This is a genomic window from Thermogemmata fonticola (genome assembly GCF_013694095.1).
GTDB lineage: Bacteria > Planctomycetota > Planctomycetia > Gemmatales > Gemmataceae > Thermogemmata > Thermogemmata fonticola.
In genome coordinates, this window is record NZ_JACEFB010000002.1 from 403,701 (window position 1) to 461,371 (window position 57,671).

A 57,671-nucleotide genomic window follows, 5' to 3' on the forward strand; every position below is an offset into this window, starting at 1 on the left:
TTGCCGCGGTTCCGCTGGTGTTTCCACCTGCCGCGGGATGCGGAATGCCGGACGGCTGCTTGGATTGCGGCGATCGATGTGGATAATCAGGTGCGCCTACAACCCGTCAGTGCGGAGCAGAAAACTCCCTACTTGCTCCGAGACAATGGTGAAATGTTACGGGATCGGGAGGCGGTGCAAGTCTTGGTATCCTCACTCCGGCTCGCACCGTTGCTTGTACCATTGTTGTGGCTCCCCGGCATGGGCGGCTGGCTGACTCGTCGGCTATTCCCCTCATAAATGTTTTCTACCGCTATTCTCCAGAAACTCATTCCGTCATGCCCCTTTGGGGTAAATTCGCTTCCGCTGGCCTCCATGAGCCTATCCCCCGAGCGACACCGGCTATCCCATCTGTTTTCGGCTGAACCCTCCAACACGGCGGTATTTGCTTGGATTTGGGGTTGGTTCAGGCCCTGAAAGTGGGTTCTGATTACTCAAGAGAAGCATGGACCCTTGAAGGCCTGGGGTTCAAGGACTGATCATGCGGGTGGGCGAAGGAAAGTTTCAAGCTGCTTAGGGAAAGCCGTCGATTCTCCCATGATAGGAAGAAGTAGGTGAGTGGGGACGGCGGAGGAGGCGCCGGAGTGGGACGACCGCTACTGCTGCTGGCCGTGCTCGGGGCTGCCGCCGTGGCGGTCTGGCCGGGGATTTACGCTCAGGATGACGGTCCTCCCCCCTACTATTGGCCGCACCGGACCGTCGGAATCCCGGTCAACGTGGACCAACTCCAACGGCTCCCCCAGCCCCCCGCCTACCTCCAGTTGTACTACGCTGTTCAGCGCGGAACCTTCCAGAAAGGCCCGCGCCTGCCCGTGAATCAGCTCCAGCCCCTCGATGGAGGCAAACGGGGCTTCCTGTTCACCGCGGAGAGGGATGGCGATTTCGAGTTTACAGTCCAGTTTGTTTATGCCGATGGCTCGACCAGTCCGCGGGTGGAAGAGCTAGCGCCCCAGCAACGGATCATCATCGATACTACGCCGCCCGTGGTTCGCATCTTGGCTTTACCGGATGGGGTGGAATGGCAAGCCACGGATGAACATCTCGATCCGCGGGGGATACAACTTCAGTGCCGTTGGCCGGGAACACGGGATTGGACCACCGTGACCGATCGGGCCATGCGAGCCACGGATCGGTATAACTGGCAACTTCCAGCGGGTAAGAGCCTCGAGGTGCGTGTTTTGGCCCGGGATCGGGCTGGCAACACTGGCGTATCCCCTGTGGTGCGCATTCCGCCGGAAGGGGCGGCCACGGCAGGGCTGATGCGACCCCATCCCGCGCCGGACTGGCTAGGCGGCGGGCGAAGCTTGCCCGCGCCCCGGATCGATTACGTCAATTCCCTGAAATTCGACGTTGAGTTCTCAATCCAACGGATGGGCCGCTCCGGCGTGCGCGCCGCATATTTGTTTGTTCTGAAAAATACCGGCGGCTGGGAGTTTGCCAAGAAAGTGGATGTGCAATTGCGGCCCGGTGAGAAAGACCCAATCCTGACGATTCCCTACGAGGCCTCCAGCGAGGGAACCTACGGCTTTTATGTCATCCCCGAAAGCGGGGCTGGCAAGCGCGCTGACGACCCGCGCACTGATGATCCGCCGATGCTGTATGTTGTCGTAGATACCACTCCCCCTTATCTCAAGATCACCGGCGTCCAAGTTCGGCCTGGAAACCGCGGTCCATTAGTCGAGATAACCTGGGAGTGCGCCGACCCGAATCTCATGCCGCAGCCGGTCAGCTTGGAATGGTCGTTGGATCGTACAGCGGCCAAATGGAATGAGGTCAAATACCGCTTGGATAACTTGCCCAACAGCAGCGTGGGGCGGTACGTGTGGGAAATTTCCGATCCGCAGCTATGGAAGTTCTGGCTGCGCGCGCGGGCCGTGGACAAGGCAGCTAACACGACCGAATACATCTGGCCCGAAGAAGTGATTGTGGACTTGGAGAAGCCAGCCGCCACGATCCACAAGGTGCGTAGCAGTGGAAAGGGGGGCAGTGGCGGTTCCTCGACGCCTCCTCCCACCGTGACCCTCCCTCCAGGAGGAGAGCCAGCTCCAGGATCGCCTGCCTCGCCGCCGCCCCCGCCGCCTACACCGTCGGCGAATCAGCCTTCCCCCCCTATCCCCAGTGGTATGGGACTGCCGCCTCCGCCGCCTGCTGCTGCTTCTCCCCCTGATGTGCCCGCCGCAGCGCCCACCCCTCCGCCGTCAGCGCCTTCCGGCACCTGAGACCCAGGCGACCTTACCCTGCGATGTCCTCGGCCCCGGCGGGATTCCCCATTAGATACCATTACCGCTAGTTCGTCACTGGCGACCGGCTATAAGTCGCACGTCGCTGCTTCCAAAGCGAACCTTTTTCCCCCGGACACCTCTCTAAAGGTGTGGATGGACCAAAAGACATACCATCTGACAACGGATAGTATCGCTCATATCCGTTGAAGACTGACTAGCATGACGAGTTATTGAAGGGAGATGAGACTATGGTCCTGAGTCGACGCCATCCGTTTGATGTGCTCTGGGAAGAGTTCAACCAGGTGCAAGATGAGTTTGCCCGGCTCTTCAATCGAGCGGCAAGTTGGGCTGTGACGGCGGCCAGCGGCCTGCCTATTTCCGTGTGGGAAGATGATAATGCTGTGTATGCCGAGGCGGATTTGCCCGGTGTGGACCCAGCCAAATTGGAAGTTACCGTCACCGAAGGCAATCGTCTAGCGATTCAAGGCGAACGGCCTGCACCGCAGATCGAGGGGGCAAGCTGGTTGCGCCAGGAACGTCCCTACGGCAAGTTCTACCGGGAAGTGGTGCTGCCGGCCCTCGTCGATCCAGACAAGGTGGAGGCTAAGTATGAATTGGGAGTGCTGCGGCTGACACTCCCGAAGCATGAAGCGGCCAAGCCTCGCAAGATTGTGGTGCAGGGCTGAACCTTTCCGAGGCCAATGAGGCCGTGGCAGTAGGAAAAGTTCACTTAACGCCGCGGCCATCCATTCTCTTGATCCGTGGAATGCTCGAGCGTTTTCCCTTGGGGAAAAGGAGGAGAAACTATGTCTCAAATCGTGCATGATTCGACACCAACGACCCCAGCGGTGCCTGCAGCAGAGCGTAGTGTTACTCTCGTTCCGCGTGTAGACATTTTGGAGACAGAAAACGAATATCTCGTGCTGGCGGACATGCCGGGTGTATCCCCCCAGGATATGGACATCCGTTTCGACAAGGGGGAGCTGACGGTGGTCGGGCGCCGCCCTGCAGGCCGTAACTACGAGGCCAGCTCCTATCAGCGGAGTTTCCAGGTGGCGGACACTATCGCGGCTGACAAAATCACCGCGGAGCTGAAAGCGGGGGTTTTGACCATCCATCTTCCGAAGGTCGAAGCTGTCAAACCGCGGCGGATCACCGTCACCGGCTGAAGCACCAAATAAACCATCGAGAACGCCCACCATCCGGCAGGGAGCACTCCGAAAAGGTCTCACGGGAAAGGCACAGGAAGGTTGCTCCCACCGTCCACCCCTAAAAGCCCGGGTATTTGCCCGGTTTTTTTTTTGCTTGGTACGGCAGGATCCTAAACCCTCAAAGTGTGAGGCAAGGGGGTGTGCGGGTAAAATGAGTGGCAAGGCGAACCATCGCGGCGGCTTGACCGTAATAGCGGCAGCATCTAGCGTGATTTTGGGGATGTGACAGATCGGGCAACTCGCGGGATGAGGAGAACTCGTGAAACGAACATCGCCGCCTCCTCCGGAGTCACAAGCATCACCTCCGGTTGCTGATACCCCTCCTCAACAAGTGCCTACCGCTGTAGGATCGGATCGCCGTGCCGTTCCGGCAGCTTCGAGTCACCAGGGACCAAGGTGGTTTCACCTCGTCGATCATCTTTTGGTGGTGCTGGTGGTGGTGCTAGTTTTTTTCTTGGCTTCGTTTCCCGCTCGCAATTCCGATGTTTGGCTGCATTTGGCGTCGGGCAAGCGGATTCTAACCGGTGAGTATTTTCCAGGGGGTCATGATCCCTTCAGTTATTCTGCCGCCGATCGTGTTTGGGTGCACCATTGCTGGCTTTTTGACATCATAGCCTATCTGACTTACTCCGTTCACCAATATGGGCTGGTACTTTTCAAGGCGGTGCTGATTACCGCGGCCTTTGGTTTGCTGCTGTTGTTGCGTCGTCCGGGGTTTGCCCTGTGGCCGTGGAGTGTATGCTTGGCCGTGGCGGCTTTGGCGGCAGCTCCTCAATTCGTGTTCCGTTCCAGCGTCGTTTCCCTGCTGTTTCTCAGCTTGACTCTCGTTCTGCTCTTACGGGGGAGTCCACTCCTCGCTCGCCCTTGGCGCTGGGTTGTAGCAGTGGCGGCGATCTTCTGGCTGTGGGCTATGTGTGATCAATGGTTTTTCCTCGGTCCTTTCGCGCTCTTATTGACCCTACTGGGAGAAACGATCCAACGGTATTGGCAGCAGAAGAAATCCTCGGCATCAGGGACCAATGCGTCTTCGGAAACCCCGGCGCTGCCAGCGGAAGAGGCCAACGATGCTCTGGGACCGCTCCCTCCTCGCCCCGCTTTGGTAAGAGCGTTGATTCTGGGAGTGGCGGCTTGTACCCTCACGCCGTTGCATGTGCGGATTTGGGAGCTACCGGTGGAATTGACCGGGGCGGCTGTCCAGGACCCCCGGCTGGAGCAGTTGTTTCTAGGACCACTCGATCGCGTCTATTACAGTAGCCCCTCCTTCGGGAGAAACCTCAATGGCTTAGCTTACGCGATCTTACTGCTCGGCGGGGGTGCTCTGCTGGCTTTTGGGGTGGGCCGGTTGCAACTCGCTCATGTCGCTTTGTGGTTAGGCATGGCCGCCTTGAGTTTGCAGTCTCTCTCCGCGATTCCCTTTTTCGCCCTGGTGGCGGTGCCACTAATGGCGGCTCAACTCAACCAGTTATCGAACCGAGTACAATGGACCGGCTGGAACGAGGTGCGCTCCCGCTTGTTGTTTCTGGGCTCCGTGTTGGGCCGCTGGCTAAGTCTGGCCGCCTTGCTCCTCGCTTTGGCTTGTGCCTGGCCGGGTTGGTTGCATCCCGCACCGGGACATCCCTCGGCGCGCCGCCACGTGGGTTGGACCGTTGACCCCGACCCGGCTTTGGTTCGAGCTGCCCAACGCCTGCAACAGTGGCGGGAAGAGGGCAAGTTGCCTCCGGAAGCCCGCGGTTTCTTGGCTTCCCCGGAACTGGCCAACTACTGCGCCTGGTTTGCACCAGCGGAGAAGGTGTTCATTAACAGCCGCTACACCCACCACAAGCCGGAATTGTCGGTGCTAGGCGCAGTCCGCGGAGCCTTGGGTTTGCACTTGCGGGGTGAATCGCCGGGCAGTGATGAATTGGTCCGCCAACTGGCCCCCTGGAAGGTGGAATACCTGGGAGTGCACTTTACGGTGATCGAATCCCGCCGCCAACCGGAATTGACTGCCCTCGTGCAGCAACTTCTTTGGCAAGATGAGGAGCATTTCTCCCTGTGGTACCTGGATGGCCGCACGACACTGGGCGGCTGGCGTGAACGGGCGGGGCGCGAACAACCTGCTTTTCACCAACTGAAGCTGAATGTCGTGGAGCTAGCCTTTGGCGAGAAGGTGCCCCGGCTTCCCCCCCTTGCCGTGCAGCCAATTCCCCCGCGCTTGGGATGGGAGGCGGACTTTGTGCGGTACCCGCGCTGGCCTTCGCCGGCCATCGATGAGGCACTAGGCTGGGCGCAATATAGCCGCCTTCTGGAAGTGCAACACCAACAACACCTGCTGGCGATCCAGATGACTCTGCAAGCCGCGGACCACGTTCTGGGCGGCAGCGGTCTCCTTTTGCACGTGACGCCAACCTGGCCTGCCAGCGCGGAGCAACTGGCGGTTCCTTTCTTGGCTTTGCGAGCGGCCCGGCGTGCTCAGGCGGATGACCCGAATGACCCGGATTGCTATGCCGTTCTGGCTGAAGCCCTTTCTCTCCCCCGTCTGCCATTATCCATCGATGAACGCAGCGTCGCACGGGTGACAGCTCTCAGGCAGTGCTTGGCCCGGATGCCGCCGCCCTCCGAGTACGCCTTTGGGATCTATCACGCTCATCCGACCAAGATCGCGGCCCAATTGGCGAGTCTGTATCTGGGGGAACGCCAAGCAGCAGGGTACTTCACCGGCCTGCCGGTCAATCTGCCGGCGTTCCATGTGCTTCGGCGGATCGGAGCTACGGGAGCAGCCATCATTCGCGGAGGACAAGTCGCGGAACGTTCTCCCACCGTCACCTTACTGCCGATGGACTTAGCGCGGGACGCCCTCCGCTTGGCCCAAAGCTATTTGGATCAAGATGAGCGGGCTTTCGGAGAGCAAACCCCCAAGATCGCGCAGGAACTGGCCGGATTTCTCAAACAGGTCGAAGACGACACCCAACGTTTGGAAAATCTTTACGAGCGGGAAAAACTCCGCTTGCCTGCCCAAGGTCAAGTCGCGTTAGCACAGTTGGTTTTGGCCCTGCGCCACAATCTTGTGGGCGAGGCGTTACGACTGCTGGAAGATACACAATGGCAAACGTCAGCGGATTTGAAAGAGGCGGCAGCGGAAATCGAGTTTGCCCGCCTCGTGCTCTTGGTGGCGGTCGGACGCCTGGAAGATGCTGCTGCCCTTCTGGAAGCAGCGCCGAACCGTTACGAGGGAGTGGTTTCCTTGCGCGAGCCGGCCCGTTGGTTACGCTATCAAATGGCCGTCCTCACGGGTGACTACGAGGAAGCCGGCGCCATTCTCGAAGATTTCGCCGCCATGAATATCGGTCAGGATCCCCCTTTGCCGAAGCGTGGCGAAATCCTGGGGCAGTTTCCGGGCATTCCCTGGATTACTCGTCCCGATGGCCAGCCCTTTCCATATGGTCTCATTGAAATGCAGGGTTTGACCGCCTGGCTGCGACCTCATCTGCTGGACAGACTGGTGCAGGGCCAATTGCTCAGTGCACTCCAGGCGCCATACGATCATTATCGGCAACAGTTGATTCTGCGGCGTGTTTCGGATGCGGAGTATTTTTGGCGGCGGGGCTACTTGTATTTGGTCGAAGGGGATATACTTAGGGCGCGTCAATGTCTGGAGCAGGCACGGCGTCCGGGTGTGCCGCAGTGGAATGTTCCGGAGTACAGCCAGACGACAGCCGACGAATACCGCCGCCTGCTAAAACGCATCCGGCATCCCTAGACCGCAACGTCGCGGGTGCCCTTCGTTGGTCTCCGGAATCTCCTCTTTCTCACACGGAGGGTTATTCTCATGCGCAGCTACTGGAAGGTCGCCGGCGTCCAAATGAATTGCCGCTTAGGCGACAAAGCCTTCAATGTCGCGGAAGTCTGCCGAAAGTTGCGGGAAGCTGCCCATGGCGGCGCCCATTTAGTCGTCTTTCCCGAATGTTGCCTGACTGGCTACGGCTTCGACTCGCGGGAAGCCATTCGCCAAGTCGCCGAGCCGCTCCCCGGACCGAGCACCGAGATCATCGCGCGGGAGTGCCGCCGCCATCACGTCTGGGCGGTTGTAGGATTGTTTGAAAGCACGGAGCAAGGACAGCTTTTCAACGCCGCCGCTCTGATTGGCCCCGAAGGCTTCGCCGCTTCTTACCGTAAGATCCATCTGCCCTGTGTGGGTGCCGATCGCTTTACCGATCCTGGCGACCGCCCCTTTGCGGTCCACGATCTCGGCGGCTTGCGTTTGGGTATCAACATCTGTTTTGATGGCAGCTTTCCCGAATCGGCCCGCATCCTCACCCTGTTGGGAGCCGACCTGATCGTGCTGCCGACCAATTGGGCCTCTAATGCCCGGCGGATGGCGGAGTTGGTCGCTTCGGCACGCGCCTGGGAAAATCACGTGTACTATTTGGCAGTCAATCGCGTCGGAGATGAAGCGGGGTTCCATTACATCGGCCTCAGTTCCGCGGCGGATTATATGGGCAACCTGTTGTATTTCGCCCCGCCGGATGTGGAAGAGATTTTCACCATCGATGTCTATCCCGCCGAGGCCGCCAACAAACGTGTCGTCCATTGCCACGGCGTCTATGAAATTGATCGCGTCAATTGGCGACGGCCCGAAATGTACGCTCCGCTCGTTGAACCAATGAGCCTACCCTTTCGGGGCCACTATAACCTGGAACGGAAAGCCCCGGCTGGGCGAACAGCCTCCCCCCAACCGGCGGCTGTTTCCTGAAGCGTCGTCTCTGGCTTATCGGCAATCGATGGATTCTGCCCTTCGCTTGATAGCAAGGTTGCTTTTCTGTAAGGAACGTGTCTGCTCCTCCTCCGATGGCCAGGGTTGCCTGGAACGGAGGAGATGGGAAGAACCGCTCGCTTCACGAGCTGCGCTGGTCCTCGTGGACCTGATCAGGGATGGTCATCGATGCGCCGTTCACGGAGATACTTGATGCGGCAGCCTGCGGCGGCACTGGTTTCGGCCACGGGGACGGGTTGACCGGCGAGCACGGCTTCCACGGCATCAATCAGGTACTGTCGCTGCGGTGTTCCAGGGGGTGCACGGTCATCGATGGCCCCAGTATAAACAATCCGCCGTTGGCGATCCAGCACGAAAACCTCCGGCGTGAAGACGGCACCATATTTGCGGGCAATCTGCTGGCTCGGATCATAAAGATAGGGGAAGTTGAAACCGCGTTTTTCCGCCCGCTGCCGCATGGCCGGCAAGGCATCTTCGCTCCCCGTGTTGACATTGATGGCCACGAGAGCGACCCGCGCTTTTTCCCCCTGCGTGTAGCGTTGGGCGAACGCTTTGAGTCGGTCCTCATAGGCCGCCGCGACTGGACAGCTATTGCAGGTGAACACCACCACGACCACCTCTTTGTCCTTCAAGTCGGCCAGAGCATGTTTGCGGCCATCGGTCCCTTCCAGGCCTTCCCAAGCGGGTGCGGCATCGCCGGGGGAAAGCACCTTGTTGTATTTCCCCGGTTTGTGGGCGCCGGACGCCGCTTCTGACGCCATCAGTGATACCGTTCCCCCAACGAGGGCGAGAAGTGACACCCAGGAGCGTGTTGCGAACATCGTTCACCTCAATACATGCCAGGGGAGACACTCTGCGAACAGCATCGGGACAACGGTGGCTACCTCCGACACGAGCTGTGTCACTGGCCTGGCGGACTAGTGATATAGAATACAAAGCAATAGGGAGATCGTGATGTGGTACCGTGTTTTTGGCTTGTCGGATGTGGAAGTGTCGCCCGTGGCGCTTGCGGAACATCTCCATGCCACGGGATTGCCAGTAGAGCCGCATTTTCGTGGAGATGAGTGGGGGTGGACGAGCGGGGAACTGCGTCTGCCAGGAGCAGGCACGCCCATTTATCTGAACCGCTATCTGACGACGGTAGATGACCTCCGCCATGACTTGAATGCCTACGCCGCCGAATTGGAGACCTGTGACTATCATCCCAACCATCGTCGCCTCATGGAACATGCCATTCAGACGCAGCAGTTGATTGTTCTCCGCCGTCCCGCCGATGCGCCCGACGAAGCCGCAGTGCTAGCTACCTTGGAACGGGCTTGCCAGTTTCTAGCGGAACAGACGCAAGGCGTGTATCAGATCGATGGGCGCGGCTGGTTTGCAGCGAGCGGGGAGTTGTTGCTCCCTGAATACTAAGCATGGCTGCTCGTTCTCGCTCGCGGGGAGCCACGTGCAGCTTCCAGTCGGGCTGCGGGTTGTGCCACGTCCAGAGGAAGGTCAATCCGCTGCTTCGTAATCCACAACATCGAGGAGGTGTCCCAGTTTATCCCGTTTCGTGGCCAGATAGTGGCGATTGTGAACCCCCGGCGGGATGAGGATCGGCACCCGCTCAACGATCCGTAAGCCATATCCTTCCAGGCCGATGACTTTCCGGGGATTGTTGGTGAGCAAGCGGATGTCCCGCACGCCCAGGTCATGGAGGATTTGCGCACCGATGCCGAAGTGCCGTAAGTCGGGGGCGAAGCCCAGGCGGCGGTTGGCTTCGACGGTGTCCAGTCCCTCCTCCTGTTGCAGCTTGTAGGCCCGGAGTTTGTTGAGCAGTCCGATGCCGCGCCCTTCCTGCCGCATGTAAACGATGACGCCCCGGCCAGCTTCGGCGATCTGCTTCATCGCCGATGTCAATTGCGCTCCGCAGTCGCATTTAGTCGAGTGTAGGGCATCCCCTGTGAGGCATTCACTGTGCATGCGGACCAGCACCGCTTCCTCCTGGACAGGAACGACGCCGGGAGCGGTTTCCCGTCCAATGCCGCCGAGGGTCAGCGCCAGATGCGGCTCCGGGTCCACCAAAGAGGAATAGACAATCAGGTCGAAGATGGCGAATTCCGTGGGGAGTTGCAAGGCGATTTCCCGCTTAATGAGTTTTTCGCGCCGCCGGCGATATTCGATCAAATCGGCAATGGTGCATAGCTTGAGGCGGTGGCGCTGGCAGAACTGCTGCAAGTCGGGGAGGCGGGCCATCGTACCATCTTCGTTGAGGATTTCGCAGATCACCGCCACCTCGCGTAGACCCGCCAGCCGGCACAGATCGACGCTGCCTTCAGTATGGCCAGCGCGGACGAGAACTCCGCCGGGCCGAGCAATCAGGCCGTCCATGTGGCCCTTATCGCGTACCAAGTCCTGCGGCCCGCTATGGGGATCGGCACACACCTGAATGGTGCGGCAGCGATCGTAAGCCGAAATGCCGGTCGTGATGCCGTGGCGAGCATCGAAATTGTGCGTGAACGGCGTAGCGGAAGGGTCCAGGTTTACGCCCGGCAGCAGCTCCAGACCCAGACGGTCAGCGTTCGCTTTGGACATCGCCACACAGAGCCGGCCGCAAGCATTGCGGATCATGAAGTTGACCGCCTGCGGGGTGACTTTCTCCGCCGCCATGACCAAGTCGCCTTCATTTTCCCGCTGCTCGTCATCGACAAGCACGATCATGCGTCCGGCTCGCAGTTCTTCGAGCGCCTCTTCGATCGTGGCAAAACCTGTACTGTGCGTCATAGATGGCATCCCAAATAACCTTGGGAACGATAGAGCGGGTGGACAGGCCCACGGCGATCCCCCCTTGCTCCCATTGTAGGCGTGCCGCGGGGGGGCCAAGCGGTTCCGAGTATCCTCAGACGAAGCGCGGAAGGCGATAGCGCCCACAAAACTGCCAGTAGCCCGGAAAAAGGGAGGGGCAGGGCAGGGCTACCTCTCTGGCAACGATTGTTTCGTGAACAATCGTGTTGCCGCGTAGAATGCCGACGATTACGGTGCGTCGGGGATCGGCTCACCTGGCATGGCGCGGGTGGGCATGATCCGATACAGATCGCTTTCCAGGCGGGCAATGCGCCAGTGGAAATCTTGGGAGAGGAATTCTGTGGGCGAGGCGAAAGCTTCCTGGCCGGGACGGGCAGCTTCCCGCGCTTGTTGCAGTTGTTGCAGCAGGTTTGTATCCCGGCTGACCACGACCAAGCGCCCGCGGGCGGCAGCCATTGCCGCGGCACCGGCCCCAGGGAAGGGAAGCTCGCAGGGTACATGCACTTCCACGCGGTCGGGATACACCTGAAGGATGTCCTGAGTGTCCGGACTGTTACGCAGGCGCGATTGGGGCGGCAACAGTCCATAGCTTTGCCAAATGGTTCGGAAGAGCGTTTTTTGCTCGGGTGAAGGGATGCCCTCGTTCGGCAGGGTCAGAAACTTGTCCTGGAAGAACTGGGTCGATTCGGCGGTGATGAATGGGAGGGGACCGCTTGCTCCCCCGGCGAGAGCCTGCCGGGCTAATGTGTGGATCGCCTGCTGTTCCCAGAAGGCCGCCTGTTTCAGCGGTGCAATGGTGCGCTGGTAGAGATAATGTTGGACATGGGGTCCTTGGGAGCTGGCGGTGATGAATTGGCGGCCAAACTGTCCCCCGGAGACCTCCAGAGCGGCGAGCATGGCCCCGTAGCGGGTATATTGGACCTTGTCCCGGATGATAAAGCCATTGGCGGGAATGACCACGGCCCATTGCCGTCCAGCCGCGGCCTCCGCAGCGGTGGTCGGTTCGATTCCCTTGACTGGGATACTCAGGGGAAATACGCCTTCGGGACAAGTTAAGGTCGCGCCGAATTCGCACTCCACGCCCCACGGCCGGGAAGACCAGTTCCGCACGCTGGTGACCGTCACTTGACACTGACCCCGGTTGCGGTTGCACACGCGGACCAGATCACTTTGCCGGAACTGGGTGTACGGGTCCCGGAACTCGCTGCGTAGTTGCTGGGTGTTTTCCGGGCGCAGCCCGCTGCGTCGCCCAGGTTCCAACGTGCGGATGAAGGCCCGATTGAGGCTGACCTCGGCATCCCCCTCCGCGCTGGTCAACTGCCCCAGCCAGCGTTGGATTTCCGCCTCTCCATCCCGGCGGATCGAGTAGTCGATGGCAAAGAGATATGCGGCATAAACCAAGCCGCCGACCACGGCTACCCACCAGGACGCATTGACCAGATCTACACCGTAAAGCAGTCCGGTACGGGTGCCCTCGGAGTTCTGGATCAATCGTCGGGCTGCGAAGCTGAGCACGATAGCAATCGCAGGCAGAACCAATAGCTCCGGCAGCACCAGCGGGCGGCGGGTAGTGAACGCCGTGTAGGCGGCAAACAGCAGGGTAAAAACGAAGGCCGCGGCCACTAAGGCTGCCGCCACCGCCATCCACGATACCGGGACATAATCCGAAGTGTCGGTGGTCGCCGGTAAACTCGGCGTCGGAGTGGTGAGAGTGGTCGGCGGAGTCGGTGAGTCCATATTCGTTTTACTCCTGTCGCTGGACAGCAGCTATCTTTTTCTCCATGGGCGGATATTCCCGCACAGGCAGGGTGGGTTGTTTGATTCTACGGTCAGGCTTGCTGTCCGGTTCAAGCAGGGGGGATTGATCCCACTTGTTCCAATCGAGCATACGCGGTCGAGCAGGCCACTAAAAGGCCTGACGATTTCAGCGTTGCTAGAGGAAACGTTCCCCTCAAAGCCTGCCTATTAGCGGCCGAGGCGTGCTTCGCCCCGGACGGGAATGCGGATCCGTTGGGGTCGCGGCCCCTGGATTTCCAGAACCACGATCCCGTTGAGGCGGCCCGCTTCCACTTCGGGTTCCTCAGTGCGGCTGGGCACCCGCAGTTTCAGTTCGTAGCACCCGCGATCCCCTCGCGCCGGCAATCGCTGAAGCTGCACTTGCAAATACCGCGGACTGCGCTCGCTGGGAACCTCGACCAGTACCATATCCGGGCGTTCGGTAAACACGTAAACCGTGTGCGGTCCGACACCCCGCAGCAAAGGGAAAGGTCCCAAATTGATGTCGCTGGCGTTTTCGTCGAGCCAAACTTGCCCGCGCACAACGCCGCTGAGCCGGACACCCCGTTCTAACGCTCCCGGAGCGGCGAACCAGATTTCCCGCACCAACTGGCCAATATCGATCCGCTGGCCTCCGACACTCGGCTGAATCAGCACGGGGTAACGATAGGCGGCGGTGACGCGGATTGGCCGCTTCTGCTCGGCCATGAGCCGCTGGCGAAACGCGGACATTTCTTCGGCGCTCAGCGGTTGCGGCGGCCCGACGCTTACGAAGGGTCCCGGTGTGCCTGGAAGGCCTCGCGGCAGGCGAATGTCCACACTCGGCGGCACAAACACCTGGGCCGAAGTTGCATCGGCGGAGAACCCCCGTGTGCTGGAATAGACAATCAAGTCATACTGCTTCGGAGGCGACTCTTCCCTCAATTCCCCAATCGACAAGGTGGCCGGGCTGACCTCGAAGGGATTAACTCCTTCAAAGTGAATGATGAATGTGTTGTAGCTGAACTGGTTGGACCCTTCCAGCAGGGTAATGAAGTTGGCGCGGAGCGGTTCGCGGGCACCGTAGGTTTCTACCAGAAACTGCAATTCCAGGATGCCCCACTGCGGGGACCAGCCGTCGGGATTGTTCGCGGCGGGCATGCGAAAGGTGGCATGGGGTTCATCCCGGAACCGATAGGCTTGCCAGCTACTTGGCTGCTCTAAGTAGGCTCCCAAGCGGGCGGCTGGCCCCGCTTGTCCCAACGGCAACAAGTTGACGCCGAACTGAGGCAGGATCGCCGCCGCTTGCATTTGCAGCATCTTTTGGGTCAGCTCCCTGGGCAAGACGGCGAAGCGTCCTCCGCTGCACGACATGCAACTGACACGTTCCAATTGCAACAGCGCGGCTTGATTGTGCCGGTTTTCACACCAGAAACTGGCGCTGTGGACCTGCGACCCCACTTCAAAAAAGCCGGGGAAAATCCGGTCCTGGAGGTTGAAACGGGAGCGATCCTCGGCATCGCGCGCGGCAAACGCGGAGGGCGCCAACAAGTACAACCCCCGGTACGCCGCCTCTTCCGTTGGTGGGTCCCACCGCCGCTCTGAGGAGAAGAACCGCAGGGGTGGCTCGCCGCTTCCTGCCGTAACTGGTGAGACGCTCTCTTTTTCTTCCTCAATGCGTGGGGAATACTGGGCAAAAAACGTGATGCCGAAGACCACGCTTGTTAGCACCGCCAGGGGAACTGCCACCCGTAGCATGGCGCGCAGTCGGGTGCCCAGCGATGCTGTGTCCCCGGTGGTTGCTTGCTTGTTCATGACCTGCTCTCGCGGTCCTGGATGTTGTGCACCTTACACGGAACTATCGGCCTGCCAACCCATTTATTCTACGACATCCCGCTCAGCGGCGTTCGCAGGGTTGCTTGAAACGGAGCACGTGGCTATGCCGAAGTTGAGAAAGGCCACACTCGAACCTCTTTCCGTCCGGCAGGCCAAAAAGTTTGAGGCGATCGCAAGGGGAGCTTGGCGGAACGATCATATCGAGAGGTGGAGAAATGTGACCTCCAGAGGCCGGCTGCACCGAAATAGCAGGCTAAGGGTCTCCTTGGGACGTGCGAATGTTTTACTTTCTCAGAGGCCGCCCTTGAGCGTCAATAGGACCTACCGCGACGATGATCAGCCGCTGGGGATCGAGATATTTTCGCGCCACAGCTTGAACGTCTGCTGGGGTCACTTGAGCTACCTCCCGGCGGAAGGTGTCCGGATAATCCTTGCCAAGATTGTAGCGTTCGATGGCTAAGAGTTGGGCTGCCAGGTCTTGCCGCGTAGCGAAACGAAACGGCATGCTTCCGAGCAGGTATTTCTTGGCGTCTTCGACTTCCTGTGCCGTCGGCGGTTCCTCGCGGATGCGCTCAATTTCCCGGATGAAGCTGCGTTGGACATCAAGGAAGCTTTTCGCAAATGTGCCGATGTAACCGCTGAAAGTGCCGGGTTGCTTGCCAGCGTTCCCCGTGATGGTGGCACGGACCGTGTAGGCTAGGCCCATCCGGTCACGCAGGGTGGCCGAGAGCCGATCCGTAAAACCGGGGCCTGTGCCCAGAACGTTATCCATGACCAGAAGCTTATAGTAATCGGGGTTATTGCGAGTGATCCCCAAGTGGCCGATGAAAACATGGACCTGGGCTGCCTTCGGGTCCGAAACGATTTGCACTTCGCGGGAAGTAATCGGTGGGGATGGCAACTGGAGAGGTTGAGCGGGCAGTGGCTTCCACGCGCGGGTCAATTCTTCAATCTTCCGCAGCATGATGGCAGAGTCGAAGTCCCCTACGGCCACCACCGTGGTGACATTCGGAGCGAAGGTGGCGGCATGGAAGGCCTTGCAATCTTGGGGTGTCAGTTTCTCGACCGTCGCTCGGCTTCCCAATTCTGGACGTGCCAAAGGATGCGCCCCATAGATTTTCTGCCGGAACAGGTGCAATCCTCGCTGGAAGGGTTGGGTGGCCAGGTCTTCGAGGCGGGACAACTGCCGGGCTTGGGCACGCTGGAAGGCTTCCGCGGGAAAGGTCGGTTGGGTCAAGCACTCGAAGAGGAGAGACAGGCCCGTGTCCAAGTCGGGCCGCAGCACTTGGAATCCTCCGCCGCTGGCGTGCATGTGGAGGCTGCCGCCAGCATTTTCGATCAACTCCGCAATCTGTGGGCCGGTGTAACGCTGGGTTCCTTCGTCGAGCAAGTCTCCCATGAGGGCAGCCACCCCGGCTTTGTCCGCAGGTTCCCGGAGTCGCACATCCGCCACTTCGGCCTCAACAATGACCATGGGAAGGCGGTGATCTTCCCATAACCAGACCACCAGGCCATTGGGCAGGACATGCCGCTGGGCCGCTTGCAAGGAGAACTGATGGCCGTTTGCCGCAGGGGCAGCCGCTGGATTACGCGTGGGACGCTGGGCGGGTGTCAGGACCTGCTCCCCAGGGAATGATCGCTGGAATCCTCCCTGCCGGTGTGGTGGCGGAGAGCCGCCCGTCTTCTTCTCCTCGGCGGGCGGCACGGACCAAACGATGCATGCTTGGCGGCGCTGCAGATACTGTCGTGCCACACGCTGGATGTCTCGCGGCTGTACTTGCAAGAGCCGCTCTAGATATGTCGTGTAGAAGCGCGGGACATCGTCCCCGCCGGGGTAGCACGCGGCACGCGCGATCGCATTCGCCAAATTGTGCACATCATCAGCGGCAAAGATGAAATGAGCGAGCACTTGGCGCCGGGCACGCGCGAGTTCCGCCGGGCTGACCTCTTCTTCGCCAAGGCGCTCCAGTTCCCGCAGCACCAACTCCTCGGCCCGCTGCCGATCCTTCCCTTGGAGCAAGTCCAGTTGAATGGCGAACCAGCCGGGATAGCGGCCTGCGTAATTGCCGGTCCGCACGGAGGCCGCCAGCCGCTCCTGTTCCACCAGCAGGCGGTATAATCGGGACGTCCGCCCACCCGAAAGAATGTTGTCCACCAAATCCAGCACTACATCTTCGAGTGTGCCCACTGCCACGGTGTTGAAACCCATCAGCATTCGTGGCGCGTCGAATTTGGAGGGAAACTCGTGGCGGGTGGGACCGGAGCGTTCCGGATAAAAGCGGGGCGTCTTGCGCGGCGGCAGTTCCCCCTTGGGCAAGGGACCAAACAATTGACGGACCTTGGCAAGCGCTTCGGCGGCGTCAAAACCCCCCACGATGACCAAGGCTGCATTATTGGGATGATACCAGTTATCGTAATGCCGTCGGATGATCTCCGCGGTCGCAGCCCGGACATGTTCCCGCTGGCCGATCACCGGATGGGAATAGGGCGAATCGGGAGGATACAGCAGCTTCAAAATGGCCTTGTATTCCAAATCGCCGGGCATGTCCTCATTGCGTTCTAGCTCCGCGATCACCGCCCCTTTTTCCTGTTCAAACTCGTGTCGGGTATCGATCCGCGTGTTTCGCATCCGATCCGCTTCGATCTCCAAAGCCACTTGCCACCGATCCGCTGCGAAATCGAAGTGATAGACGGTCATATCCTCCGTGGTGTAGGCGTTGTTTCGCCCGCCGTTGCGTTGGGTGATCCGGTCGATGTCTCCCGGCATGAGCTTGTCTGTGCCCTTGAACAGAAGATGTTCCAGATAGTGCGAGAGGCCCGTTTGACTCTTCTCCTCATCAGCGGAGCCAACTTGGTATGCCATCATGACTGTCACGACCGGTGTGTTGGCCATCGGCAACAGATACACTCTCAGCCCGTTGTCCAGTGTGTGTTTCTGGAGATGGCTCAACAAACCCTGGACCGTCTGAACCAGTTGCCGGTCCGCCTCGGTTCCTGGGGCTTGCTGTTTGGCCCCGGCGGTTTGTTGCTCAGCCTCTGCGGTCTCGTAGACGGGCAGGGGGATCGCCAGCCCCAGTCCCGCCCAGGTGAGCAAAAATAATCCCAGGGCGTCATTCCAGGCGATTCTCCGCAACATCGAAGTCTCCTAACGTGGCTGATTTCGTATGATCCAAGCCCCCCCATAAATCACATCCGAAATGATATTCTGTATCAAGGCAGTAATGGAGCCTATTTTTTCATAAAAGGGACGGGATGCAATTCGACCGTACCTTCCTCGTCGTCCGCGACTGCGAGCAGGGGTTCACGGGGGGAGAAGGCGAGGGCGGAAACCCACGGAATGGTGGTCGATTGCTGCCCCAGAAGTTGAGGGGATGGACCGCTGAGATCAAAAAATTGGAGGGTGACATAATCATCATCTTCATCCTTGGTAGCCACAACGAGGCGATTGTTGGGACCGACAGCCGCCGTTAGAGCCTGGAGGGGCAGAATCTGAGCCGGTCCACGAATGACTTGGCTGCCCGGCACGCGCCACAGAGACACTTGCGTCGCATTGTTAGCCACGAGCCACCGTCCGTCTGTGGAGAAACTGATGCTGATGGGATCGTCTAACCCCGGAGCCGGAACATCTTTGTCCAACACCCGGGTGTCGCCCAAACCGACCAAGACGATGCGGCCGGCTTCCCCCTTGGGTCCCGCGGCACAGTAAGCGGCTGTCAGTGTACTTTCCCGATCGGGAATCGAAGCGATGGCGACGACATGGGCACCGGCAGGCAAAGGCAACTCGAACAGGGAGCGATTGACCAGGGAATACGCTTGCAAGCGTCCTTCGGTTCCTTCCCGGCGCGCTACAAAACAGAGTTTGCCGTCGCCTGTGATCGTGCCGATCAAGTCCGGGTTGGGATTGTAGGTGTCCTCATAACGGATCGTGATTTTTTTAAGATCGGAAACGTCCCAGACAACGACGCTGGCACGGGAGGTCATGCTCAAATACCGTCCCTCCGCCGAGACGCCCAAATGGCTGATGCGTGCCCCTCCTTCGCGCGGGTCCTGCAAGCGGGCCAGGAGTTCGCCGTTGGCTAAACTCCAGAGGCGAATATCGCCGTTTCCCCCCCCGACGGCCAGCCAAGCTCCTTGGGGATGAAACACCATCGACGTAATGCCGCCCCGATGTCCCGTCAGCTTGCGAATCGGCGCCGGGGGAGCTTGGCGAGCAGCTTGGCTCTCCCAGCAAAAACTTCCCCACGACATCAAGTAGAAGCAGCCGAGGATGGCTCCTACAACACCCCAAGTTGATCCTCGACGCATGACTCCACCTCCGGTGCCATTTCCAACAAAGACCAGCTACCCTGAATTACCCGTGATGCCCCCTTGGGAAGCACCCGTGATGCCTCCTTGGAGGCAATGTACACGCTAAGGTGGCTGCCATCATGAAAAATACCCGGCCTGAGCGCGGGGTGCCTGGACAGAAAGGACCAGTTACCGCAGAGAGGCGAGGGGGGAAGCGGGCGCGGTTTGGAGGAGATGGGTTTGTTGAAGCGGAAACTTTCCGTTTACTTGGTTTTCGCGGGGGCTTCGACTTTGCGTGTTTTCGCTTTGGGAGAACCAGGACCGACCTTGTTGGTCGGGCGGATGAGAACAAGCCCGCCGTTAGGGCCAGGGATGCCGCCACGGACGAGCATGAGGTGGTTATCGGGGTCCAAGCGGACTACCGCGAGATTGCGGATAGTGACCCGCTCGTGGCCATAGCGTCCGGCACGCCGCTGGCCTTTCTTTGGCCGGCCGGTGCCGCGGTTGCTGGCATGCGAGGCTGTCGAGCCTGCTTGGCGGTGGACCTTCTTGGCGCCGTGGGAGGCGGGCAATCCCGCAAAACCATGCCGCTTCATCACACCCGCCGTGCCGCGCCCCTTGCTGATGCCAGTGACATCTACCGCCGGCACATCCTTGAAAACGTCCATCAACGTCAGGACTTGGCCGACCTTGAAAGTCATATCCTCGGTGTAAGCTTCGTACTTTTTGTTGGCTCCCTCCCCCGTGACGCGAATGCGTTCCACCGTGATCTTCGCTTCTGCTGGCCCGATCTCGTGTAGCCGGGTAATAAAGGCCCCCGCCCGGTCCAAACGGAACTCGCGAATATACCTCTGCGGTTCGCAGTCCGCCTTAGGGGGCAGGACCACACCGGCCTTCAGGCGGGCTTCCTTCCGCTTCGACTTGAGGTTTGCCGCTACATGGCCCTGTTCGGGACGTGTCGCCCGCTTACGGGGTTTGTCCTTGTAACCGAGTTGAATCGCGGCATAACCGTCCTTGACGACCTCTTCCCCATTCTCTCCCTTCGCGGTGGGGTACTTGATCTGCAACACCGGGCAGGGACCAACCTGCAGAACTGTGACCGGTTCCACAGTTCCATCTGGTTGGAACACCTGCGTCATGCCGATCTTTGTTCCCAAGAGTCCGACAGACATGGAACACCTCGACGCCAGTAACGGTTCATTGCGGGTCATCCGGCTGGCCTGCGAACGGGACCGCCCCACGCATCAGCCTGCTGCCTCTTGCTTTCGAGAGGGCCGAATGGGCCGCAAACCTTTCGGGAAAAGGCATTCTATGGCCCCGCCGCCATTCGGCGAGAGTCGGAGCCGCCCCCCGATTCTTCGCCCCTTCGTTCGGCTGCATGCAGATCCTCTTTGGGAGAGTGAATGGGCCGGGAAGCTGGGGCACGAGAGGTGTGTTTTCGCACCCCGATCACCACCGGTCACGTCGATCAGTCATCTGTTGTCTCGTTTCTCGGTCCCAGGAGATTGAAGATCAGAGGGCACAGCAGGTGCCTATAGCGCTGCGCGACAGCTCGCAGAGCTGTTGCAGGTGGCGCGAGCCTGTGAGGAGTTGCGCTGCGTTTGTGCAGAGTTGAAGTAGGAAGCGTGCCGCTGAGGAAAAATGTTCCGCTACTGCGGGAAAATCCGAGAACAAGGGACAATGTGGGAGCGGGGACAGGGATTCGGCTGAATCCTCTGGTCAGATCGCGGCGATGGTGCTATTGAGTTGATCCGATCGCTGTTGGATGGCTGTCAGGAGAGGGATCATGAGCGGGCGAAGGATGGTCCGGGCGAGCGGCTGGTGTGGCTGGGCGATGTTGGGACTGTTGGGGCTGGTTGTGGCGAGCGGCTGCAACCGCTTTCTAGGGCCGCGGGAAGTGCGGCAATTGGGCCGGCCTGACGCACCGGGTTACACCATTGACGAACAGCAGCGGCGCGGGCGGGAGCGCTTGACCGTCATCGAGGATGACTTCCGGGTCGGTCCGAAAACCTATGCCGACCGCCCGTCTCCCATTGGCCGCTGATGGTGCCCCATTTTGGATCGCTGACGATGGCGTACCCTCCGTTTCGCTCCCCGCGGCGCACACCATCGGGCTGGCCCGGCCAATTCCACGGATTTACCGCTCTGCGTGTAGCCGCCTTTCCGCCGCCATCGCCGCTGGTTCTGTTCTGTCATTTCCACTGCCTTCCCGTCATTTCCCGTCATTAAGGGATTGTCCACCTTGTCCCGGATTGTCCGAGGCGGTGGGAGTGAGACGGTTCCCGGCGGGGAAGGCATCGATGAGAATGGGGAGTAGTATTTTTGGACGCAACAGCCAACCCAACTTTGGGACGCAACGGCCAACCCAGGAGGGAGTGCACTATACTTGACAACGGTCGCTTGGGGACGTGAGAATCGCTACAGACCGGCGTGTGAGAAGAGCCAACGTATGATCTTATTCTGCCCAGGAATGAGGCAACGGGGAGGCTTCGATTGATGGCAGCGGTGGAAAGTTCGACAGGGGAACGGCCTAAGTTACGGGCGGGTTTGGCCGCTCAGCCCCATCGATACGGGGAATTCGTGCTCTTCGATCCGCTCCGAATCGGCAAGCCGGTGGTCCTGTCCGCGGCGGCACTGGCGGCGGTGGATCGCTTCGATGGCCGCCGTTCCCCCTACGAGATCGCCTTCCAATTGAATGTGGAATTTCCGCAGATCCGCGTGGATGGCGAAGCGATCGCTATGCTGGCAAAGGCCTTAGATGAGGCCTTACTTTTGGACTCGCCGCGCTTTTGGAATCAGGTCCGTGGGCCGATCCGCAAACCGATTTGTATTGGAACCTACGAGGCGGAGCCGGAACCCTTGCGCGAGCAACTGACTGAACTGTTCGTAGCCGATGGCGGACCTGGTTTGCCCCGCGAAGAAAAGGCTTCGTCCTCCTCCCGCCTGCGTGCTGTGCTCGTGCCCCACATGGATTACACCCGCGGCAACATCACCTATGGCCACGGCTTCAAGGAGCTATTCGAACGAACTGACGCCAGTGTGTTTGTGATCATCGGCACCTCGCACTACTCTCCTGCCCGTTTCTCCCTTACCGAGCAGCATTTCGAGACGCCTCTCGGTGTCGTCGAAACCGATCGAGATTACGTCCAGCGGATTGCTGAGGCCTACGGTGACGGCGTTTTTGCAGACCCCTTGGCCCATGCACCGGAGCATTCGATCGAACTGGAAGTGGTGCTCCTGCAATTCCTGTTGGGGCAAAGGCGCCCTTTCAAGATCGTGCCGCTGTTGGTCGGCAGCATGCAGGATTGTGTCGAGGAGCAGGCGGACCCCTCGGCTAAGGAAGACATCGACCGCATGGTGAAAGTATTGCGGCAGGTGGAGGAGCAATCGAAGGAACCGGTGTGCTACGTGATCAGCGGTGATTTGGCCCACATCGGCCCTAAGTTTGACGACCCCCGCCCGGTGGATGCTCCCTGGCTGGCCGACAGCCGGCAGAAGGATCAAGCGGTGCTCCAGGCCTTGGAAACGGCGGACAGCCGCCGGTTTTTCCAGACGATCGCGGCGGAAGGAAACGCCCGGCGTATCTGCGGTTTGTCCCCGACATGGCTGACATTGCAGGTAGCGCAACCGGCACGGGGCCAGACGTTGCATTACCAGCAGTACGTGCATCCGGAAGGGTACGAAAGTGTCAGTTTCGCTGCCGCAGCCTTCTTCGGATGAACTGGCCAGGCACTCTGTGCTCGCAACTCACCCGCCGACAGGGCACTGCCAGGACGAGAGCGGTACCGACGGCGCGATCACTCTAGCGGCCTACCACGTGACAGCAGAGCAGTACCTTCGAGCCTGGCAGAACTACCGGCAACAGGTTCGCCACGGGCAAATCAGGACGGGCCGCTATCAGCTCCGCTATTTCACCTGGGGTCAGGGACGGCCGCTCGTCTTCATCCACGGCATGGCCGATGCTCCGCAGGCTTTCATCATGGTCATGGAGGAATTGCGCGAGCGCTTTTGCTGCGTGGCCTATGCCTTGCCGGATGGCTGCCGCGATGGCGCGAATCTGTCGCGGTATCGCTTGTCCGACTATGCTGCGGACCTGCTCGCTCTGCTTGATCACCTCGGATTTGCTGAAGCCGCGGTTGTGGGGTCCTCGTTTGGTTCTCTGATCTGCCTGCATGTTCTGCGTCACGCGCCGCAGCGGTGCCGCTGGGGAATCCTGCAAAACGGCTTTGCCTGGCGTCCGTTGAGCCGGTGGGAAAGAGAGCTGGCCCGGTGGGGTCGCCGCTTGCCTGGCTGGTTTGGCGATTGGCCGAATCTCCACGCCGCAGTTATGTGTTTCCTAGAACCGGTGATGACCCGGCAGCTTCCCGCCTCAGTCACGGCGGCCTACTTGCGCCATGCGGCTCACACTCCGATCGCCGCGGCGGCCTGGCGGGCTTGGACCATTGCCCAAAGCGACCTGCGCCCTCTGTTGCCGGATATTCATCAGCCGGTGCTACTCATTACGGGGGATCAGGATCGTCTGGTTCCGCCGGACTGCTGGCAGCAGTTGCAGGAAGGCCTCCCCTGTTGTCAGCGGGCCCAAATCCCCGGTTGCGGCCATTATCCCCAGTACAGCCATCCGCAAATCATGGCCGAGGTCATCGAGAACTTTTTGCATCAACACCTGCCACAATGAGTTTCCCGGCGGTAGGCAGTCTCATCAGACAGAGGCGTTAGCGGAGGTGGCATTCATGAGTAAACGCTGCAGAGCTAAGCCGGGGTCCGAGGCACGCATCAGGGATTCGCCGATGAGCAAGGCACGAACCCCCGCCTGGCGGAGCCGCTCCACATCCGTCGGTGTGCTGATGCCGCTTTCGCTCACGACGATCCGATCCGGCGGGATGCGGGGCAGCAGGTCTAGGGTGTGTTCCAGACGCGTCACAAAGGTCCGCAGATCGCGGTTGTTGATGCCGATCACCGGGGCGCCGGTATCAAGGACCCGTGGCAACTCTTGGGCATCGTGCAGCTCCAGGAGCACGTGGATTCCCAAGGCCGTTGCCTGCTGGTAGAGGTACTGCAATTGGGAACCGGGTAAGCATTCGGCAATGAGCAGGACCGCATCCGCACCCGCTGCTCTTGCTTCCCAAAGCTGGTAGGGATCAAAGATAAAATCCTTGCGGAGCACGGGGAGCCGGACGTGCTGCTGGACGCGTGAGAGGACCTCCAAGTTGCCCTGAAAAAACTCCTCCTCGGTCAATACGCTAAGGGCATGGGCGCCGTGCCGCTGGTAGCTTAGGGCGATGGCCAGAGGGTCGAAGTCCGCCCGGATGACCCCAGCGGAGGGTGACGCCTTCTTGATTTCTGCGATCACAGCAAGAGGAGAGGCGGTTCGCAGTGCGGCGGTAAAATCCCGGCAGGGCGGCAAGTGAGCCAAGCGGCGCTCCAGCTCCACGAGAGGGAGTCGTTCGCGGGCCGCCTCGACCTGCCTCGCCTTGACTTGCAGGATACGATCGAGAATGCTCGGCATGACACTCCATCCAGTAGCAGGGTGAAGCAGTGCTCCTGTTTCTTCTTCTAGAGTATGGGAAGCTGCCCTGGGCATCAGGGGGTGGCCGCTGAGGCCGGCGAGCATGGGGGAAGGGGTCGAGCAAATCGGTGGGATGTTGTTGGCGGGCAGCCTCACCGCGGTGGGGGTCCTCTTGCCGGGTCTGCTGGCCTGGAAGCTCTCTCAGCGGCGGGAAGTACCCCTGCTGCCGCCAGCCCGCGTTTGGCGATTCTCCTGGACCGGCCTGGATTTGTTGGCCGGGATCCTCGTGATACAGGCCATTCCCGCGCTGCTATTACTGACGGGCCTGTCGGTTTGGGAAGCCCCGGTGTGGGCCTTTCCTTTGCAGGTGCTATTTTTCCTCTTCTTTCAGCGGAATCTCCTGTCTCGGATTGAGGTGCCTCCGTCCGAGTCGCTTCGCCGAGTCTGGCCGGCCCGCTTGGCTCTGGCTGCCGGAGCGTGGACCCTGCTCGCACCCCTCGTGCTCGGTTTCAATGGCCTCATCGATTGGACCTACAGCCAACTCGGCGGGGAACCCAAAGAACACCCCCTGACCCAGTTGGATGTCTCGGTGCCGCGGAATGCTCTCCTCCTGGTTTTACAAGCATGCGTGGCGGCCCCCTGGGTCGAGGAGTGCGTCATGCGCGGCCTGGTGTTGCCCTGGCTTCTAGCAGCACGGACGGAACGGCGGCGAACCCTATCCGAGGGAGCGTGGCTGACGCTAACAGCCCAGCAACGAGCGTGGGTGGTGGTCGGAGTTGCTCTTTGGCCTGCGTGGAACTGCCCTCACTGGGAAGCGGTGATCTTTCTCGGTCTATTAGCTCTCGGCCTGGTGGTGCTCCAGCGGATTCCGCTTCGCCACCGCCGCCATTGGTGTGCCGTGTATGCCTCGGCCGTCGTGTTTGCCATGTTCCACAGTGCCGTCTGGCCGTCACCGCTCCCCTTGTTCGTTCTGGGCCTCGGCTTGGGATGGCTAGCAGTCTGGACTCGCGGCTTCTTCTGCCCCGCTTTGCTCCATGCCTTCTTCAATGCCGTATCGACACTTTACCTTTTGATCTTTGGCTCATGATCCACGGCTAATACTGACGGCAAGGGTGCACGGAAAGGTATGCCGGGAAGGCAGAAAGTCGTGCGGTAGCCAGCCGGCCCGCCAGGCGGCCTGCCGGGAATGGTGGGCGTTGGGTCAAACGGGGATTGATCATCAGGCGGCTTGCCGGGACTGGCTTTGTGTCAAGTCGTCAATTGTTTCGCTGAGGGGGCGGTTCAGAATGCGGTGATAAACCTCGAGGACAGTTTTCGCGGCTCGGTCCCAGCGAAAGGCGGCGGCGTAGTGCGGTCCCCGGCGACGATAGTCCTCCAACCAATCTGGCTCGCGGATGGTCCGCTCCATAGCTTTGCGCCAAGCGGGGAGATCATGAGGGTCCAGTGCGACGGCATTGCCACCGGCGATCTCTTGAAGCGAGGCCGCCGTGGAAATAATAGCAGCTCCGCCGCAGGCCATCATTTCCAAAGGCGGAAGGCCGAACCCCTCGTAATAGGACGGGTAGAGCAATGCGGTGGCACCGCTGTACAGGGCCGGCAGGTCCTCATCCGCCACGTAACCGAGGTAGCGGACCCCACGGTGTTGCCCGATTTCTTCCCAAAATTGCCGCTCCGGTTCGGATTTCCAGCCCCACAGACCTCCGAGGACCAAGGGGCAGTGCTCGCGGACCGTGGGCGGCAAGTCGCAATAGGCTCGCAGGAGTGTCAGGACGTTTTTACGCGGTTCGATGGTGCCGACGTAGAGCAGATAGCGCGGCGGCAAGTGCCAGCGCTGGCGTAGGGCCGCGATGGCCTCGGAGCTGGCAGGCCGAAAATGCTCTGCAATCCCGCAATAGATGGTGGTGATGCAGGCGGGGGAAACGCCCAAGTGGCGCACGGCCTCCTGTCGCACCGCTTCGGAATCGACCAGAATGTGAGCAGCGCGTGCCACACCCCGTGCAAAAGCCGCTTCATGCCGTCGGACCCGCTCCGGTGGATGCCACTGCGGATAGAGCAGCACGGACAGATCGTGTACTGTCACCACCGTCGGGGTCGGCACAGCGAACGGCACGAGGTTGGGTTCGTGATACAAGTCGAAGCGGCCGAGCCGGGCGGCCAAATGAAAGTGGGCGGCGTAAAACCCGCGGGCAAGCTGCCAGCTCCACTGTCGCAGCCATTTCGGAGCCGGAGCGGAGAGCAGACGAGAGACCGGCCGGGAAACTTGGGGAGATGCAACGGCTTGCCGGAAGCCGGCCAAGCGGCGGTGCCACCACACTCCAGGGTAAAGCCAAATGTGGTCCTGCGGGGCGAGGCGGACCAAGGCGTGGTAAAGATGCCAAGCGCTATGTCCGACCCCCGTGCGTCGCCGTAAGGCAGAAGCTCCGTTGAACAGAACACGCATAAGCTATTTCCCGCACCGACTGCATCGCAAATTACTGCTGAAACACATGCAACCGCTTCAGGCGGCACGGGCCGGCTGCGCGTGGGCGCGTTCAGCCATTGCTTGAGTGTAGGCTTCAATGACGCTTTCGCTCGGTCCGGCCATGACAATTTCCCCCCGCCGCAACCACAAGACGCGGTTGCAGGTTTCCCGGATCGTGTTCAGATCATGGGACACCAGGACCATCAAGCGCGAGGCGGACATCAATTCCCGCATCCGCGCTCTCGCCTTCTGCTGGAAAGCCATGTCGCCCACGGCGAGGACCTCATCGATGAGGAGGATTTCCGGATTCGCCGCCGTCGCAATGGAAAAAGCCAAACGCATCCGCATACCCGCCGAGTAGTTCCGCACCGGCAGGGACAAAAACTCTCCCAACTCAGAAAACGCGGCGATCGCCTCAATTTTGTCGCGCAAGGTCGCCGGGGTTTCCCCTTGCAAATAGGAGCGATACACAATGTTTTCCCAGCCGCTGGCCTCTGGCTCAAAACCTAACGTAATGTCGAAGAGTGAACAAATCCGTCCCTCTACGTGGCAGCGGCCTTGCGTGGGCGGATAAATCCCTGCCAGCATCTTCAACAGTGTAGACTTGCCGGCGCCATTATGGCCGATCACACCAATCCGCTCCCCTTCCTGAGCGGTGAAATTGATACGGGACAAAGCACGGATCTTAACTGGAGGATTGAGGGATTTCCTGAATAAACCACGCACTATATATTCTTTGAAACTTACTTTCTGATACTTATAAACTAGGAATTCGATAGATGCATCTTCAACTACTATGGAAGGCATAGGTTATCTTCCTTAGGAGAGATAAAACATAGCATTCTAAGGTTTTAGTATGTAAGTATAAGTTAGAGTACCTTATGTGGTAGCGAGTAACACGCGCTATCCATTACAGATGGAAGATCAAGCGTTTGTGGAGCCAGGCGACAACACCCAGGGCCAAAGCCGCCAGCAGCAGGGTGAAACCACTCGCTAGGAAGTACAGATTCGGGGGCGGCCATAGTCCGGTCAACAAGGGGTAACGTACCATCTCGAGCATCCAGTACACGGGATTGGCATCGACGACCCAACCGAGGTCTTTATCGTCTAGAAGCCGTCGACTATACATAATGGGTGTGAGGAAAAAGAGGAATTGGGTGCCCACTTCCAAAAGATGAACAGTATCGTGGAAATAAACATTGACGTAGGCTGCGATTGTCGCTACCGACCAGGCGCAGAAAAAGATAATTGCCAATGCCGGTAAGACGAAAACGACACGGAAAAGCACACGGATTTCCTGCTGAAAAGCCGCAACCATGAGAAATACCACACCTAAAGCAATCAAGGCATGTATGGCCTGACCCAGAACGGTACGCAGTGTGTAAATCGTGTAAGGCAAGGGGCTTTGGCGAATATAGGCTTCGTTGGCTTGGAACGTGCGGCAGCCGTGCAGGGCGGAATCTCGCAGGAAGCCCCATACCGCGAGACTAGCCAGGACAGAGGCCGCATAGCGGGTTGGTTCGCCCCCGCCAAGCAAATTGCTGAACACCACTGTAAACACCGCCGTCATGGCGATGGGATGGAGTAAGGACCAGCCAATTCCTAACACGGACCGCCGGTAACGTTGACGCAAATCCAGTTTCACTAAGGCCAACAGGAAGTAGCGGTAGCGCCACACTGCCGCCAGATGCTGCATCATACTTCGCCTCACCGTCCCGGATCGAGCAGCGTTGTATTCAAAGGTGGTACGTTACCCGATAGTTCCCACATTCGCCAAGGCCAATTTTTCCCACGCTACGGCCAATTTCTCCCAGCGATCTTTCGGCTTTTTCCCGAAGGAAGCCCTCGAATTGGACGGGCACGACAAAAGGCGCCTATGGATATTTTGCCGCTCTGGTTCAAGATCGAGCGGCTGTCAGTACCCATGTACCTGTTTCAGGAGGTTTGAAGATGCGTGCCTTGTGTGCCGTTGCTGCCGCTGCCATTGCTGGCTGGGGTTTTGTTCCAACAGTCTGGGCGGATGACAAACCCGCCACTGTCGCCGACATTGTGGCGTCCTCCCAAAACCACACGATCCTGCTGACTGCGGTCAAGGAGGCGGGATTGGTGGACACCCTCAAGGGAAAGGGGCCCTTCACCGTCTTCGCCCCCACGGATGATGCCTTCAAGGCCTTGGGTGAGGATACCATCAAGAAAGTGCTTGCGGACAAGGACTTGCTCAAGAAGATTCTGCTCGCCCACGTGATTGTCGGGAAGGAAGCGAAGGCGGCGGATGTTTTGAAGCTCGATGGCCAAGAGGTGAACGGCTTCAAGATCGACACCAAGAGTGGAGTGAAGATCGGCGAAGCCAAGGTGATCAAGGCGGACTTGCTCGCGGGCAATGGTGTGGTCCATGTGATCGACAAAGTGCTCCTGCCCAAGTAAGTCCCTTCGGGACTGGTCGAATCCCCGCGGCTTGCAATCTTACCCCCTCCCTTTCGTAAGGCCGGCCTGGCTTGAAGCCAAGCTGGCTTCTTTTTTGGTTCTCTTCTGTTTGCTATTTTTTCCTGTCCTATCGGCAGAAGGTGTGTAGTCTGGAGATGAATAGCCCTCCGCCGCCCCGCTGCCCTTCACCCACTGCTGCCTGTGATGGCAGCTAGCCCCACCCCAGGGAAGCTCGCGCCCGCACGGATACCGCAGCGGAGTGTAGAAACACCGCAAAGCGCGAATCTGAAGGGAGAGGAGGAAGTTTATGAAGCCGAAGCGTATCGCCGCGATCGTGACGGAGTATCGCCGCTGGTCCCATGCCGATGTGATTCTGCGGAATCTGTTGGATGGCTATCCCGGCGGCGGGCGGCCTGGCATGGAGTTGGTCTCGCTTTATACTGATCAGGTCCCCAAAAACGACATGAGTCGGGACCTGGCCAAGAAACACGGGTTCCGCCTGTGTGCGACGATTGCGGAAGCGTTGACTTTGGGAGGGGACAAGCTGGAGGTGGACGGAGTGCTCTCCATCGGGGAGCATGGGAAATATCCGCACAATGACAAGGGTCAAATCCTCTATCCGCGCCGTCGGTTCTTTGCGGAAATTTGTGCGGTGTTTTCCCGAACAGGGCGGAGCGTACCGGTGTTCAATGACAAGCATCTGGCAGCGACGTGGGAGGATGCCCACTGGATGTACGAGCAGGCCCGTAAGCTGATGGTACCTCTGCTGGCGGGTTCCTCGATCCCGGTGACCTGGCGGAAACCGGACCTGACGTTGCCGAAGGGGTGCGAGCTGGTAGGGGCGGTGCAGGTCGGCTACGGACCGCTGGAAGGGTATGGCTTCCACGCTCTGGAAGGTTTGCAGTGCATGGTCGAACGGCGGCGCTTGCCGGGCAATGGCACGGAACAAGGCGTCGTGGCGGTCACGTGTCATTTTGGTGCGGCCATGTGGCAGCGCTTCGATGAGTTCCCCTGGGCCAAACGATTGCTGGAGGCCATAGTGCCGTTGGTCCGCTATCACGCCGGGGGAGACATCCGCCAAGTGAGCCAGCGGGCTAGGGATGCGGCTATCTTCGAGATCGAGTACCGGGATGGTTTGCGTGCCTTCGTGGTCATGCCCAATGGTTGGATTTATGAGAACGAGGGCGGGTCTTTCTACTTTGCCGGCCTGCGCCGTGGGTCGGCTGATCCGGACGTGTGCCAATTTTACTTGCAGCAACCCGACCCATTTGCCCATTTTGCCGAACTGACGAAAGCGATCGACCATCTCATGCAGACTACTCATCCCCCCTATCCCGTGGAAAGGACGCTGTTGACGACGGGGATTCTCGATGCCGCCATGACCAGCCGGTACGAAAAGGGGCAGCGCCAAACCACGCCGCATTTGCGGGACATTCGCTATGCCGCCAGTGACTGGAAGCATGCGCAAGGACCGATTCCCCCGGCGGCAGGCAAGAAGGCCGATCGCTAAGGCCATCAAGCCCAGAGGAAGTGCCGAGATCGCTACAATGCTTCTGGGAGGAAACGGCCAAAAGGAGACGCTCATGATGGAGCGATGGCAGCGGTGGGTCAGCCTGCTGGCGGCGGTCATCGTGGGAATCAGCGGGGCGGGAAGGGGCCGGGCCTCCTTACCCTCGGAGGATCCGCGTTTTGTGGTGGGAGATAGCAGCGGAATTCATCCGTTGCCGTTCGAGGAGTTTTACCGCCGCTTAGGCATCTTGATGAACGTGCGGGATGAGCGGTTGCGGGACGGACAGCCCAATCCGGATCGGCAGGCATTTCTCCAGCGTGTCCAACAGTGGGGCCAGCAACCTGCTTCCAACGGTCGGGAAGCGGCGATGCGAGCGGCGGACCTGCTGCGGCTGGGGAAGATCGACGCGGCCCTAAATGTCCTGTCTCCCCGGCTGCGCGACCCCCGCCCTGATTACTTCGTGGCTATCGTCCTGGGGCATATCTACGCCGAACGCGGGGACTGGAAAACTGCCCTCCGGTATCACCAGGAAGGATTGCTCGATGCCCGCTTCCCCTCCCAAGTTCCTGGCTTGAACGAGCGGCAGAGAGAGTGGTGGGAAAAACTCGACCGGGACTATGTGCCGCATTATTACCGCTTGCGGCTGCAAGAGGCGGAAGAGCGCCAAGGGAAAACGCCGGCGGAGTTGGCCCGCTTGGCGGAAGAGGAGCAAGTGCTCGGCCTGTTTCCCTTGCCGGAACGTGGACAGGCTTCAGTGCAACCGGTGCGCTTTGTCAATGATAACGGCGAGTACGAACCGGGTCGCTTGGCTGCTGCAGAACGAGCAAAGTTGCCCCCGGATGCCTTGGCTATCGTCCAGCAGATGCTCTTCTGGTATCCCGGCGATACGCGCCTATTCTGGCTGCTCGGCGAGTTGTACGCGGCGGAGGGGAATGTCGATGCCGCCTTTCAGATCTTCGATGCCTGCACCTGGGGCAGGCAATATGGCAACCGCCGCCTGCTCATGGAACACCGGCACGTGGTGGACACCCTCCGTCAGCGGCAGGCCGCATCCCGCAGTCCTGCTGATGAACCGTTGCTGGGGCCCTCCTCGCCTGAACCTGCCGCTCCCGAAGAGCCGGCGCCGATCAGCATGCGGTCGATCGCCCTGTATTTCGTACTTGTCGGCCTCGTGGCCTTGGTAGCGTTGGCACGGGCTGTAGCACGCCGTAGGGGGCGCGGGCCACTCCACCGCTAGTTGCCGGAACCGCTAGGAGCCGAACCCTTGCTTGGCTTGGTAAAGGCGGCTTCCTTGCCAAGCTCCCGCGGCCTTGCAGAAGCGGGCAAAGTTGCGGCGGGAGACCAGTTCGTGGAGGAAAAAACCCACGCAGCCGGAGACGCCAGCCGCTCAATACTTGCGGATGACACCTTCGAGCACGCCCAGAATCTGGATTTCGTGTTTGGCAGGATTGACGATGATCGGTTCCATCTGGTCGTTCATCGGTTCGAGGCGAATCTGGTCCCGCCGGCGGAAGTATTTTTTCAGGGTCATGGCCTTGTCGATCATGACGACGACTTTATCGCCATTGTCGCAGGATTCCTTGCGGCGGATGACGACATAATCGCCGTCCTGGATGTGGCCGTCGATCATGGAGTGGCCGCGGACTTTGACCACAAACAGGTCATCGCCGCCGAAAAGGTCTCGCAATTCCAGGCGTTCCTGGATATTCTCGGCTTCGATGGCCTGACCGGCTGCCACGACGCCCAGATAGGGGAGGCTAAAACCCCCGGCGGTCACACCCGGAATGGAAATACCCCGGGCTTGCGCCCGCGGACGCTTCCCCTTGTTTTCGCTCTTTTTTTCACTGCGGTGAATGTACCCTTTCTTCTCCAGGGCCTTGAGATGGCACATGACCCCGTTGGGCGAGGCGATCCCAAACTCGTCGCAAATGTCCCGAATCGCAGGGGGGAAGCCCTTCTCCTGAATGTGGCGAATGATGAAATGATAGATCGCCCGCTGCTTGTCCGTCAGTTTAGCCTGTTCTGCCATAGACTGTACCTCCAGCCATACCCAATCTAGTACCGAATGCGTTCCGTGGATCCCGGATTTCGGTCATCACGGATACTGTTCTTGTAGAGACTATAACATACGTCCATGATGAAAACAAGTATAATCTGGAAAATTCGCCCAGAAATGTTCGGCGGTGCGGAAAAGGCGGATCGTGGTGGGGGAAAAGCCCGCCGCATCCCTGGAGGCGATGGTCGCAATACAGGCTGGACACTTAGGATAGGATTCGGGAATTTGCCGGAGGAGAGGCTGTGAATCGGGAACCGCCGCCCTGGTTTGGGGACGTGATGGCGCACCTTTTGGCTCGCCGGGATGTACCGGGGCCGTGGATGGTGGAAGCCGTTCGGGATATGGTGGCCGGTCGAGTGGGCGAAGTGTGGGGGGCCGCCTTCCTCGTGGCTTTGCGAATGAAAGGGGAAACTGCGGAGGAACTGGCGGCGTCCGCCGGGGTGCTCCGGGAACAGATGATCGCCCTGACTCCCGTATCGGGACCGGTGTTGGACACCTGTGGCACGGGAGGCGATGAGAGCGGGACATTTAACATCAGCACGGCGACGGCTCTGGTGGTGGCCGGTGCTGGGGTGCCTGTCGTCAAGCATGGGAACCGGGCGGTCTCCAGTCGGTCGGGCAGTGCCGATGTTTTACGCGAACTTGGAGTGCCCATTGAAGGTGGGCCAGAATGGGCCCAGAAGTGTCTGGATCGCATCGGCTTTGCCTTCTGTTACGCCCCGCAGTTTCACCGTGGCATGGCCCATGTTGCTGCTTTGCGCCGCAAGCTGGGACTGCGCACGCTTTTCAACCTTCTCGGTCCTCTGGCCAATCCGGCCAGTGCACCGTATCAGTTGCTTGGCGTGGGAGCAGCGGAAATGCTCGATCCCCTCGCCGGTGCGCTGGCTCGATTGGGCACGACACGCCAAGCTTTGGTCGTTTGGAGTGAGGATGGACTCGATGAGGTGAGCCTGTCGGCCCCGACCCATGTCCGCCTTGTGCGTGGAGAGGGGTACGAATCCCGCCTCTGGCAGCCCCAGGATTTTGGCTTAGGGGTTGTCTCACGCGAGCAGATACAGGCGGCCAATGTCCAAGAAAGTGCACAGGTCATCCGCCAAGTCCTAGCGGGGAAAGAGGGACCTGCCTGGAAGATGGTGGCGGCCAATGCCGCTGCGGCTTTGTGGGTGGCCGAACAGGTGACGGACTTACACGAAGGGGTGGAGCGAGCTATCGCCACACTACGGCAGGGGAGGCCCCGAGCAGTCCTGGAGCAACTCTGTCAGAGCGCCGCTTGGATCGAAGCCCCGGATCGCTAATCCTCGCTTAGTCCACATTTCCGGGCCAGCGATAGAGATCGGCGTGCATTGGCAAGCATCGAAGCTTTATGCGGCAGATCGGATGGGATTAGTGGACCGGAGTGTGAAGCGGGGAATAGAGAAGCGTGGTATCCCGGAGGGGTGAGCGGAGCGGCGTATAAGCCGGGTTCTGTTCCCGCCGCAGCGGGTGACGGTCATTCCTCTAGCCCTGCAGTTGCCCGCAGGGTCCAGCGGTCTACCCGGGGATCGAGCGGTCGGGCCAACCATCTCCCCTGCTTGACCTTGCTTCCGGTGGGGTTTGCCGAGCCAGCGGGTCGCCCCGCTGCTGGTGCGCTCTTACATTAAGGGCTTGCGCCCCGCACCTTTTCACCCTTACCGGCCAGGTAGTATCGCGGCGAAAAAGCCCAGCGACTGGCCCAGCCGGCGGTATGCTTTCTGTTGCACTGTCCCTCTCGTTGGCGGCCCGGCCCGGGAGACTTACCGGTACCGTTACCGAGGGTGGGTGTTACCCATCACCGTGCCCTGTGAAGCCCGGACTTTCCTCCCCCTGCCGATGCAGGCGGCGACCGTCCCGCCGCCCCGCCTCACCCCCAAGGCATTCGCTATTTTACACCCTAACTTTTCGGAGTGTCAAAAGCCGCCAACGGATTCCGCTTTTTTCCCAAAGTTCTGGTTTCCCGAAGTTCTGGTCAACGGCGGAGAGAATTGCATGATAACGTCATGAGTCTATGGCGCTGGACAGTAACCGAAGACGCCCCCCTCGCGTGGCAGCATTGTGCGGTAACGATCGGTAATTTCGATGCCGTGCATCGAGGGCACCAACTCCTTGCGGCGCGGACGCGATTCTGGGCGGATCGCCTGCCTGGACCCGCCCTGGCCCTCACCTTTGATCCGCCACCGCATCAAGTCCTCTTCCCCGGCTCGGAACGGCCGCCGCTAACCACGCTGGAAGAACGAGCGGCCTGCCTCGAAGACGCCGGAGTGGATCACCTCATTGTCCTCCAGACCACACGCGAGCTGTTATCCTGGGAAGCGGAGGAGTTTTTCCAAAAGGTGCTCGTTCAGCAGTTGCGAGCCAAGGCGCTTGTGGAAGGCCGAGATTTCCGCTTCGGCCGTCAGCGACGGGGGGATGTGATCCTGCTGGAACAATGGTGCCGCCAAGCCGGCTGCCACTTCGAGGTGGTTCCGCCAGTGCTTCATGAGGGGGTGCCGATTTCGAGCAGCCGAGTCCGCCAAGCCGTCGAGCAAGGGCAGGTCGAGTTGGCTCGCTTGCTTCTGGGCCGCCCCTATTCGGTCGCAGGCCAGGTTGTGGTCGGGGCACGCCGCGGACAAAGCCTCGGTTTTCCCACCGCCAATCTGGACGGTATCCGGACCTTGCTCCCCGCTGACGGGGTATATGCCGTCCGGGTGTCCGAAGACCGATTCCACCGGAGGGAAACAACGGCCGGCTTGCCCCAAAAGGGAACTTTTGCCGCGACGGCGAATCCCGACAAGGCAGAGAGCAACAACCGTCCACCTCTGTTCCCCCGCCTTGGCGCAGCTCACATCGGTCCCAATCCCACGTTCGGCGAACACCTACGGAAGCTGGAAGTGCACCTACTCGACTTCCAGGGCGATCTCTACGGGCAATCGCTGCGGGTCGAGTTCTTGGCCCGCCTGCGCGAGACCCGCCGCTTCCATTCTCCCGAAGAATTGAAAGAACAGCTCCAGCGGGACATCACAGCCGTCCGGCAATGGCAAGAGCCTGCGGAGAAGTCGATGTGAAGACGTTTGCTATGCGCAAATGAGATGTCCTCTGCCAAGTAGGGGGTAACGGAGGTTGACATCGGCTTTGCACGGCTCGGATACTGCAAGGGATGGAAACAGGCAACGGAGGAAGGCAGTAATGACGAGCGACTTGCGCGAACGGGTGGAGCAAACACTGCGACAGGAGTTGCTCCCAGGCCTGGGGGAGGGGATGGACATCGAGGTGGTCGATGTGTCGAATGGCGTTGTCCAGGTCCGCTTTCCCGCGGCGTGTACCCATTGTCCGGGATCGATCCTGACTATTGTAACGTTATTGGAAGATGAACTTCGCAAGAAGATTCCGGAAGTGGAGGTCCTGGAAGTCGTGGCGTAAGCCATAATAACGTCAGTGTATCCGGAAGGGATGCATCTAGGAAGGAAGGCCCGACGGGACGGCTAGGTTGACGGACCGGCAAATCAGGAGAGGTGGCATGGACGGGTGATTGGCGGGCGCGGAAACGAGAGGCGAGGCTATGTTTCTCGGCTACAACACCAACGGTTTTGCCCATCACCGGCTAGAAGATGCTATCGACATCCTGGCGGACTTGGGTTACGCCGGCGTAGCCTTAACTCTCGATGTACATCACCTTGATCCCTTCGCGGACAATTTGGCGCAGCAAGTGGCCTGGGTGGCCCGACGCTTGAGCCGCCATCGCCTGCGCTGCGTGGTGGAGACCGGAGCGCGTTTTCTGTTAGACCCCCGGCGCAAGCATCAGCCGACGTTGCTGAGCGGGACGCCGGAGGAACGGGCCATTCGCCTCGACTTTCTTAAGCGCTGCGTGGACATTGCCGCCGATCTAGGGGCGGACTGTGTGAGTTTGTGGTCCGGCGCGGCAGATGGACCCGCTCCAGAAGGAGTGCTGATGCTCCGCCTGGTGGACCGGTGCGAACGCCTTGCGGAATACGCGGTGCAGCGGAATGTCCGCTTGGCTTTTGAGCCGGAGCCGGGCATGTTCATCGACACCCTCGACCGCTTCGCCGCCTTCTACGAGCAACTCCGCCATCCTGCCTTGGGACTGACCCTCGACATTGGCCACCTAGTTTGCCAGGGGGAAGTGCCCGTCAGCGACCATTTGCGCCGTTGGAAGGACCTGCTGTGGAATGTCCATATCGAAGATATGCGCCGGGGACAGCATGAGCACCTATTTTTTGGGGAAGGGGAAGTCGATTTTGCGGATGTCTTTGCCGGGTTGCGTCAAGCGGAGTACGGCGGCGGCGTGTACGTAGAACTGAGCCGGCACAGCTACGATGCCGTCGCCACCGCCCAGAAGGCTTACACCTTTTTGCGTTCCTATCTGGAGAATTGAGCGGGGCTGACTTGGCCGGCCGAATATCACTCCGCCGGAGATAAGCCGCTAGCCGGCCAGATTTCGTGAGGCCGTGATTGCGTGGCCGAGCCGGCCTTCTCTCTGCAACTGAGGTGGCACAGCCGGACATCTATTAGCCCGGAAGCGGAGACACTCAGGAGCGGGGACTTCAAGGATTGCTGATGTCGCAGACCAGAGTGGCATAATGGCGGATCTGCTGGAAGGTCCGTCCGGCGTGTTCCCCTTTCTTGTCCTCGGTCCAGCGCGTCCAAACACCAAACCGGCCTGCAGTACGGAACACAGGAGTGTATCCTTCCTTGTCGGTCTTGACCGCTTGCTTGCTGCCGTCAGGGAGCAGTACGGTCGTTTCTGCCTCGGCTAGCGGCTTCCCTTGGCGCAGGACGCGGAAGCGAATCTCCCCGCTCTTGCCCTCGACGACAATCTCCAACGGCAGCTTTTCGCCAATCACCGCACGCGGATCGTCTGCCTTCCCTAGGATCGCCTTGGGATAGTACACCAGCTTGAAAGGCGGTGCCTCCCCTTTTTGCAGCACGCCGTAATCAGTGGTCCCGTAAATGATGCGTAGCTCTCCCGCCGGTACGGTCACCTGATAGTAGCCGTTCCCTTTGGTCCATTGGAGGGCGGTCTCCTGTCCATCCGCATGGCGGAGTGTCAAGCGGGTCTGGGCAATTTTTTCGATGTTGACATTCGTATCCGGGCTGAGATTATCGCTGAAAACCACTGTGACTGCCTTTCCATTGCTATCCGGCACGATAAACGGGAAGTGTCCCCGTGCTGCCGCCAGATAGGTGAAAGCGAAGGCTAAGGCAGCTACAGCTTGCAGGCGAAAGCGGCTCGGCATGGCCGGTATCTCCTCCAGATGTCTTCTGATACAAGGGTAAAAGGGGCCAATCTCGTCGAGAGTATTGTTGGGAAAAGCGTTCCTTGCGAACAGGGGAACAGGTGAGCGGTTCTGCGGGCGGGATCGGAGAGCTTCGGTGAGCATCCAGTCAGGAGTGGTTTGGCTTTCAGCGGATGAGGATATCCGGGATGTCGTAATACGGTCCGCCGCGGACGGAGAGTCGGACAACCGGCCAATCTTCCGGCGGGGTTACCGGTACGGGTTGTTCGGTAGTGACGAGGAAGGTATCGACTAAGGCTGCGGGTCCGACGCGGGGTTGCCAGAGGATGGCCTGGCCGGCGAGGAGGGGTTCTTCCTGTCCAGCGCGGCGTAGCTCTTCGGCGGGATAGCGGCCGGTGCCGTAGCCAGGAGCGCTGAGCCGCCAGTCGTACTCGTAAGGTGTTTGGGCGAGAATGGGGCGTCCAGCGTGAGCAATGGCACCGAGAGTTTGCCCCGCTATGGTCAAAGAGCGAAACAGAGCGGCCAGGCGCAGGGCCAGTTCATAGGCCTGGCGAAACTCCGGGGGCGGCGGACCGAAACTAATCGTCCGGGAACAGGTGACATACAGCCCATCCCGCTGTCCGGTCGCCTGAATAGTGCAGGTACGGCGCAGCGGTGTGGAACCGAAACCGGCGCGGCGATATTTGGCTCCGCGATCATCGGCCACGACACTCAGAACCGCTGGCTCGATTCCGTGCCGCAGGAGGCGGTGGCCAAGCTGGCCGGCGACTTCTGCTTCCGTCTCTCCGACGCCGCAATGCCGCCCGGTGGCTTCCACGGCATGGGCCACCGCTTGCCCTAACGCGCGATAGCTGTTTTGCTCGTATAACGACAGTTCCCGCACCAAGTAACGCAGGGGCAGCGTCAACTGCGGTGCTCTGCCAATCGGCCGGTCGATGGCAATTTTTCGCCCTTGGGTCACACTCTCCAGCAGGCTCGCGCGCCCTCCCTCCCATTGCCACTCTTTGAGCTGGAATCCCAAGCGGTCGAGTTCCTCATCGAAGAGCCGCTGGCTATCGACATGGGAGCAAATCAACCAGCGCTGCCGCCCGTCGGTATAAATGACGGGACGCTCCGTATCCGCCAGGAGGCCGCGGACATTGAGGCCGACGGTGAACCAGCTCAGATGCACTGGCATCATCAGCAAGGCGGCCTCGCACCCCAGTTGTTGCAAGATGCTTAGCAGAGCCGCTTGGCGGGCATCGATTTCAGCACGGCGGGCAGCGATCGGGTCCATAAAACGCCTGGAGGGACGGAGGGACTGCGGGGTCTATCGGATTGTAATTCAGGGAACCCGGCTCAGCCGCTGAACCTGGGCACTATTGTGTCTATATGTTCCCCGAAGGCTTCGCCAGAGCATGCACGGACAGTATTCTGACACAACGGGGCTGTTCCTGCCTTGAGCCGGTGGAAACCTAACCTGGCTGGAAGAATCCTAGCATCTCTCCCAGGAGTGCCAGAAACTATGAATCTCGCGGTGCGAGTGTTCCCTTGGGACCAATTTGGCGGAGCGGGAACTTCGCAAGGAGCAACGGCACTGGCCGACGTCGTGCGGGAAATCCGTCGGGATGCCCAGCGGGAGCAGCAGCCCTGCCGCACGCATACCCTCCGGGACCGTCTCCACATCCAAGAGTTGGCTTTCACCCAACCGCAACATTGCCGGACCTGGCGCGAGCGCGGCCGGCGCTGGTTCCGCCGAACCCTCCAGCGCCACTCCTTCATCCTCTGGCTGGGAGGCAATCACCTGAGTGTGCTGCCGGTGCTCGAAGAACTACCCCCGCAGACGCTGGTGCTCCAGTTTGATGCCCATCTGGACATCCACGACTTCGATGACACCTTGGACACACTGTCCCACGGAAACTACTGGCGGTTTCTGCCGCAACCACGACCATCGGCCATTCATTTAGGCCACCGCGATCTCTTTGTCCCTCCCGAAGAGTCCCGGCGCTATTTCACCGCAGTTTACTCAGCCCTGGATATCACCACCCGTTTGGCTGATGTAACCGCGGATCTTCAGCGGCAGGTTTCCCAAGCCTCCCGCGTTTGGATTGACATCGACGTTGATGTCTTCGATCCTGCCCTTTGCCCAGCGGTCCAGCACCCCTTGCCCTTCGGCTTGACCAGCGCTGCCTTTTGGCCCCTTTGGCAGGCGGTGTGGAGTGAGAAGGTCCTGGGCGTGTCGCTTAGCGAGTTCGATCCGGGCCGGGATGTGCGCGATCAGTCGCTGCATATGCTAGGATGGTTCTTAGAGCACCTACTGTTGCAGGCGGCGCAGTGCCAACCGATGTCCGCCGCAGAGCCGGAACCGTCGCGCCGAAATGACGGAACGAAGCCAAGTGGGTGATGGCGTGATTCTCTGGACACGGTCAAGAACCCGACGACTCCGGGCGGCCGTCCTTGGGGAGGCAACGTTTCTAAGGGATGCGTGCTCGCTGCTGGGGCACGGTCTGGTGCTGGTTGAGCCTCAACGATTCCGGGAGAAAACCTCATGTGGGCGACACTGATGACTTTGGGCGGTCTGGTGGCGGCGACCCAACAAGACCCGCCGAAACTGCTGATCGAAACGCCGTCATTTCCTGGTATGACCCCGGCGCTCCGCTGGCGTGTGATCCGCCTGCGTGGTAGTCCTGAGAAACCCCTGGTAGAAGTGGTTTTGGAATCCGAGCTATTTGATCAGGCGGTGGAATTACCGGGGGAGGGGCCTTTCCATGTGGAGGTGGTTCCCCAAGGGGGCGTGCCGGTGCGATTGGCGGAAAAACTCATGGTGGAGAAGGGGAAAACGGTTCGCCTGCGCTTGGAAGATCGGTGCGGCGTGGTGCGGATTTTCGGAGAGGGCTTGCCGCGGCCTCAACGTCTGGTCCTGACCCGTGCGCGTGATCCCGGTCCTGGCGTCCGAGGGCATCAACCGGTCCAGCAGGTCAGCAATTATCGCCAGAATATGCTCGTACCTCCGGGGACCTATGACTTATGGCTGGTGCCGGCCAATGGCGCCCGACCGCAGCGCCTCGCTGAGAATGTCCGCGTTTTAGCGGGGAAAGTCGTAGGCGTTGATGACTGACGAACGGCTGAGACGTGAAATGTAGTCCTGATGATAATGCGGCCATTAGCGGATCAGCACCGGCTCTTGGGGATTTCCCGTCCCTAGAATGATGTCCTCATGTCTCGGTCTTGTCCGTATCCTGCGGCTTTGCAGGGGGCTGCCGGCCGAGTTGTTCTCGCAGGCGAGCCAGCTCCGCTTCCAGTGCCAGTCGGGCCTGCCTTTCCGCTTCGACTTGTTGTCGGAGTTGTTCGGCTTGTTGTTGTGCAATTTCGGCCTGTTTTTGAGCCTGTTCGGCCTGGAACTTGGCGACCTCGGCTTGGTGGTGGGCAGCACGGGCTAGTACCTGGGCCTGGCGGCGAGCTTGGCGCTCGGACTCCAAACTGCTGAGCAGTTCAGCGGGTAATGGCACCAATTCTCCGCGGAACCAGAACCGCATCCAATCACCTACAAGAGCGACCTCGATTTCCAATTCTGGAATGACGTGCCGCCCCTGTTCGTTCGGAGGGAGGGCTTCATACCCTTGCGGCGTCCATCGGTACAAATGGATGCTGATCTGATCCAGGTCGAAGAGCAGGTAGTACGGCACGCACAATTCCCGCTCATACTTGTAAAAATTGTCCCGATAATCCTTTTGCTTGCTAGAAGCAGAAACATGCTCCAGGACTAGAAACGGCGGAACGGGCTGCAACGGGGTCATGTAGCTGCCGCGAGCAAAGATCGGCTCTGGGGAGATAACAATGAAGTTATCCGGCACGACTTGGCCGGGGTCGTACGGATCATGACCGGGACGGGGATATTGCACCAGCAACTCGTTGAAGCATTAGATGTCAGGGCGGAGGGCATGGATCACCGCAAAGCTTTCCAGGGTGATCTCCCGTTGCCGAGCGTGGGGCACCGCTTCCATGAAATGCTCCGGGGGCAGGGATTCCAAGTAGCGCCGCTCCGCTTCTTCATAGACTTGCTTCAACTTCTTCCAGTCCAGAACTGTAACGGCTGGTGTCGTCATGCGTGAATCATCCGTTGGTTCAACAAAAGTGGCTAGATCCCTGGTGTGATTATTCTCCCTACGGAGCTTCCTATTTTCTTCCTCAATCCTAATCTGTGTGCCAGAAGATTGTAAAGCCAAGTAGCGTACTATAGCCGTCTCGCTTGGAGCCTGGTTTATGACTAGCGGAGGTCCCAATCGGGTCGAGGTCGATAAGGGATCAACGTGATTGGGGCGCTTGTGGTTGCACCAGCAGACGCGGCAGGGGAGGCGGTTGGCGGCTCGCCGCAGCGGTGTAGCCTACCGAAACGGCAGTGGGCGGCAGCTCTTTCGGCGTCCATCCGCGCAGCCGCTCCCAGGTCAAGAGCATTTTTTCCTCCGGGTGGACTTGCCATTCCTCGTGCCAAAGGGCGGCTTCCAAAGGTCTTGGCAGGGGCAGGTCGAATGGTGTGCCCGCCGGGAGGGGGAAGGTGCCAGACCACTGCACCGCACCCTCAGTGATGGGACGTTTGAACCAGATGTGCACCACCCCCTGGCTTGTGGACCAATCCGCTACATCGGGACCGCGAATTTCCTGCACCGTAACTCCGGGTAACGCAAAGGTCAGGTAACCGGGGGTCGGCGAGTCCTTCCAGAGAAGATTTCCCTGGGCGAATGCCAGGAGCGGCCGGGGGCTTGAACCCGCGCTGGCTAAGAAGGGGGGAGATAACCAAGCGATGTCCCAAGCGGTGCGGGCTTGGACGGAAAGCTCCGCAGGCAGCCGTAAGGTGGGGCGCAGTTCCGCGGAGGCAGGAGCCAAGGGGCGGAAGACCCGCAAGGTTTGGGCGGGGTCCAGGCGCAATTCCGGCACGGAGGAGAAAAGCTGGAAAAGGGCATCAGAGCTGAAGTCGATCAAGCCGTGGCGTTGCAACGACTCCAGGCTTGCGTCCCGGAGCCGCAGAGCATAAAACGTATCCGCTTCGCTGACGCCCGGTTGACTGATGCGGGGGAACCGTAACCAGGGTGAGCGCGTGATGGGGAAACGCGGAGCGGCTTGCACCACCAGCAGCCATCGGCCGGTGGTCGGGGAGCGCCAATCGATGCGTAGCCGCCGCCAACCTCCCTGAGGGGGTGCCAGACTCCAGTTTCGCAGGACGCTTCCTTCCCCACCGTCCGGAGAACGGATAACTAAGTGGAGCACTTCCAGGTCGTCCGGGATTTGCAGGTCCAATTGGGTGAGGGAACCGCCGAGGATTTCCAGCCAGTAGGCGGCCGCCAGTTCGGCCCCTTGGGGGTGGAGGTCCCAGAGGCAGGCTTCTCGGAGGCGCAATTGGGCTGTACCGCCTCCTTCCTCACGCCAGCGGAGCACCACCTGCCGCACCCCTCCCAACTCCGCTTGAACACGTCGATCTGGGGAACGAGTGTCCAGACTCCAGCGTCCCACGCGACCCGGAAAATAGAGTTGGCGTAGATTCCGCTCGGCATGGACCGTCAGGGTGGTCTGTGGGCATTCGATTGCTCCGAAGCGCAACTCGCGTTCGGCAGTTCCCCCGCTCGCAGAAAGTACGAACTGGGCGCGGACCTCCTGCCGGCCCTTACCAGGCAGTTCGAGGGCATAAACGCCAGGCCGAACCAGGAGCGGATAACCGAGGCGGTCATGGATGCGGACCGATTCCAAGCGGGCATCTCCCAGAGGGAGTAAAAACGGTGTTTCCGAATGGTCGAGGACATGCACTACCCACCGTGCCTCGACACGGGCTGTGACGCCGTCGAGGAACACATCGTAATGGGCCGAAGTCAAAATCCAACTGGGCGGCGAAGGCCGAAGGCGCGCCAATTGGTCCCACAGCGTCAAGGGAACCAAAACCTCTTCACGCCCTTGGGCATCCGGCGGAAGCAGCAGCACGGTGGTCATGGCAAGCGGGGCGGAAGCTGACGGCTGGACCTGGCCTTGGGCCTGGAGGAACGGCCAAAAGGCTCCTTGGTTCAGCATGAGCGTAGCCGGCAGAAGTAACATTGCGGACCCCAGGAGGCGGCGCAGACCCGCTAAGGCCAATCCAGCCAGTAAGGTCAGACCGCACCCGGTGACGGCAACGTATTGCCACCAAGGCGGAACCACCAGGGCCAATGCCAAACTGATGGTTGCCAGGCCCATTATCCCCAGAGCCAGTGGACGCCGGTTCCCCAAAAACCCCAGAACCGCCAATGCCGCTCCCGCCACCAGCAAACCGAGGCCCGTTGCTGCCTCGGAGGAACTTGTCCATACACCGGCGTTTGCTGAAAGGGTCCACCAGGAGCCGTCGAGATCGGCGGGAAGGACTTCAGCCAAGTCAGGAAAATGGCGGAGAGGTGGAGAATCCTGTTTCCCATCGGGCTGGGACAGAGGCAGGACATTCCTAGGCAAAAACAGATGGCATAGCTCCGGAATCTCCTCAGCCCACTGCACAAGCGGAGGGGTCAACTGCGACCACAGACCATACCGCCGCAAGGGATAGTGACCGCGCAGGATCACGCGGATCGGGTCCTGGGGTGCGGGCAGGGGGATAAGCCATCGCCCATTCTCATCGCGAGAACAGGCCGTGGGGGATAACCATTGGCCTTCGATCCCGATCGCTTCGAGCTGCAGGTAAGGATCGAGGGTGACCGGCAGCGCGGCGAGTTCTCCCGATTTTCCTGCCTTTGCTCCAGGCTGGACGGTCGCACCGGCGACTACGAGGAGGCGTTGATCTCCCCGCACAACTAGCGTCAGGAAGGTGTCATGGATCTGAAGGTACGGTGAAGCGTCGGGTGGACGGACAGGAGACGGGGGAGGTGCTGTCGGCAATGCAGGGGATGGTTCTGGCACCTCGGAGGAGGCAGGGAGCCAATAACCGCGGACGTCTCCCCCGCGATAGCGCAAGACGGTATGAGCTTGGGGCGGGGGAAGGGCGAAATCCCAATCGAGCCAGCCCAGTTTTTCCGTTCCCGGACCAGGGACAGCCCGACCGCCGTTCGGGGCAGGTGCAATGATCGCCAGCAGTCCGTTGCGTTCGCCAACGTCCAGAGGGGTAATGGCCGGGAAAGGAACGGCGGTGCTCCCGTGGGAGGCAATCGGCCTGCGGGCAATCCATTCCGCTTGCCATTCCACGATTTGCCCCGCCGGCACAGGGCGCAGCCATTCCAGCGTGAGCACGCGCTCCTTCGCATCGACATGGGTGAGCAACGCTTCACCCCCCGCCATCAGGCGCCGCAGTTCATATCCTTCGGGATAGCGGCAGCGGAATTGAAAGAGCGGCCCCCGTTTTACCTGTAAGCGGATACGGGCGGTTAGACGTGCCGCGGTGCCTTGCAAGTGCCAGATTAGATATTCCTCACTGGCCCCCACGCTTGCTTCAGCGGGAATCACCTCCAGTAATGGCGGCTGGCGGCTCGGCCGGCTCGCACCTACGGACAACCAGCTTCCTTGCAATTGCAACTGATGCGTCTGATCCGAGGCGACCGAAGCCTGGATCAAGCGATAATCCCCCGGTGTGAAATGCCGCAGCTTCCATTCCGGAGCAAGGCGGATGTCGACGGCCTCCCGGAGCAGAAGACTTTCCTCCACGCGGATGAACGGCAGCGTGAGCTTGCCTGAGGGCGGCAGGGGCGCCACGGCTTGGATCAGCAAGCGTACCGCGGAAGAAGTTGGCGGCAAAGTCACGAGTAGCCGAGGGTTTGACTGAGGTGTGGAGGATTGCACCGTCCACGTCGAGCGGGGCGTGCTGATGACATCGAGAACTCGCAAGGTGGGGTCCAAATGGAAGGTCCAAGAGCTGATGTTTCCCCGGACGGGTCGCAAGTCGAATTCGTAAGCGCACGTGAGGTTCATGCCTTGTAGCTCGAAGCGGCAGCGGCTCTCGGCGGCGGTGGTGGGAGTAGTGGTCGTGGCCGGACGGATGCTTAAGTCCAAGCGGCTGCGGCCGCTGAAGCGGATGTGCCAGCGCTGCTGGCGGGGCGTACTCGCCGGGAAAGGGCCAGTCACCAGGGCATCTCCCCCTGCCATCGGCACTAGTTCGGGTGCTAAGTCCAGTTCCAGCAGGGCTGTGGTGGCTGACGGCCAACGCAACTCGAAGCGCCGTTCGTCCAGGGTGACCATGCCCGCCGCGGACCAATTCAGGCGTAGCACTTGGCTGCCGCTGCGCTCGACCCAAACGGCCACGGGACCGGAACCATTCGGCGTGCCCACCACGGCGGGGCGGCCGTCGCTCCAAGTGGCACCGCTCAGAGCGACACGCAGCGGCTCCAGCACCATGAGCCGGGGAGATGGGCCGGGATTGATGATCTCGCATTCCGCTTGTCCGATCAGGTCGTTACCTTCCAGAACCGCGGTCAGACGTAAATCGGCCAAAAACGGCAGACGGCGCGACTCTTCCAGCATCTGCCGGGCGGCACGAAGTTGCTGTTCCAGTTCCTCGCGGGGCATCCGTCGCACCGGTCCCAGGTCCAGTTGTTTGAGCACCGCGGGGAGTTGTTCCGGAGTGACACGCAGGCGCCGCAAAGGAATAGGGTCTTCCGATCGCGGGGTGTCGGGGATGGGGGTCTCTGGAGAGGGCGGGTCCCCCGGAGGGGGGCCGGGAGTGACCGCCGAGTAGGGCTGGCTTGCCGCTGACGGTTCCTGCACTGATCTTACCGTCTCGCTTGAAGGGGATTGACCCAGAGCGGCCAAACACCCCAGCAGAGCGAGGAGGAAGCTGAATAGACTTCGCCATACAACTCGCAGCCGGTGGATCATCCTAGCACTCTCGCTCAGTGGCTTCCGCTGGGGGTCGAGGGGGCGGCGCCCAAGCGCCCCGCAGGGGTGCTATTGCCGCTGATCGGCCCACGCCGGGAACCTGCTGGGAGCAAAGGTACCTTGCTATCGTGCGCCGGTACATAGGAGGCCGTCTCCCGACTGAAACCCGGTAGGTAAAGAATCTGCCGTTGTCGGTACCACCGCTGAGCGAGGATGATGAGACCCGTCGCAGCGGCGGTATACAGCCCAAACTGACCAGCGGCGAACAGTTGCAACAGACTATACGGCGCGAAGGTAAGCCAGGTGGCGAGCAGCAGCAATGTTGCGATAAGTCCGCCGGTCCGCTTGGCCGACGGCAGGCGGGCCAAGAACACCAGATAAACAAAGACGAAAAGGGAACTGCTCAAGAGCACCGGCCAGCGGGGCAGCCGCCACAGGGTAAACGATGCCGGTAGAGCTTGTTGACCGCTGAAACTATCAGCTTCCCCTTCGCCATTGTTGGAAGTCCCTCGACTGCCGCCTGAGGCGGCATCGCCCATCAGCCAATGTTCGAGTTCTGTTTCCGGCCAAGCCGCCAATGCGATGCCCGTGGATTGCCAACTCCACTGCCACCGCGGCTGGAACGGCCCTTGCAGCCAAGGAAACGGCCCACCGGCGAGCGTCACGCGCCACCAAGTCGGACCATCCCACGCCGTGCTCGCCAGAACGGGGGGCACCAACTCCATTCGCCACCTGGACTCGGAGGACAGTACATAGCGAACTTCCAGCAGCAGGCGGGAAGCCAGCCGATAAGCGGGCAGCGGAATCTGGTAAAGGGTGGTGCCTTGCTCTGTCCTGCGGTAGGCTAGAGGCTCGACCCGGCGGCCGTCGAGGAGAAATTCCGTACTCAGCGTCGTGGCGGCGGGTAGTTCCAGAGTCAGCGAGCGTGTCAGCCAGCGCCGCAGGCGGAAGCGCGCCCGATAGCGCAGGCTCGCATCTTCCCCCGCCCAGACCTGGATCAACCCGCGTTCGGCCCACACCGTGACAGCCAAATCCTGCCGCGGCTCGACCTCTAGCTCCAAGAGGGTTTCCTCTTGGGGGGCACTGAGCACCCGCAGGGGCCAGACGGCCCGATCCGCCAGCGCTTCCAAAGGTCTGTCACGCCAGGGCAAGGACCGGACCTGGACCACCTCCGGAGCGGCAGTCGCGGACCAGAGGCGGACGAGATGCTCCCCTCGCGTGGCTTCGACCACCCGGAATAAATGGATGGGAAGTCGGGACTGCTCCGGAAGTCGCGGCAGAGCATACTCTAGGGTCAGGATCGCTTCACGGCTTTCTGACGGGAGTGTCCAGCGCCATTGCCCTGGACCGGCGGCTTCCAAAGCGGGAATGGCGGACATGCCGGCGACACTATTGGACCCCTGCAAGTGAACGCTGCGGGGAAGAGTCTCGCTGGTGCGGAGGCGAACCGTCTGTTGGATGAGGATTTGCCGTTCGGTGAGCGTGATTTCTGCCCGGCTTTCTGCAGCCAAATCCGGCCGGTAAGGTTTCCATTGCACCTGCACGGCGGCGATCGGCTGCTCGCTGGTAGCTTGCAATTGAGAGGACGAGCCGGTTTTCGAGCCGTTCCGGGGAATCGGCTGGAGCACGCCGCCTGTAGCCGCTGCTCGTCCCCCTATCCATTCCCGGTACTGGCCTTGCACCTGGAGGTCTTCGGGGACGGAAATCTGAAGCTGGGTTTGTGCGATGGCGGCACCGGGAAATCGCGGCAGAGGCAATAGCGACTCCTGGACGGGCTGGGACAGGGGCAGGTGGGCCGTCAGAGTAATCTGCACCGGTTGCTTGTAAGTGTTGGCCAAGCGAATGATCAGCGGCACGCGGGGGTCATAGCCGATGCGATGAGCCAAGGCTTGCCAGAAACCCGCCGGTGCGGAGGGGGCTTCGCTTTGAATGCCTTCAACAATGTCCGGCGGTCCCGCTTCCACACCCCGCCATTCGGGAGGAACCTCTACCACGAGCGCCTCCACTTCCCGGCGGACCGGCTCGACTTTCAGTTTCGTTTCGATATGCCAAGCGTTGGATTTGAGGGTGGCATGGTAGTGGGGTGTCAGCACGAGGCTGCCGCGCAAGGGGTGGACTTCCACGGTAGCCAGGGGTTGTGTAGGAAGGTTGTTGCCAGTAGGGCCGGTGGCCAGCCGGAAGAGGGCGGTACTGCGTTCCTCATCGCTCCCCGGTGCATCCTGCCGCCGCAGGTCGGTGCCGTGGCGCACAGCAAAACGCATGTACGGCCCGGCGATCAGACGCAGGGTGCCCGTTTGGCGGAAGACGTTGAGAGCAGCAAAAGGCCCCACGGAGAACGGCCCGCGGTGTCCTGTCTCTTCCGGGCGTGGCCGAGGTGTTCGCACACTGGCGACCAACACCCAATCGGCGGGCGCGGAACCCGGCGGAAACTCGACGAGCCACTCGGCTTTGTTACCGCTGCGCTGGAGGCTCGGCGGCAAGCCCGGACCGATCTCGGCAGAACCTGGCGGCCGCTCGGCATGCAGGAGCGCGTTGCCGGGAGTGGCGATTCGCCATTGCCGGGCTGTCCCGCGCAACGTGACACGCGCGATCGTTTCCACCGTGGCGTCGGAAAAGGTCACGGTGATGTCCCATTCCGCGGTCTGAACCCGATCTGCGGCGGGGGTCCGGGCCGGTGGCTCCCAACTTACTTCCAAGGATTCCACCGGTCCTAAAGGATAACCTCCGCTCTGGCCCGGCGGCGAAGCAAGCTGTCGCATGTCCAATGCGTTGAGACGGCGGACTTCGGGGGGGCGAGTCGGTTGGGACGGGTCGCTCCAACGTGTCACGAGATTGAGGCGGGGAATGTCCAGGCCGCTCGATTCCACCTGGAGGGTCGTGATCGCTGCGCGCGGCAAGCCGATCTCGAAACCCACTTCCCCTTTACCTCCACGGGGGGTGATGGGGGTTTCCAAGTCCAAAACGAGGGTATGTTCTCCCGCTGTCTCGACGGTCGCCAGATAGCCTTCTTCACTACTCTCCAGGACCGGCAGGCGCACCCCGTCGAGGGTTGCAGCGGTCAGTAAGCCCTTGCGGCCGCCCAGCAGCACGCTCGTTTGCGACGCCGTCGTCCGGAAGGAATTGCTCAGGCGCACCACCGCGACAGACTGCTCTCCGCGCTTTTCGATGCGTACACGAATGGCACACAGGCTTGGCGTGACTGGCTTGCGCGTCTGGGATTGCTTCCGCCGCTGTTCCAATTCGGCCAGCAGCTTCACGTACTCTTTCCAGGGTACACTGACGCGGTCGCTGCTGCCTTCATTGCCGACCCACAGCCAGGTCCCGTCCGGGAGGCGGATCGCCCCTTTGCCTTCCGCACTGGGGTTTTCGGAAGGTGTTCCGCTGGGGTTCTTCGTGGCAGGTACTTTGGCCGCCTTGCTGTCGGCGTCCTGAGCGGTCGTTGGCAGACCACTAGCTGCCAGGAGAACAGCAAGCAGGGCGGCTGCCACGGTTCGCACTGCGATCAGCCCGTTTCTGGTCATGTTCGCTCCCGATGTCTCACTGGGGGAGCCGTGATTTCACTTTGGGAGCAACGCTGCTATTTCCGCCGCTGTTACCATCATAGCGTCAATCGATTCCCGGTGTTTGGCCCGATGGGGGGAAAACTCTCCTCGGCTGCCGCAGGTCCTTTTCCAATAGTATCCCTTATAACAGCAATTCGGGCCACTGTTTCTCCTGGCTCCCCCTGCGACGCGCCCTTTTTCGGCCCTCCCCTAAATGTGGCTCCCTCCGTTTCCAGTCTCCAATCCGGGCGTTTTTCCGCTATGGCCCATCATTGGCTTTGATGTTCGACCTCGCTCGGATTATCTCCTTCTGGTGTGGGCCAGCGTTCGTCACTACTCGGTGCACGCCAATGCTCATCCCCTTCCCGCTACAGGCCAGAACGGACCCGATCCAGGCTGGAGCGGAGTAGGAGGGCGATGGCGGCGGCCAAAATCACGAAAGCTGCTGTGTGGCTGCCGTACACCAAGGCCAGGTCCTGGACGCGCCGACCGCATAGGCCCGGCACCACCATCAGCAAGAAAGCTGTCAGCATACTTCCGAGGATGAAACGCCTTAGTCGCGGGGAGGTTCCCGGAAGGGCCAGCGCTGTGACTAAGGCGATTCCCGGAAAGATCAAAGTCACGGCGTGATGCTTCCAGGTCCTCTCGCTCAGGAGTAACATGCCCAGGACGATCCAGGCATATTCCGCTCCGCGCCGCCAGCCATGGCGTTCCCCTTCACAGGTCCGGCAGAGGTAAACCATCAGAACCAGAAACAGTATTCCCCAGGTTTTCGTCAGGACCCATGCAGCAGCGGGACTGAGATGCAGGACATTGTGGTACGCCGCTGGCACGGGGATGTCTCCTTCCTCGGCCGCCTGATAGCGAATAAACGAGGGACTATCCGTCAACAGGCGGTAGGTCCAGCCCACGAGGGATTGATTGGGATGTTCCGAAGTCACCTCTCCCTTGAGGAGGGGGCGTTCGATCATAAGCCGGTACCAATCGGCTAGCAGTTGCGTATTCCGTTCCCAGCCGAAGATGGCGGACGGCACCAGGAACCACCACACGATCAACCCCGCAGCGGTCGCGAGCAGAATGCGCCAGGAGCGCTTCCAGAGGAAATAGGGGACGAACAACAGCGGTGTCAGCTTGCAGGCAATGGCCAGCGAGAGGAGCGCTCCGGCGGCGGTGTCCCACTGGCGGCGCAGGCTTTCGAGCGAACCGGCGAGAAGGAAGAGAATGAAGATGTTGACGTTGTTGTGGGTCAGATCGCCGATGAGGGCTGGCAAGGCGATGGCCACGCCCACGATCTGCCCGGCTAAGGAGAGAGGCGGCGGTGCCATCAGACCTAGGCACCAGCGGATGGCCAGGAGCGCCAGGGCCGCCTTGACATACAACCACAACAAGGCCCCCGTCAGCGGCGGTAGCGCTGCGAAGGGCCACAACAGGATCGCCATGATCGGCGGATTGGGATACTCCTGCCGCCCCACGTAGATATTCTCCCCGGCGTACAGCTCATGGAGCATCCCCCGCCAGCGCAGGAAGGCGGAGCGTGTCTGGCGGCCCGCCTCATCAGGCGTGAGAACCTTGTGGTAATACTGCACCGAGATGATCGCCAAGCCCGCAAGCAGAGCTAGTGCCACTCCGAGGCGCTCGCGCCGCGCCACGGAGGGGACTTGGGCGGCTCCTTGCCAAAACTCCCGGCATTCCAAACGCGATCCGATCCATCGGAAAGCAAATCGGAGGAAAGCAAATCGAAAAGGCAGAAGTTTCATGACAGCATCCTTGCTCATTCGTCCGGTTTACTTCCGCTCGACCGGGAGGCCGATGAACCGCCTGTGCTCCGCTGTTGCGACTATTGCGGCTCCCTCCGCCCGATCAGGTGCCGCCGCTCCGTCTTCCCCTTCAGCGAGGCCCGTCTTCTCCCTTAGGAAGGCCCGCTCACATCTCCGTAAATCATGGGAGGACTAACTCAGCGGCTCGACCGTGACCTGGAGCGGCTGGGCGCCCCGGTGGACCTGTTCGGGGTCTGGACCGCAAGCCCGAATCTGGTCCGCTTTCAGCTCCGCCACCTCCAGAGGGCCAATCCAAACCGTGGACCGCCCTTTGTGGTGGGCCTCCAGCATCAAAGCCACGCATCGAGGCCAAGAGTAGCCGAAAACCTTGCGCAGCACCCCGACGACGAATTCCATCGTGTTGAGATCGTCATTGTGAAGCACGACGGCATAGGGCGGATGCCGCTGGGTGGTTGTTTCTGGTTCGGTATGTGGTATGGTGGAAGGTAGGGGCATGGTCATAAGGTCTACCGTGCTTTCCAGTTGCGGGTCCCTTGGAAACCGAGTCTGCCGCCGTCTTGTGGGCTGTCCCTTGCGTGAAGAGCAGGAACTGCTCTGTTTCGCGGCGCCCCCCATTATAAATCCCGGCGGTCTGGAAGCAATCGGGTCTTGGAGGGTGAGGGCGGGGTGGTGAGGAAGGCCTGGCTGTGGCGGGGTATTGGGTATAGCGTGGCCAACGGGCCGGGAATCGGTGAAGGTGACGCGCCAAGGCCTGGGGTAGACTTAAGAGCTAAAAGCAGGGACTAAAACATACAAGGGCCTGGGCCAAAGGCGGGAAAGGCCGCAGGGCTAAGAATTGGGGAAAAAGCCACGAAGGAGCGGGTGAGATGATGAATGTTGTCAGTCGGGTGGGAGAGGAGTCATCTCCTTTTGAGCAGACGGCAGGCGTTTGAGCCGACGACCGATGAGGGACTTTAGCGGGCCACGGAAGCCTTGCAGCGGCGGCAGAGCCAGTACCTCTGTAACAGGTGCTTGCCGCGGAGGTAGCGAATCGATTAGCATGCCGCCAAAGCAGATGGGCGGGAAGTTTTTCCAATCCATGGCGGACGATCACTCGTCAGACAGGTAGAGAGATCATGGCCAATACCGGCGTGATTCCGAAGGTCCGAGCGGGTAGCGGTCCGGATAGCGCCGCAGCCGTGGCAAACGTGACGGACTTGCCTGACCCTCCCAGCCCTGAGGACGCGTTGGTGGGCCTGTTCCAAAAGGTCCGGGATGAGTTGCTCAGCACCCTGATGTACCTGTTGGGGAATCGGGATGATGCCCAGGATGCGGCGCAGGAGGCGTTTCTGAAATGTTGGAGGAACCGCCATCAGGTGCACGAAATCCGGGATTTGCGGGCGTGGGTTTTCCGGGTCGCGCTCAACACGGCCAAAGATTATCAGCGCAGCGCCTGGCATCGCAAAACGCGACCGCTGCCGGAGGATGAAGTGATGCTGCCGGGATATGCGGACTGGGCCGGACAACATGTGGAGGATCAGGAAACTCTCGAACGCTTGCGCCGAGCCATCACGCACCTGCGCCCGGAGGAAAAGGAAGTCTTCCTCCTGCGCCAAAATGGCGAATTGACTTATGAGCAGATTGCGGAAATCCGGAATGTTCCTGTGGGCACGGTCAAGACGCAAATGCGCTCAGCCCTCATGAAGCTGCGGCAGGTGTTGAATCCGGAGGCGGGCCGCGGCGACTAGCCTCCGCCCGCGAGGACCCCGGCGTGATCTTTCCAGATAAAACCATCCGCCTTTCCCGGCTGGCTGAGCCGGTAGGGGGAGCCAGTAACCATGATGACGTGCGAACGCTGTGAGCAGTTGCTGCTCGATTATCTTTACGGCCTGGTGGAGAGTACGGAAGCCGAGGCCCTGGAGGCGCACCTGCGCGCCTGTGCTTCGTGCGCTGCAGCGCGAGGCCGGATGGAGCATTTGCAGAAACTGCTGGCCGCCGCTGCCCGCGACCGTTTCCCCCATGTCCGCTTCGATCCGCCCCGCTTCCAGGAGTGTCCGGTTCCGCGGCCTGTTTCGCTCCGCCGTGCTCCCTCCCGGCCTTCGCATCCGGCTCGCTGGCTGGCTTGGGCCGTCGCCGCTGCCATTTGGCTGACAGGACCGCTACTTTTGCTGACCTGGAGCCATCACCGCCGCCAGCTCCAGACCGCCCAGGCGAATTGGCAGGAAAGCCGCCAGTCCCTCATGGACATCGAAGGCCAGCTTCGACAGTATCAGCAGCAGCGCGAGCAACAACTGGCGGAAGCCCGCCGCCGCGTGGCTAGTGCGGAGCAATTGGCCCTTGGCTTACTGGATCGCTGGCTAGCCGAAAGCCGCAAGCTCCAACAAGCAGCGCCCGGTCCTATAGAAATCCACGGCCCCCCTCGACTCCAAGCGGGCGTTCCTAATCATCTGCTTCTCGTCTGGCGGGACACACGCCTGTCTGCCGGGGGACGCTTGCTCGCCGAGATTCGCGATCAGAACGATGCCGTCCTCTTCAGCCAACCTCTGGACCCGGAGCGTTCCGGCGAGCGGCAACTGCTGCGCATTCCCGCGCGACTCTGGAGGCAGGTGACGCCCCAGTCGGAGTTGTTCCTCGTTTTGGTCCGCGAGGATGAACGCACCCGTCATCGCAGCCCGATCCAGGAAAAAATTCGCCTGCAAGGGCCGTTGTATATCACCTTCCTCACGACGGATCGCACTCGCTATCGTCCGGGAGAGACGTTGTATTTCCGCTCCCTAACCCTGGATCGGGTGCATTTTCAGCCGCCGCCGCGAGAACAGTTTCTGGTCTATGCCCTCAAAGACCAGCATGGCCGGATTGTGTCTGGGCTGACGCAATCGGGGACCACGTCGTTGGTGCGGGCGGAAAACGGCGGGCAGGTCGTGCCGGTGTCTGGCCCGGATGGCCAACCGCTCCGGGGTGTCGGTTGCGGCGCCTTTGTCCTGCCACTGGACCTGCCCGAGGGGGAGTATGTCCTCGAGGTGAGCGAGCAGAAACATCCGGCAGGCTATGGCCCCCAAGCCGTTTTGCCGGCCCGTTGTACCGTGCGGATCGAACGGGGGCCGATGGAACAGCTCGCCAAACGTTTAGATTTCCTCGCCCCGACTTTCCGACCGGGTACGTGGGTTGAGGCCCAAGCCCTGGCCCACTTCCGCGGCCAGCCTGCAGCGAAATGGAAGGTGGAAGCAGATGCCACGGTGGATGGACATTCGGTCTCGGTGGAATTGACGCCCCACGGACATACCGACGAGCAGGGACTAGTCCGCCTCCGTTTCCCTCTGCCGCCAGAAGAGCGCTTGCCGCGAGGCGATGTGCGCTTGCAGGTCATCTTTCACACTCCTCAAGGACCGGAGCGAATCGCGCGAGCCGTGCCTGTCGCCGGTAAGCAGGTGGTCGTCGAGTTTTTCCCGGAAGGGGGACATCTGGTTGCAGGCGTCCCAAGCCGCGTCTATTTCCGAGCTACAACACCGGCCGGCCTGCCCGTGGATATCAGCGGCTTCATTACCGATGGCCAGAAGACCTTAGCCCACGTCAAAACCCTCCGAGACGCGGACCAGCCGGGTGTTAATCGCGGCTTAGGCCAGTTTACCTTTACACCAGAATTGGGCCGTCACTACTGGCTCCACCTCACGGAGCCATCTCACCTGAGCGCCCCCCTATTACCCGAAAGCTGGCGCCGCCAAGCGTCCCCCGCTTCGGTCGCTCTCGTCGGCGTCGCGGGGACTCTGAGCGCTTCCCGCGGCTTTCTGCTTCCCGCGCCCCAACCTTCGGGGGTGGTGATGCAGGTGCCGCAGCCGGTGACACAGGTAGGGGAGCCAATCCGCGTGCGGCTTTATGCCGTCGGCAAACCGCAGCGCCGGATCGTGGTGGGAGCTTACGTTCGTGGCGCCCTGCTGGAAACCCGAACGGTGACGCTGGCCAACGGGCGCTGGGAAGAAGTGGACCTTCTGAGCGATCCCCGCATCACCCTGGGAGGTGTGGTGCGCCTGACGGTCTATGAAGACTTGTCTCAAAGTGGTGCTGATGCTGATCTCCTCCCGATTGCAGAACGCCTGGTCTTCCGCCACGGCGGGCAGCGCTTGCAGATTCAGGCGGACATGCGCAAGCTGCCCGTGAAAGGGGCAACGGCTACTTCCCCCTCTGCCGCCGCTTTGCACCTATCGACCTATGACGAGAAGGGGCGGCCAACTCCGGCGATCCTCTATGCCGCGGTGGTCAACAGTGCGGATGCTCCTGGGCCACAGCAGCGGCTATTGACCACACATTTCCTCGTGGCCGGAGAAATCCAGTCTCCCGATGGACTGGAGTATGCCGACTTCCTGCTCAGCCAGCATCCCAAAGCGCCGGAGGTGCTGGACCTGGTGTTGGGTACCCAAGGCTGGCGCCGCTTCCGGGAATGGCCGGCCCCAAAGACAGCACTAGCCGCACCATTGGCTCCTGCCGCTCCCGCTGCTGCCATGCCGCCGATTTCAGACAAGATAGAGCGGCCTTGGTACGGCTCCTCGCCGGCCCTCATCACGCGACTCGGACCCACCCCGGAAGAGGCCCGCGAGCGGCTTATCGAACAGTACTGGCCCCGCTACGAACAAGCGATGCACCAATGGGAGCAAGCCCGCCAGCACCTTGCCGAATTGGAAAGCGACCCGCGCCAGCAGGCCATCCTTCAGCAATTCCATCTGCGTGTTTTGTCCCAACAAGCGGCGACAGAGCAAGCCAGCTATCAGCAAGAAGCGGCGATGCAAATCTGGCAAGCGTGGCAACAGGCACGTCCTACCATGCTAGCCCTCGGCATTTTCTTCACTCTCCTCTGCCTGGTCGCTGCCGTTCGCCGTTGGGGCGACCCCCTGCCTTGGGGAGTCAGCACCGCCGGACTGCTCTTCTCGGTCCTGGCAATGTGGTTCCTCCTCGATGGGGACAGAACTTTGCAAGGTGCGGCTCGTCCCCACGGCGATCCTCACGCCGCGACATCGGCTCAGCAGGTCGGCGAGAACAGGTTGCCCAAGTCCGCTGAGTCTGCTTTATCCACTCAGGGTGGGCAGTCTATGTTCCGTCTGAAGGAGTTGGGGCAATTCCCTCACCCTGCTAATATTCCAAACCCTGCCGCTGCGCTTCCTAGCGTTGCTTCGACGTTACCCGAATTTTCCAACAGAACTCCAGGATCACTCCAGAATAAAATGGAGTTGCCGCGAATAGACGCAGGGTCTCCCGCCCGGTCTGGCATCCTTGGCCCTGATAAAGACCGGACGGCTATGGAACTGGCTGGCCTGCCCCCGCCGAAGCAAGGAAGTTTTGGGAAAGCCCCAGCCGCACGCATTCCCCTGGATTGGGCACAGGAGCGAAACGAGGAAGCTCGGCGGCGCCAGAATGTTGGTTCCACGGGAGGGGAACCAAACCTGCCCTATTCCGTCAGGCCGCCTCGATTTCCAGGACAACCACCCCCCTCTCCG

General features: G+C 60.7%; 42 protein-coding genes and 1 other RNA gene (2 of these 43 cut by a window edge). 22 read left to right on the top strand and 21 right to left on the bottom strand.

Going from position 1 to position 57,671, the window contains the following annotated elements; translation table 11 throughout:
* From H0921_RS05070 to H0921_RS05095, 6 genes are all read left to right on the top strand, one after another.
* Positions 1 to 279, top strand: the 3' end of a protein-coding gene (locus H0921_RS05070) for an HTTM domain-containing protein (protein WP_194536950.1). It extends 1,677 nt beyond the left edge of the window; the window shows 279 of its 1,956 coding nt (coding positions 1,678-1,956); its start codon lies off the left edge, out of view; its stop codon occupies positions 277 to 279.
* Positions 280 to 623: 344 nt separating this feature from the next.
* A complete protein-coding gene (locus H0921_RS05075) occupies positions 624 to 2,258 on the top strand; it encodes a hypothetical protein (protein ID WP_194536951.1) in 1,635 nt (544 codons plus the stop codon).
* Positions 2,259 to 2,509: 251 nt separating this feature from the next.
* Positions 2,510 to 2,947, top strand: coding sequence for an Hsp20/alpha crystallin family protein (locus H0921_RS05080; RefSeq protein ID WP_194536952.1), 438 nt, complete (start codon positions 2,510 to 2,512; stop codon positions 2,945 to 2,947).
* Positions 2,948 to 3,067: 120 nt separating this feature from the next.
* Positions 3,068 to 3,430 (top strand): Hsp20/alpha crystallin family protein, encoded by a 363-nt coding sequence (locus H0921_RS05085; protein WP_194536953.1) that lies wholly within the window; start codon positions 3,068 to 3,070, stop codon positions 3,428 to 3,430.
* Positions 3,431 to 3,731: 301 nt separating this feature from the next.
* Positions 3,732 to 7,211: a hypothetical protein gene (locus tag H0921_RS05090; protein ID WP_194536954.1), complete on the top strand. Its 3,480-nt coding sequence runs from the start codon at positions 3,732 to 3,734 to the stop codon at positions 7,209 to 7,211.
* Positions 7,212 to 7,280: 69 nt separating this feature from the next.
* Positions 7,281 to 8,204 (top strand): carbon-nitrogen hydrolase family protein, encoded by a 924-nt coding sequence (locus H0921_RS05095; protein ID WP_194536955.1) that lies wholly within the window; start codon positions 7,281 to 7,283, stop codon positions 8,202 to 8,204.
* Between the two features lie 173 nt (positions 8,205 to 8,377).
* Here H0921_RS05095 and H0921_RS05100 read toward each other — a convergent pair whose 3' ends face one another.
* Positions 8,378 to 9,046, bottom strand: coding sequence for a thioredoxin family protein (locus H0921_RS05100; RefSeq protein ID WP_228499016.1), 669 nt, complete (start codon positions 9,044 to 9,046; stop codon positions 8,378 to 8,380).
* A 133-nt stretch (positions 9,047 to 9,179) separates the two neighbouring features.
* Between H0921_RS05100 and H0921_RS05105 the strand changes: the two genes are divergently transcribed.
* On the top strand, positions 9,180 to 9,638 hold the full coding sequence (locus tag H0921_RS05105; protein ID WP_194536956.1) for a hypothetical protein: 459 nt from the start codon (positions 9,180 to 9,182) through the stop codon (positions 9,636 to 9,638).
* A gap of 81 nt (positions 9,639 to 9,719) precedes the next feature.
* On the opposite strand, the gene ribA is transcribed toward H0921_RS05105, so the two are convergent.
* The 6 genes from ribA to H0921_RS05135 form a co-directional block, all read right to left on the bottom strand.
* Positions 9,720 to 10,988 carry a GTP cyclohydrolase II gene (gene ribA / locus H0921_RS05110; RefSeq protein ID WP_194536957.1) on the bottom strand — a complete coding sequence of 423 codons (1,269 nt, stop codon included), beginning with the start codon at positions 10,986 to 10,988 and terminating at the stop codon, positions 9,720 to 9,722.
* Between the two features lie 249 nt (positions 10,989 to 11,237).
* Positions 11,238 to 12,746: a hypothetical protein gene (locus tag H0921_RS05115; RefSeq protein ID WP_194536958.1), complete on the bottom strand. Its 1,509-nt coding sequence runs from the start codon at positions 12,744 to 12,746 to the stop codon at positions 11,238 to 11,240.
* Positions 12,747 to 12,974: 228 nt separating this feature from the next.
* Positions 12,975 to 14,579 carry a hypothetical protein gene (locus tag H0921_RS05120; protein ID WP_194536959.1) on the bottom strand — a complete coding sequence of 535 codons (1,605 nt, stop codon included), beginning with the start codon at positions 14,577 to 14,579 and terminating at the stop codon, positions 12,975 to 12,977.
* Between the two features lie 304 nt (positions 14,580 to 14,883).
* Positions 14,884 to 17,736 carry a M16 family metallopeptidase gene (locus tag H0921_RS05125; RefSeq protein WP_194536960.1) on the bottom strand — a complete coding sequence of 951 codons (2,853 nt, stop codon included), beginning with the start codon at positions 17,734 to 17,736 and terminating at the stop codon, positions 14,884 to 14,886.
* 92 nt (positions 17,737 to 17,828) lie between these two features.
* On the bottom strand, positions 17,829 to 18,905 hold the full coding sequence (locus tag H0921_RS05130; RefSeq protein ID WP_194536961.1) for a WD40 repeat domain-containing protein: 1,077 nt from the start codon (positions 18,903 to 18,905) through the stop codon (positions 17,829 to 17,831).
* A gap of 245 nt (positions 18,906 to 19,150) precedes the next feature.
* Complete coding sequence (locus H0921_RS05135; protein ID WP_228499018.1) at positions 19,151 to 20,059, bottom strand: large ribosomal subunit protein uL3; 909 nt, start codon at positions 20,057 to 20,059, stop codon at positions 19,151 to 19,153.
* 614 nt (positions 20,060 to 20,673) lie between these two features.
* Between H0921_RS05135 and H0921_RS05140 the strand changes: the two genes are divergently transcribed.
* The 3 genes from H0921_RS05140 (at position 20,674) to H0921_RS05150 (ending at position 23,562) form a co-directional block, all read left to right on the top strand.
* On the top strand, positions 20,674 to 20,931 hold the full coding sequence (locus H0921_RS05140) for a hypothetical protein (protein ID WP_194536962.1): 258 nt from the start codon (positions 20,674 to 20,676) through the stop codon (positions 20,929 to 20,931).
* Positions 20,932 to 21,383: 452 nt separating this feature from the next.
* On the top strand, positions 21,384 to 22,607 hold the full coding sequence (gene amrB, locus H0921_RS05145; protein WP_194536963.1) for an AmmeMemoRadiSam system protein B: 1,224 nt from the start codon (positions 21,384 to 21,386) through the stop codon (positions 22,605 to 22,607).
* Positions 22,608 to 22,623: 16 nt separating this feature from the next.
* Positions 22,624 to 23,562, top strand: coding sequence for an alpha/beta fold hydrolase (locus H0921_RS05150; RefSeq protein WP_194536964.1), 939 nt, complete (start codon positions 22,624 to 22,626; stop codon positions 23,560 to 23,562).
* Between the two features lie 24 nt (positions 23,563 to 23,586).
* Here the strand turns inward: H0921_RS05150 and trpC are convergent, their stop codons facing one another.
* Positions 23,587 to 24,393: an indole-3-glycerol phosphate synthase TrpC gene (gene trpC / locus H0921_RS05155; protein ID WP_194536965.1), complete on the bottom strand. Its 807-nt coding sequence runs from the start codon at positions 24,391 to 24,393 to the stop codon at positions 23,587 to 23,589.
* A gap of 103 nt (positions 24,394 to 24,496) precedes the next feature.
* Here trpC and H0921_RS05160 point away from each other — a divergent pair, with 103 nt between their 5' ends.
* A complete protein-coding gene (locus tag H0921_RS05160) occupies positions 24,497 to 25,480 on the top strand; it encodes a CPBP family intramembrane glutamic endopeptidase (protein ID WP_194536966.1) in 984 nt (327 codons plus the stop codon).
* A 132-nt stretch (positions 25,481 to 25,612) separates the two neighbouring features.
* Here H0921_RS05160 and H0921_RS05165 read toward each other — a convergent pair whose 3' ends face one another.
* The 3 genes from H0921_RS05165 to H0921_RS05175 all read right to left on the bottom strand — a co-directional run bounded on the left by H0921_RS05165 (position 25,613) and on the right by H0921_RS05175 (position 28,553).
* Complete coding sequence (locus H0921_RS05165; RefSeq protein ID WP_194536967.1) at positions 25,613 to 26,833, bottom strand: glycosyltransferase family 4 protein; 1,221 nt, start codon at positions 26,831 to 26,833, stop codon at positions 25,613 to 25,615.
* Positions 26,834 to 26,890: 57 nt separating this feature from the next.
* Complete coding sequence (locus H0921_RS05170; RefSeq protein WP_228499020.1) at positions 26,891 to 27,529, bottom strand: ABC transporter ATP-binding protein; 639 nt, start codon at positions 27,527 to 27,529, stop codon at positions 26,891 to 26,893.
* 235 nt (positions 27,530 to 27,764) lie between these two features.
* On the bottom strand, positions 27,765 to 28,553 hold the full coding sequence (locus tag H0921_RS05175; RefSeq protein ID WP_194536969.1) for an ABC transporter permease: 789 nt from the start codon (positions 28,551 to 28,553) through the stop codon (positions 27,765 to 27,767).
* A 251-nt stretch (positions 28,554 to 28,804) separates the two neighbouring features.
* On the opposite strand from H0921_RS05175, the gene H0921_RS05180 reads away from it, so the two are divergent.
* From H0921_RS05180 to H0921_RS05190, 3 genes are all read left to right on the top strand, one after another.
* Entirely contained in the window at positions 28,805 to 29,278 is a 474-nt protein-coding gene (locus H0921_RS05180) for a fasciclin domain-containing protein (protein ID WP_194536970.1), read from the top strand.
* Positions 29,279 to 29,585: 307 nt separating this feature from the next.
* Complete coding sequence (locus tag H0921_RS05185) at positions 29,586 to 30,788, top strand: hypothetical protein (RefSeq protein ID WP_194536971.1); 1,203 nt, start codon at positions 29,586 to 29,588, stop codon at positions 30,786 to 30,788.
* A 73-nt stretch (positions 30,789 to 30,861) separates the two neighbouring features.
* Positions 30,862 to 32,025: a tetratricopeptide repeat protein gene (locus H0921_RS05190; RefSeq protein ID WP_194536972.1), complete on the top strand. Its 1,164-nt coding sequence runs from the start codon at positions 30,862 to 30,864 to the stop codon at positions 32,023 to 32,025.
* A 150-nt stretch (positions 32,026 to 32,175) separates the two neighbouring features.
* Here H0921_RS05190 and lexA read toward each other — a convergent pair whose 3' ends face one another.
* Positions 32,176 to 32,817 (bottom strand): transcriptional repressor LexA, encoded by a 642-nt coding sequence (gene lexA, locus H0921_RS05195; protein ID WP_194536973.1) that lies wholly within the window; start codon positions 32,815 to 32,817, stop codon positions 32,176 to 32,178.
* A 269-nt stretch (positions 32,818 to 33,086) separates the two neighbouring features.
* Here lexA and trpD point away from each other — a divergent pair, with 269 nt between their 5' ends.
* Positions 33,087 to 34,139 (top strand): anthranilate phosphoribosyltransferase, encoded by a 1,053-nt coding sequence (gene trpD / locus H0921_RS05200; protein WP_194536974.1) that lies wholly within the window; start codon positions 33,087 to 33,089, stop codon positions 34,137 to 34,139.
* A 142-nt stretch (positions 34,140 to 34,281) separates the two neighbouring features.
* On the opposite strand, the gene rnpB is transcribed toward trpD, so the two are convergent.
* Positions 34,282 to 34,721: RNase P RNA component class A (gene rnpB / locus H0921_RS05205), an RNA gene on the bottom strand.
* A gap of 138 nt (positions 34,722 to 34,859) precedes the next feature.
* Between rnpB and ribF the strand changes: the two genes are divergently transcribed.
* From ribF to H0921_RS05220, 3 genes are all read left to right on the top strand, one after another.
* Positions 34,860 to 35,903 (top strand): bifunctional riboflavin kinase/FMN adenylyltransferase, encoded by a 1,044-nt coding sequence (ribF, locus tag H0921_RS05210; RefSeq protein WP_194536975.1) that lies wholly within the window; start codon positions 34,860 to 34,862, stop codon positions 35,901 to 35,903.
* Positions 35,904 to 36,024: 121 nt separating this feature from the next.
* Entirely contained in the window at positions 36,025 to 36,258 is a 234-nt protein-coding gene (locus tag H0921_RS05215; protein ID WP_228499022.1) for a NifU family protein, read from the top strand.
* A 139-nt stretch (positions 36,259 to 36,397) separates the two neighbouring features.
* Complete coding sequence (locus H0921_RS05220) at positions 36,398 to 37,231, top strand: sugar phosphate isomerase/epimerase family protein (protein ID WP_194536976.1); 834 nt, start codon at positions 36,398 to 36,400, stop codon at positions 37,229 to 37,231.
* A gap of 169 nt (positions 37,232 to 37,400) precedes the next feature.
* On the opposite strand, the gene H0921_RS05225 is transcribed toward H0921_RS05220, so the two are convergent.
* Together H0921_RS05225 and H0921_RS05230 are read right to left on the bottom strand one after the other, a co-directional pair.
* A complete protein-coding gene (locus H0921_RS05225; protein ID WP_228499023.1) occupies positions 37,401 to 38,093 on the bottom strand; it encodes a DUF4198 domain-containing protein in 693 nt (230 codons plus the stop codon).
* A gap of 166 nt (positions 38,094 to 38,259) precedes the next feature.
* Positions 38,260 to 39,369 carry a M24 family metallopeptidase gene (locus tag H0921_RS05230; protein ID WP_194536977.1) on the bottom strand — a complete coding sequence of 370 codons (1,110 nt, stop codon included), beginning with the start codon at positions 39,367 to 39,369 and terminating at the stop codon, positions 38,260 to 38,262.
* 228 nt (positions 39,370 to 39,597) lie between these two features.
* On the opposite strand from H0921_RS05230, the gene H0921_RS05235 reads away from it, so the two are divergent.
* Positions 39,598 to 40,476 (top strand): arginase family protein, encoded by an 879-nt coding sequence (locus H0921_RS05235; protein ID WP_194536978.1) that lies wholly within the window; start codon positions 39,598 to 39,600, stop codon positions 40,474 to 40,476.
* Positions 40,477 to 40,620: 144 nt separating this feature from the next.
* A complete protein-coding gene (locus tag H0921_RS05240) occupies positions 40,621 to 41,190 on the top strand; it encodes a hypothetical protein (protein ID WP_194536979.1) in 570 nt (189 codons plus the stop codon).
* Positions 41,191 to 41,287: 97 nt separating this feature from the next.
* On the opposite strand, the gene H0921_RS05245 is transcribed toward H0921_RS05240, so the two are convergent.
* The 6 genes from H0921_RS05245 to H0921_RS05270 all read right to left on the bottom strand — a co-directional run bounded on the left by H0921_RS05245 (position 41,288) and on the right by H0921_RS05270 (position 52,707).
* Positions 41,288 to 41,974, bottom strand: a complete 687-nt coding sequence (locus H0921_RS05245; RefSeq protein WP_194536980.1) for a Uma2 family endonuclease — start codon at positions 41,972 to 41,974, stop codon at positions 41,288 to 41,290.
* Between the two features lie 18 nt (positions 41,975 to 41,992).
* Positions 41,993 to 42,178 (bottom strand): hypothetical protein, encoded by a 186-nt coding sequence (locus tag H0921_RS05250; protein ID WP_194536981.1) that lies wholly within the window; start codon positions 42,176 to 42,178, stop codon positions 41,993 to 41,995.
* Between the two features lie 199 nt (positions 42,179 to 42,377).
* Entirely contained in the window at positions 42,378 to 46,886 is a 4,509-nt protein-coding gene (locus tag H0921_RS05255) for a phage holin family protein (protein WP_194536982.1), read from the bottom strand.
* Between the two features lie 14 nt (positions 46,887 to 46,900).
* A complete protein-coding gene (locus H0921_RS05260; protein WP_194536983.1) occupies positions 46,901 to 50,407 on the bottom strand; it encodes a hypothetical protein in 3,507 nt (1,168 codons plus the stop codon).
* A 389-nt stretch (positions 50,408 to 50,796) separates the two neighbouring features.
* Positions 50,797 to 52,185, bottom strand: a complete 1,389-nt coding sequence (locus tag H0921_RS05265) for a glycosyltransferase family 87 protein (protein ID WP_194536984.1) — start codon at positions 52,183 to 52,185, stop codon at positions 50,797 to 50,799.
* Positions 52,186 to 52,377: 192 nt separating this feature from the next.
* Positions 52,378 to 52,707: an ATP-dependent Clp protease adaptor ClpS gene (locus H0921_RS05270; RefSeq protein WP_194536985.1), complete on the bottom strand. Its 330-nt coding sequence runs from the start codon at positions 52,705 to 52,707 to the stop codon at positions 52,378 to 52,380.
* 614 nt (positions 52,708 to 53,321) lie between these two features.
* On the opposite strand from H0921_RS05270, the gene H0921_RS05275 reads away from it, so the two are divergent.
* The gene (locus H0921_RS05275) at positions 53,322 to 53,933 is read left to right on the top strand and encodes an RNA polymerase sigma factor (RefSeq protein ID WP_194536986.1); all 612 of its coding nucleotides are present in this window, start codon (positions 53,322 to 53,324) and stop codon (positions 53,931 to 53,933) included.
* A gap of 90 nt (positions 53,934 to 54,023) precedes the next feature.
* Positions 54,024 to 57,671 carry the 5' portion of a zf-HC2 domain-containing protein gene (locus tag H0921_RS05280; protein ID WP_194536987.1) on the top strand. It continues 654 nt past the right edge of the window, so only the first 3,648 of its 4,302 coding nucleotides appear in the window; its start codon is at positions 54,024 to 54,026; the stop codon falls past the right edge of the window.

Coding starts and splice junctions, on each gene's coding strand:
- H0921_RS05130 (WP_194536961.1), bottom strand. CDS start 18,905: ATGCGTCGAGGATCAACTTGGGGTGTTGTAGGAGCCATCCTCGGCTGC.
- H0921_RS05100 (WP_228499016.1), bottom strand. CDS start 9,046: ATGTTCGCAACACGCTCCTGGGTGTCACTTCTCGCCCTCGTTGGGGGA.
- H0921_RS05250 (WP_194536981.1), bottom strand. CDS start 42,178: ATGACGACACCAGCCGTTACAGTTCTGGACTGGAAGAAGTTGAAGCAA.
- H0921_RS05275 (WP_194536986.1), top strand. CDS start 53,322: ATGGCCAATACCGGCGTGATTCCGAAGGTCCGAGCGGGTAGCGGTCCG.
- H0921_RS05080 (WP_194536952.1), top strand. CDS start 2,510: ATGGTCCTGAGTCGACGCCATCCGTTTGATGTGCTCTGGGAAGAGTTC.
- H0921_RS05140 (WP_194536962.1), top strand. CDS start 20,674: ATGAGCGGGCGAAGGATGGTCCGGGCGAGCGGCTGGTGTGGCTGGGCG.
- H0921_RS05185 (WP_194536971.1), top strand. CDS start 29,586: ATGAAGCCGAAGCGTATCGCCGCGATCGTGACGGAGTATCGCCGCTGG.
- H0921_RS05135 (WP_228499018.1), bottom strand. CDS start 20,059: ATGTCTGTCGGACTCTTGGGAACAAAGATCGGCATGACGCAGGTGTTC.
- H0921_RS05235 (WP_194536978.1), top strand. CDS start 39,598: ATGAATCTCGCGGTGCGAGTGTTCCCTTGGGACCAATTTGGCGGAGCG.
- H0921_RS05165 (WP_194536967.1), bottom strand. CDS start 26,833: ATGCGTGTTCTGTTCAACGGAGCTTCTGCCTTACGGCGACGCACGGGG.
- H0921_RS05085 (WP_194536953.1), top strand. CDS start 3,068: ATGTCTCAAATCGTGCATGATTCGACACCAACGACCCCAGCGGTGCCT.
- H0921_RS05175 (WP_194536969.1), bottom strand. CDS start 28,553: ATGATGCAGCATCTGGCGGCAGTGTGGCGCTACCGCTACTTCCTGTTG.
- H0921_RS05265 (WP_194536984.1), bottom strand. CDS start 52,185: ATGAAACTTCTGCCTTTTCGATTTGCTTTCCTCCGATTTGCTTTCCGA.
- H0921_RS05220 (WP_194536976.1), top strand. CDS start 36,398: ATGTTTCTCGGCTACAACACCAACGGTTTTGCCCATCACCGGCTAGAA.
- H0921_RS05160 (WP_194536966.1), top strand. CDS start 24,497: ATGGGGGAAGGGGTCGAGCAAATCGGTGGGATGTTGTTGGCGGGCAGC.
- ribF (WP_194536975.1), top strand. CDS start 34,860: ATGAGTCTATGGCGCTGGACAGTAACCGAAGACGCCCCCCTCGCGTGG.
- trpC (WP_194536965.1), bottom strand. CDS start 24,393: ATGCCGAGCATTCTCGATCGTATCCTGCAAGTCAAGGCGAGGCAGGTC.
- H0921_RS05225 (WP_228499023.1), bottom strand. CDS start 38,093: ATGCCGAGCCGCTTTCGCCTGCAAGCTGTAGCTGCCTTAGCCTTCGCT.
- H0921_RS05230 (WP_194536977.1), bottom strand. CDS start 39,369: ATGGACCCGATCGCTGCCCGCCGTGCTGAAATCGATGCCCGCCAAGCG.
- amrB (WP_194536963.1), top strand. CDS start 21,384: ATGGCAGCGGTGGAAAGTTCGACAGGGGAACGGCCTAAGTTACGGGCG.
- H0921_RS05115 (WP_194536958.1), bottom strand. CDS start 12,746: ATGGACTCACCGACTCCGCCGACCACTCTCACCACTCCGACGCCGAGT.
- H0921_RS05180 (WP_194536970.1), top strand. CDS start 28,805: ATGCGTGCCTTGTGTGCCGTTGCTGCCGCTGCCATTGCTGGCTGGGGT.
- H0921_RS05260 (WP_194536983.1), bottom strand. CDS start 50,407: ATGACCAGAAACGGGCTGATCGCAGTGCGAACCGTGGCAGCCGCCCTG.
- H0921_RS05255 (WP_194536982.1), bottom strand. CDS start 46,886: ATGATCCACCGGCTGCGAGTTGTATGGCGAAGTCTATTCAGCTTCCTC.
- H0921_RS05095 (WP_194536955.1), top strand. CDS start 7,281: ATGCGCAGCTACTGGAAGGTCGCCGGCGTCCAAATGAATTGCCGCTTA.
- H0921_RS05270 (WP_194536985.1), bottom strand. CDS start 52,707: ATGACCATGCCCCTACCTTCCACCATACCACATACCGAACCAGAAACA.
- H0921_RS05125 (WP_194536960.1), bottom strand. CDS start 17,736: ATGTTGCGGAGAATCGCCTGGAATGACGCCCTGGGATTATTTTTGCTC.
- ribA (WP_194536957.1), bottom strand. CDS start 10,988: ATGACGCACAGTACAGGTTTTGCCACGATCGAAGAGGCGCTCGAAGAA.
- H0921_RS05105 (WP_194536956.1), top strand. CDS start 9,180: ATGTGGTACCGTGTTTTTGGCTTGTCGGATGTGGAAGTGTCGCCCGTG.
- H0921_RS05120 (WP_194536959.1), bottom strand. CDS start 14,579: ATGAACAAGCAAGCAACCACCGGGGACACAGCATCGCTGGGCACCCGA.
- H0921_RS05240 (WP_194536979.1), top strand. CDS start 40,621: ATGTGGGCGACACTGATGACTTTGGGCGGTCTGGTGGCGGCGACCCAA.
- lexA (WP_194536973.1), bottom strand. CDS start 32,817: ATGGCAGAACAGGCTAAACTGACGGACAAGCAGCGGGCGATCTATCAT.
- H0921_RS05215 (WP_228499022.1), top strand. CDS start 36,025: ATGACGAGCGACTTGCGCGAACGGGTGGAGCAAACACTGCGACAGGAG.
- H0921_RS05190 (WP_194536972.1), top strand. CDS start 30,862: ATGATGGAGCGATGGCAGCGGTGGGTCAGCCTGCTGGCGGCGGTCATC.